Here is a 57,671-nt window from a genome sequence, read left to right as displayed (position 1 = left end):
AGCTTTTCTGTATCTTTTATTGGTACAGTTTCCTTGGGTAGTATTTCTAACAATACACTTGTATTCCTGATTTTCATATCATGAATATATCTAACAATATTATCTACTAGAACTATTATTAATGCCACTACTGCTATCACTGTAAAAAAAATAATTCCTTTTTTCATCAGCATTTCAGGATTATTTTTCATAGATGAATTAATTGAATTAATTAATTTTGATAACTCTTTTAACATGTAGCTTTCATCTCCTTTTAATTACGGTCTTACATACTTTTATAAGACCGTAATCTTTATACTCATTTAGGACTGTGTTACCGCAAATTGCACTGTTGTTGTATAGCTCCCTGGTACAGCACTATTCCAATCGGTATTAAGCTGAAGATCTATTGGATATGCTGAAGATGCTGTTGCTGGCTGACTGCTTGCCAAAACCACCGGATTTGCTGAGTCCTTACTCATAGTTTTGTATGTACTATCACTATGAAGCTTTACTCCAAGATGATCTATAGCTATTATTTTAGGCGTTGTATCTGCTGTCTTAAAGTCACTTCCTGCTACTGCTGTAAGCTTATATGTAGCATTAGATTGTACTGTCGCTGTTAAACTTTGAGTATAAGTGCTAGTTAATGGATTTACATTCCCAAAGCTTATTGAGTTAGTGCTTACTGCAAGTGTAGTTGTTGGATCAACAGTAAAACCTAAATTAACAGTCTGGCTCGCAGAGCTTGCTGCAAATGTTGTTACTCCTGTAGAAAGTGCCATTGCTAGTGTTAAAACACCTGCTATAATTCCTTTTTTTATCTTCATTTTTCTAATTGGCCTTATAAAAATCAAACAAAAAAAATAAGGCCTTCCTCCTTATCGCGTTTATTATTACTTAATTCAATTTTTTAATTTTCTAAATAAATATTATTTAAATTTGTTACTAAGACTGAGAAACTGAAAATTGTACGGTTGTAGTATAGCTCCCTGGTACAGCACTATTCCAATCGGTATTAAGCTGAAGATCTATTGGATATGCTGAAGATGACGTTGCTGGCTGACTGCTTGCTAAAACAACTGGATTTGCTGAGTCCTTACTCATAGTTTTGTATGTACTATCACTATGAAGCTTTACTCCAAGATGATCTATAGTTATTATTTTAGGCGTTGTATCTGCTGTCTTAAAGTCACTTCCTGCTACTGCTGTTAGCTTATATGTAGCATTAGATTGTACTGTTGCTGTTAAACTTTGAGTATAAGTGCTAGTTAATGAATTTACATTCCCAAAGCTTATTGAGTTAGTGCTGACTGCAAGTGTAGTTGTTGGATCAACAGTAAAACCTAAATTAACAGTCTGGCTTGCAGAGCTTGCTGCAAATGTTGTTACTCCTGTTGAAAGTGCCATTGCTAGTGTTAAAACACCCGCTATAATCCCTTTTTTTATCTTCATTTTTCTAATTGGCCTTATAAAAATCAAACAAAAAAATAAGGCCTTCCTCCTTATCGCCTTTATTATTACTTAATTCAATTTTTTAATTTTCTAACTAAATATTATTTTAATTTGTTACTAAGACTGAGAAACTGAAAATTGTACGGTTGTAGTATAGCTACCTGGTACGGCGGTGTTCCAATCTGTATTAAGCTGCATATCTATTGGATATGCTGAAGATGCTGTTGCTGGCTGACTGCTTGCCAAAACAACCGGATTTGCTGAGTCTTTACTCATAGTTTTGTATGTACTATCACTATGAAGCTTTACTCCAAGATGATCTATAGTTATTATTTTAGGCGTTGTATCTGCTGTCTTAAAGTCACTTCCTGCTACTGCTGTTAGCTTATATGTAGCATTAGATTGTACTGTTGCTGTTAAACTTTGAGTATAAGTGCTAGTTAATGAATTTACATTCCCAAAGCTTATTGAGTTAGTGCTGACTGCAAGTGTAGTTGTTGGATCAACAGTAAAACCTAAATTAACAGTCTGGCTTGCAGAGCTTGCTGCAAATGTTGTTACTCCTGTTGAAAGTGCCATTGCTAATGTTAATACTCCTGCTAATATTCCTTTTCTTTTTCTCATTTTTAATATCGACCTTATAAAATTGAACAAAAATAAGATCTTCCTCCTTATATTTTATTTATAATTTAGTTCAATTTTTATTTTTTAATATATATTTAATTCACTCAGCATTTGCCTCATGATTAAACATCAACTAGCAATTGAAATTTTGTGGTTTTTACTTCTTATTTTTCTTATAAAAAAAACAACTGTCAAAATTACAGCTGCTGCTACTAATAAAACTCCCAATATTATATATTTTCTTATGCCCATAAATGTTATTGAATTAGCCAAGATAATAGGATTGGCTCCTTCATATGGAACTATTATGCTTTGAATATTATAGTCCTTATTATCAATACTCATGTTACTATAGTCTAAACATGCTATTACATCTTTTGTTTCGCCTGGTGAAATAACTGTACTTGAATATAGAACTTGTCCTTCTATATTTCCATTGTCTACAATATTTAATTTACCATTTGGTATTATAGTTTTAGTCCCTGTATTTTTAATAGTATATTTAAAAAATAAATCATGTTCTTGGGAAGATTTATTTTTATTTACTTTTAACTCACCAAATAATAATCCAATACTAGGTTTTTCAGTACTTTCAGTTGATAATTTAGTAATCTGACTTTTTAAATTATCAGCAAAATCTGTACTTGGAGTTTCTATAGTGTATTTGTTACCATCACTTACAATAATTAAGTTTTTTTCACTAAAATCTATTCTATCAATCAAAGAGCTTTGAGATAAAGCAGCTGGTATTAAAATATATTTAGAATCTGATAATTTAGATTTATCATTGGTAATTACATTATTTAAACTGATTTTTTCATTTCTAAATACATCGTATATTGTTTTATCCCCTCTTTTTAATTTAATTGCATCATTACTAAAAGATTTGGTTATCAAAGATATAAAGCTTTGTGAATCTTTCAAATCATCTGTAACAATAAAATCCTTTATTTCATAGGATTCTTTCAATCCGTCTGTCTTCAGTATAGGGTCTTGGACATCAATAAAAACAGGAACCTGCAATAATGAACTTAGATTAATATTTACTTTAGCTGATGATTTCTCTATAGGAACTTCTGTGATATTGATAATCGGCTTATATTCACCTATATCAACATTTTCTGGAACATTAACTGTAAACTTAATTGACTTCTCTTCACCTGGAGCTAAAGATATATCATTTTCTTTAAAATTTATCCATTTTGAAGCCATAACATTATTTCTACTACTATCTTGTATATTATTAAATTTATTAGTATTTTCTATAGCTTCTAAATGAACCTTATAACTATATTTATCAATCCCATTTTGGCCTTCAGCTTTAGAAAACTCACTTTCATTTGCAATAGTAATTTCGCTATCTAGTGACTTTCCTTTTTCAATCTTTAAATTATTTATAATTGTTGGAGAAGCACCTAACTTCAAGGTATCAGCTTTTGCTACATAGCTAGGGATAATGACCATTAATGACATTATTCCTACTAATATTGTGTTTATTCTTTTCATAATTTCCTCCCCTCTATATATGAAACAAAATAAAAAGAACTGTCCATTATTAATAGATAGTTCCTTTACTATTGAGCAGTTATACTTACAGGCAAAGAATATGCATCTGGTTTGTATATCCATCCCCCTTGTAAGTAAAACTTTATATTATATGTTGCTGTAGTAGCAGATAAACTATTAGCTAGTGTTACTGATCCTCCACTACCTAATGATACAGGAGATGAGTTTACACCATCTATTTGAGCCATTAAATAGCTCTTGGATATATTTTGTTTACTTCCTATCAAATCTGAAGTAGTAGAAATAATTAATGAATAAGAATTATTTGCTGTAACTGTAACATTAACTGTAGCAAATAATATATTTTGTGATGATGCATTAACATGACCGCTATTACTGTACGTAGTGCTATTTACTGTTAATGATACAGTTTTAATATTATTAACAGTTATGGTCTGAGAAATAGTATTTCCTGCGTTATCAGTAGAAGTAAAAGTGTAACTACCATTTGCAGTTACTACGTACGTAGTGCTGCTAGAATTAACTACATTACCACTCGGAAGAGTTATACTTTTTATTCCACTCAAATTATCACTAGCATTGGCCGTCAATGTAATACTACTAACCGGCGAAGTTGTATCTGTGGTTAAATTAAGTACCGGAGCAGTTTTATCTATTCCAAAACTTGATGAGGCCACCGCGCTAATATTACCTGAATTATCTAATGTTCTAGCATATATTATATGAGATCCTTCTGTAGAAACAGTCACCTGGCTAGAATAATCTGTCCAAGAACCAGTTGAAGAATCTATCTGATACTGTGACTTACTTACACCAGATCCACTATCTGTACCATTGGTTATGCTAAAAGATACATTATTATTTCCCCAACCAGTTCTTGATAAATTAACAGTTGGAGCTGTTGGCGGAGTAGTATCTGCATTGGTTATTGTAAAAGTATTAGTGGTGTATTTTGTATTATTATAATAAGCAATAACAGTATGTGATCCATATCCTAAACTAGCTTGAAAGCTTACGCTGCCTTCCCACTTATGAAGATCTGACGATGAACCATATTCATCATCAATTAAATTATATATATAATCATTATACTTTGTAGTCCCATCAATGGTTATCATAGCCTGATAATGAGACTTATCCCAATATTGGTTTGATGGAACTGGATAGGGCGTTATATTAAAGGTAACTGATATAGTAACATTTGTATTGGTTAATAAAGCTCCATCCTCAGGAGTAATAACACAAGAATTAACAGTTTCTTTTAACCCAAGTGCATTTGTCGTTATTCCATTAGGGATATAACATACAAACAATAATAGCACCAAAAGTATGCTTAATTTTGTTTTCATTTTTGTTCACCTCCATATGGTATTACGGTATTATAGATTTTATTTTACATACATCCTGAATAGGGCAGGGGAAAGGCACAATATACCGATTTACAAATATTTAGCAAGGTAGTCCACGGATGGGGGAGAATGCACCCTAATCGCAAGTAGAGCTGCAACATGGACAATAAACAACATACTTGCAACAATGACCGATACTAAATAATACGTGTCGTCATCATCGTCATAATCATAATATAGATAATAATCAAATGATAAAGCTTTATATATTAAATACAGCATAAAATGTTCCCCCTCCACGGACAGTATATAAAATTCCCCGCTCTATAGAATAGACGTAATAAAATCTAAGTTACGTTAAAGGTTGTTTTAGTAATATAAAGTAAAGGTTGTTTTTAATATATAATAGAAAAACTTCCTTGCTTCTGAATTCTAATCAACTTAGCACTAAATAAGACGTAAGCCAAGCAAAAAGTAGTAATTCACTAGCAACTCTAAGAATTAATAGTATAGAATTACTAATATGAAATATTAGCATGAAATAAGGGATAGAGTTGTGGATAAAACAATATAAAATGCAAGAATAAGCGGGTACGTATGCAGGACCCACATATAAAGTATAATTATATTTATGTCACGCGCGGCCACACCGCCTAAAGCCCTGATTTCACTAAGTTTTTCTATTTATATTCTCATTTATTTTTGGAATATGTGTGTTTTTTCATCTTCAGCTGCTCCCTGATGAACCTCCAGCAGATCCTGGAGAGCCTCGTAATTTTTTCCGGCTGAAATATTTATCTCTAATACTATTGGAATTAAATATTATCTTGTTATTTTCAAAATTTATACTTAATTGCTCTCCAGCAACAGCCTTATAAACTTCATTTAATATTTCGGATGCTACTTGATCATCTTGTTCATGCGCTTTGGTTGCATCAAGTTCAATAATTTTATAGCTCTCATAGAATAGGCAATAATCACAGGTATTTTTTTCTTTTATAAGCCCTAATGTTTTCAATTTATTTATTAGCTTGTATACACTAGATATATCTGTATAATCTAATAATTTCATAATATTCTCCATAGAAAGCCTTATAAACATAAATTTTGCCACAGCTTTATAGCCTTTTACGAAGAGTTTTAAATAATGCTTTATATATTCTCCTAATTCAACACTTGAAGTCTTTATAAAGGCTCTAGGAAGAATATAACGCTTTTTAGAAGCAGTATATTTAATTTCAATTTTGTCCCCATGATTTTTTATTTTTAGTGAACATAATTTGCAAAGCTCCTTTAAAGTTCTTTCTTTAATCTCATAGTCTTCAGGTTTAAATATAATATTTAATAAGTCTTTATCTAATATCTGCAGATATAATAAATAATGCCTTGTACTCGCTTTATTAGACCATAATTCATTAATTATATTTGCATCAATTTGGACTGCATCTACCTTTACCATTTGCCTGTTTATTATATTTCTCGGACATGCTTGGCACATAGTTTCTATGCCCAAATCCTGATAAACAGCCTGCGCGTAGCTACAAGAAAAATTGTAATTTTTCCTGAATAGCGTATTTACTTTAGAACGTATATTTCTCTGACTTTCATCATGATTCCAAGAGCTTGCCAATTGTACTAAATTTTCATAAACTTCATCTTTTGTATATCCTATGCTTTTTAAATATATACCAACGCTAATTAAACCATAGTTTCTATGGCCTTTTTCAATCATATGTTGCATTAAATATTTAATACATGTACCGCATGGTTTAGCTTCTAATGGACCTTCTTCCACGTATCCTTTACTTTTTACTTTTTTTACTGCTGCAGAATACAACTTTATAAAATTTAGTGCTAACTGTGAAGGCACTTCTTTATCTAAAGGCCTCCTGGTATTCGTTAATTCATCTTTTGTAGTAGCTCCGATCATGAGGTTCATCAATTCAGTTATTTCAATTGGTACAAAATATCCTCCTTTATAATAACAATTTGGAGTTTTCATAAGTTTATATGTAGAAGTAACTATAGACTCATCAACATGAATTAAGCCAATAGCTGCCTTTATTTTTCTATATATTTCCGCATATATTAAGTTTAAATCCTTATCTGGCCTAGCATTAAATGCTTTAGGATTAACACTAACATAAATGGATCTTGAATTATTTATCATTATCAGTATATCATCTCTATGTATATTTAAATCCGTTATTAAAAACTGAACATACACAGTTGCCTCATAGATCGCATCAAAATATTCCTTGCCATCGCCTTCAAATTCTAAAACAAATGGATAATATTTTTTTTCCCAATCTTCTCTTCCTGGTCTTTCTTTAAGAAAGCTGCTGTATGTCTGAATACTCATATGGCTAAGAATCTTATTTTTCATTGTATATTCAAGAGCTCTTTCAATGTGTGTCTCATACTTTTTCGTAACTCTACTTTGGGAAAGATCTTCTCCTTCTATAACTTCTACTATTCCATAATGGTATTTCTCACCTTTTAACGTCCAAAATGCATCTATAAGTTTCATTAGTTTCCCCCTTTTTCCGATAGCTGATGTCGAATGTATTTATATTTTAGGAAAAAGTGTATTACATTTTTTTGTTTATACCCTTTATTTTTTTCGCAAAAATGGATATAATAAAAATGTGCTCACTTTTTTATTTGCATAGGTAAATAATTTTTGAGTTTCAACTTATTTTAGATAATAGAAAACCAAGCCTTTAACACCAAGTTTTTTTTGGATTAAACGCCAAGATTCTGTTATTTAATTTTGCTAATGCTAGTTTATTAGCATTTAGCTTACTCTAAAAAATTGCCAGTTTTTTAGAGTGTATCTAGTTAAGCTGCCAACTTAACCAGATGAATAATTTAATACGATTTTTTAATTCGTCTGCTGTAGTATGCCAATACTGCAGCTTTTTATTTTATTTAAGCTCATTGTGCATTTATATTTCATATAATGCATATTTATATTGTACAGAATTCTTTTAAAATGTGCAATATCAAGCTTTTGAGGCACTTGTCGAAGATTTCTTTATTTTTCCTTTTTTAAAAATTGTAATACATTTTTTTTAGTGCAATATCTGGGTTATAATCATATTTTAAGTGAAATTGTATTACACTTTGGACATTGATTTTAAAATTGTATTACAATTTAACTATTTTAAGTTGCTTATACCTTGATTTTTATGCTTTTGTTGTGTATTACACTTTTGTTAATTATATAACTATTCTGTAATACAGTTTTTGTTCCATATTAATAAAATGTATTACACTTTTATTGTTTTTTGCCCTAAGTTCTTTGATTTTTCTTGTTTAAAACTGTATTACACTTTTAATTGTCGTTTTGTGTCGAATTATTTTTTCTATCTTTTCCTTCTAAATGGCTTAAATGCACTTGATAAAGCGTTTTCGTTGCTATCTATTTTGCTTTCATTATCAAATATCTCAAATGCAGGATCAGAAACGAAGTCTTTATATATCTCTTCTTCACTATTATCAATTTCTTTCTTATTTTCTATTTTATCATTTGAAGTATGCTTATCTGAGATTTCAAATTCATCAATTTCATTAAGCTTTTCTTTTTTCTCTATCTTTTTTCCACCTATCAAAATATCTAAATCAAACTTTTTATACTTTATATATACTTCTATAGCATTTACAAGCTCAATATTTAGCTGGTCTTTTTCATTAGCATCATTTATAAAGTCTATTATTTCATCACTATAGGAGAGTTTTTTTGATAATCTGAAGGATACTACCTCGCCTCGCTGATATTTTTTTTTCTTTTGCTTCTCACCTTCATTCATTCATACCTACTCCTAACTTAATTTATCCCAGAACTTCGTCCGCAGCAGCTTCCTTATCATTTTGCTTTGATACTATGCTATATAATGCCCCTAGTGCATTAGCAAATCTAGCATTTTTCACTAGTTCTGTATTGCCAGCATTGAATTCTTTTTTAAAGCTATCAAAACATGTTATTGATCCTCCACCGCCCATATTAATCCTATTGGCAAGCTCTATGTTTATTCCACTTGGTGCCAGTCTATTATTAATTCTATTTACTAGAGTCTTTACAAACTCATTAAATCTTCTTTCTTTGCTGATTTTAAGTTTTTCCGTCATATCTTCAGTCTTACCATTTATATTAGCGATCAACTTTTTATTATTTCTAATAGTAAAATCTAATTGATGCCTAGACATTATATCTAAAAGTCCTAAATCATATAAAATTTTATCCAAAGGATCTGATGTTCCTAATGGAATTCCTTTGAATCCTTTGTCTAAAAATTCTCCATTTTGGAATACCGATATTTCAGTTGTTATACTACCTATAAATATGCCAATTATAGTCTCATCCTTAAACTTCTCCATTCCTTCATTAAATCCACCTTCAGCATTATAAACTACAGCTAAGTGACCTGCTGCACTTTCAGGTGTAATCTCGTCATCAACTATATTGATAGTAATTTTTGCACCATTAAAAGCAGGCGAATTAAATGTAACCTCATATGATTTTCCTTTAAAGTTCTTTTCAAATATTTCTACAAGATCTTCGTCTTCATAAAAATATTCTTCAGTTGGCAGTAATGTCCCTAGTGCCACATTTTCTGTTTTTTCTAGATTGTTAGGATCATATAAAGCATATGCGCACCCTGTCATTATTAAAATTATAGTATCTAAACTCTTAGCTTTCTTATCTTTTTTACTTTTTTCTATAAGGTCTTCTCTATTTTCTTTAAATGCCAACCCACCTACAAAGTATCTTCCAAGTTCCTTGCCTTCACTTTGTATTGTCACATCTAACAAGTTTGATAAATGCCCCTTTTCTGTTCCCAATGTTCTTCTTTTATATCCTGGGGCGATAACATTCATTACCTCAAGTTCTTTTTTACCTTCATAATTTTCTTCTTCTAAATAAAGTTTTAATGAATCATTTCCCGCATCAGCGCCTATTTTTTTAGTAACTTGCATTACAACTCATCCTCCTTATTTTCTTTTTTATTTTGCTTGTCCAACCATTCCTTTACATCTTTTTTATTGTATCTTAATACCTTTCCCTTACCAATAAACGGCATGCCTTCATTTCTCCATCTCAATGCTGTAGATGGAGTAATCTGCAACCATTCACATAGTTCTGTTGTCTTAATTAAATTTGAGTCTGTCATAATCCAACTCCTTTCCTCTTGCAAATATTGTTTTTGTCATTTTTTATTGCTTTTGCTCGTATTTATGCTTTTTATGCATTTTAATATTTTTTATATGTTTTTATGCTTATTTATATTTTATATTGCTTATATTCCATTGTCAACAATATTTAAGGAATTATTTATTCGTTATATTATGTCAAACTAGATTTTTTATTTTTTAATATATTTGAGAATATCTGTGCAATGTATGGATCAAACTGTGTTCCCGAATTTATTAATATCTCTTTTATGGCCATTTCTACGCTTATATTTGATTTATAGCACCTGTTGCTTACCATTGCATCAAAAGCATCCGCTACGGCGATTATACGCGCATTAAAAGGTATTTCATTTCCTTTCAGTCCATCTGGATAACCTAAGCCATCATATCTCTCGTGATGATGCTTTACTGCTTTTATCACACCATCTGAAAACTTTTTTTCAGATAGTACATTTGCTCCAATAATAGAATGTTGCTTCATTATGCTAAATTCTTGTTCATTGAGCTTATGATCTTTATAAAGAATATAATTAGGAATTATAAACTTTCCAACATCATGTAAGTATGCTGCTGTTTCTATTTCTTTGATAGCTTTTGCATCTAAATGAATAGATTTAGCTATAGACTTGCTTATACTTCTAACATTCCACATATGTTCCATCAAATCCATATTATCACCTTAACTTCCGTTATATCATTACAATTATTCCTGATTTAAATGATATGTATATAGCAGCAAAGACTGATAAAAATCCAATAATCGCAAATATAATAAAACTACTTTCTTTCAATCCCTATCCCCTCCTATTTATATCAGAGTAGAGCGTTATTTGATTTCTACCATTATCCTTAGAAAAATATAAGGCCTTATCGGCCTTTTCTATTGCTTTCCCTATTGAATTTTCTTTATCAAATTGATATATTCCAAAGCTCATTGTCACATTTATAAGTTCTGCTTCACATAATATTGAAGTCGTCTCAATTTCTTTTCTTATTAGCTCCATAACACTTAATGATTTCTTTTCTGTGTTATTATCAAAATATATTAGAAATTCCTCGCCGCCATATCGATAAATTCTGTCTTGCTCTCCTAGTTTATCCTGGATTAACTTGCTAATAGTCTTTAAAACTATATCTCCTGCAGTATGGCCATAAGTATCATTTATTTTTTTAAAATAATCTATATCCCCAAGTACTAAAGAAAATTTCCTATTTCCATTAATTTTTTCTGTAAGATGCTTTTGCATATAATTTCTATTGTATACCTTGGTCAAAGTGTCTTTCATGGCCAGTTCAGATATCTGGTTAGTATAGTTAAAGTTTTCTATAACTAAACTTATTATTTCTGCAACCACAAGAAAAATTTCCTTGTCATATTTAAATTTATTTATATTTTCTATGTATATTGCACCATTATTCTGGTTTAATGGAATCAGATAACTAAACTTTACTCCTCGCCTTTCAGCAGAAACATATGACAGAGTATTATTTGATTCCATAATTTCTGCTTCTTCAGCCATACCAGGTATTTTCTTATTAACATATTCCTGAATATCTTCCGTGAATAATCCGCTGACATTTGTGCTGACGATTTCATATTCATAGTTATCTGCAGCTTCTATCTTTTTATTAAATATCGTACAGAAGTCAATATTATAGTATTTCTTTAATATTTTTATAATTGAATAATAGCTATTTGTAATATCATATTCCTCATTTTTCTTAAGACTAATATTTATTATTTCCTTCAACATGCTATTAACATTTTTTTGATATTTATTTTTACGATCCACATAAATTATTACACTAACAAATAATATAATTATTAATAATATAATTACCATTTCAATCCCCCGCTAAACTTAATAAAGCCCCCACTTAATTTTTGTGGGAGCTTAAATTTATTGAATTACATTTGCCCTAAAGTTGCTAAGAACATTATATTTAGTTTTATATACCATAACATCTCCAGGTTCATACACTAAATTTTTAGGAGATCCTTCAGATTTCCATAATTGCTCTGTATAAGTTGAAATTTGATCTTGGCTTAATGTTTCAATACCATTTTTATAAGCTATAATATCAAAGTTTACTATCAGATGATCACCTTTTAGATAGTTTTCTGGTTTTAATTCAGCGCCATGCTTAACAAATATAGCGCTATCCGGAATGAAATATTCTCCGTACCACCATTGAGTTTTACCATTAGAATATTGAATATCGTTTTTCCAACTCGACCAATCTTGCCCCTGATCTATCCTAACACCTTTCGTAAGTGTAAGTTTATTAAAGTTGTTAGCTATCAATACATCTCCAAGCTTCGTTTTTAATGTAATATTAAAAGGATCATTCAGTCCATAAAATTTACCACTCTTAATATAATAAACATCTACCGGCATACGATTTTTACCATCCCAATAATAGAAATGAGGAGTTATCTCTATCCTATCATTGTCTCTATATAGATAATTCGTCGTTAAATCAAAGAAAAATGCATATCCCAATTTAGGTGCTGTATTTTTTATTGTTGGATGGCTATCTTCGTCAATAGGAAGTTTATTAGCTCCAAATTTTATTCCTGTAGGTTGAGTAAAATCATCACTCTTCCAAAAAACACTATGCCAAATAGGATCTCTTATGTCAGTAACTTCGAAATCATGCATTTTTACTGGATCTTCATACGGTCCAAAAACTTTTGTAGTTAGATTTCCTGCCATATCATACAGCTTTATATGAAGATAAAGGTTATCTCCAACTGGCTTTTCTATATCACTGTTTAATTTCTCACTGCTTCTATCTGTTTTAGTATAATCGCTATTATATAAGTCTTTATATTCACTTGATTCCGTAACACCATACGTCCATAAATACTGTAATTTGGCGCAACCTGATAAATTATCTGAATATGTCAGCTTACCATATAAGCCATTACCACTGCCTTGTTGACTAGTTTTTTCGACTGCTCCCGCTGCTGTAGAAAATATTCCAGGAGCTATATTGAAATCTACCTGCGGAGCTGTTGAATCTATTAAATAAGTTGCATTATCATTATTATTATTTCCTGCAATATCATCAGATTCTACGTTAACATTATACATACCGTCTATTAGCGTAAAATTCTTATTATAGCTTAATAGAGAATAAGGTAATACATCTACAACCTCTTGTCTATTAAAGTGGCTAGAATCCTTTATATCTACTTTAGAGTTTTCATTAAATCCACTCAAGTTATCTGTAGATTTTATGTTTAAAATATATGGCGTTGGATTATTAATCCACTTATCTGGCTTATTTATTTGAATATCTGTTTTTGTATAGTCTATGTTATATTGGCCAGAAGTACCTACAGGATTTTGAGGCACATCAAACTTGTCTATTTTACTTGATTTACTAACAGAAGCCGTCGTTTTGCTGCCATTATTATTGTCTCCACTAGATACATCAGATACAGCTGGTGTTGCCGGATTTTCCTGATTTTCAATATATCTAGAACTTGCGTTTAATACCTGAGCTTTTCCTTCTTTTACATATACAGTCCCTCCACTATCTATCGTTGATGGATAACTATTGCCTGTGACATTTATTGTCCCTAAAGTGTATTTGACTCCAAATGGGACCCAAACATCATCTGTTAATGTAAAAGTATGATGCACAGTATTATTATATGATCCGCTACTAGCATCGTAGGATGAATTCCAGGAATCTATCAATATTGTTTTTGTATAATGCTGAACCCAATTATTTATAAGTGATGGTTTGCTACAAGATACTTTTACTGGATAGCCATTAGGATTCCCTGCATTGGTCCAGTCTGTTGAATTTGGCACAAATGTTATTTCACCGCCATTCTCACCACTAGGCCCTGGAACTAGATTTATATCATCTCTGCCTCCTCTATCAGTTCTGTTAGATAAATTATCTTCAGGATAAACATGCGTATGGTATGTCCCCATAGAATTGCTGAAGTCTCTTTTATCAATATGAACCATCCATGTACCGTTTCCTTTATCTACGCCAGAATAAGTCTTTTTATCCGATTGATCACTTTTAGTCCATGTTTCAAAATTCACAGTTTTAACACCAGACCTACTATCACTTACTCCAAATATATAAGCGTCATATCCGCTATCTGTTATATTTGCTATTGTAAAGTTATATGCATTAGGCGCATCGTCATCTGTTTTAACCCATCTGAAGCTTCCTGCTTGTCCGTTCACAGCAAAATAATCCTGCCACGAACTCCAATGTCCATATTTTTCAATTCCAACTGATGATAATGTCATGTCTATATTGTTTCGTCCTGGCTTTATGTCTTCTTGAACGAGCATACTATTAACACTTAGCGTAGTACCATTAACCGAATAATTAACTGAATTTTTATCTACTATACCTATTCCAGTAACCATATCAGATCCTGTCGTGTTATTATAATTTGAAGCATTATTAGATGGTCCATCAAATAATTTTTGAAAATTTACAGCTCCATTAGTAGATGAAATATGAATAATAGATTGTTTTATATTTGGGTCCCATTGAGCTCCTTGCGAATTTGAAGCGTTTTGTACAGCAACATTTCTATTTTTATAATGAACTGTTGAATCTGACCTTATCCATACAGTATCTCCATTTATATAATTATTACCATTTATTTGATCTATATATGTATCCTTAACATTTGCATTCGGCAGCGGCCTTCTATATATCATTAATACTGCCCTTCTATATCTGTTCCAAGTAACGCCATCTTCAGTATAAATAGCTGAACCTCCATCTTGAACTCCTGGAACTACATTTGCTACATATGTAGGATCATAGCCATTTACATACTCGCTATACCCATTTTTAAAATATTGATCCCAATTATTCCAGTCCATCCAAATATCATTTACCCATACCCATCCCCTTCTATCATCATTATGCAATTGTGTAGAAGCATCTCTTAAATTATTATTATCTATTATTCCAGACGTAGTTGGATTATCCTGCAATCTAGAATCATTAGGATTATTTGATAAAATAAAGTTCAATCCTAGCATATATTCATAAGTACCATCAGAGTAATATGTTCTATAATCATCTGAAGCTTTAACTGTTTGGTGTGGGACTATAAGCATAATAAACACAATAAAAGCTCCTATAAATACTTGTTTATACTTCATAGCATAATCTGCCTCCTGTTAATTTTTTTGCAAAATAAAAATCTAGCTGCATACGCAACTAGATTCCTTTGAGGATCATAGAAATTATGTTGATTTTAATAAATTTACTGCAGATTTCTAACACGAATTTTAACCTTTTAATTTAAAATCATATTGTATTTGGATTTATTCCTTATCAGAATCTCAAAATTTTATAGAGAATAATACTGCTGTAGGCAAAAATACTATTTTTGTTATTATAACTGTAATTAAAATAATTATTTTGAACGGAGCTAATAACAATTTAAATAGGTTTGATTCTTCTTCATACCCATAATAGCCATTGCTGTCCACTTCGTCATAGCCTCTTGCTATTTTGCCTATCACCCAACTCCAAACATCTGAGCCATCATGAAATATCTTAAAAAAATTCCAGTAAGATTTTATTACACTAATATCAAATCTCATTTCTTATCTCCTTGACTATGTTTATAGTATATGCAAACTTTAATCAACTATATTGTAAATTTATGAATCTGTAAAATAGCCATTAATATATTCTTGAAAAACTTATTAGATACCAAATTAAAGTAGCTGGATTTTAATATAATACATCTTATAATTATTTATTGATGCATCCCAATACGCTACTACGTAATTAAATCCATTTTTCGCTCCTGGTTGTTCAGGAAAACGAGTATAATAATATTGACTTTCACCTGTTACTACGTTTACCGAATACTTAATGTATTTAAATTTAGTACTTGGATCGCTTGTATAAGGACACCATTCATTCTTCACATCATCAGGAATAACTAGATTGCCGGTTACAACGGATCTAGCTAATTTCACCAAAGACTGGGTCCTTGGATCTTGTTTATTTCTTTCATATACCGGAATAGTATACTGATTATTTATTTGGTTAGTAAGATCCTCATCAATTCCGCTCTGCCTGGTAGGCGCTGGAGCTGGTGTAGGGGCTGGCTTAGGGGCTGGAGCTGGTGCTGGTGTTGGACTAGTTTTGGGCGTTGCTGCTGGTGCAGAAGCCTGTGTTATTGAACTTGTAGCTGCTGAAGAAGTTTTTTTTGTTGAACTATTATTAGAATTTGTAGTATTTGAAGAAGTATCTGTTGAAGCCGCCTTCTGGCTATTAGCTTCATTTGGTGTATTTGAATTATTACTTTGAGATTGAGTCTGAGTTGTAGGTTGATTTTGCTGATTAGAATCTAAACTTTGAGCCTGTGATTGATCTTCATTGTTTTTTCCAATATCTGATGTGACATTAATATCCTTTGTATCGGCCTTCGCTGTAGCTTCTGCTTTTGGCGTATTTTGTGTGTTATTTTTAACAATTACAGCTGCAGTCGTAACTCCCCCTACACCTACTACTGCCACCGTAGCCATAGCAATTACTTTAACTTTTACTGAAGCATGTAAAACTTGTGGAAATTTTTTTAAAAGCTCAATTATCTTCATTATTGATTCCCTCCCTAACTATTTTATCTATATCGGTTAACCTGAAAAATTTGTTTCTTCCTTCGATTCTGTCTACACTTACTATCCCACGTTTTAATAAATCCTTCATGGCTCTATTGATCCTTTGCGGATCAACATATAAGATTTTTGAAATCTGAGACTGGCTGTATGATTTCCCCTTTAACAACATCCATATTTTATAATGATATGTTGTTAAATCCTTTAATGCAGCAATATATTCATAGTATTCGCTTCTTTCCATATTTCTCTCCACTAATATTGAAATATAATTCAATATATATTGTATTATATTTCAATATTAACACTTGCTCTACAATTTGTAAATAGCTTATGGTAAATTTTTCGTATTTTTATTTGTAATATTTAGGGTCTGGGAAATATCCGTTTTGAGCTGCCTCGTATTCATCAAAAAATGATGTTATATTATCCCCAGTCATATTATTTGAGTAATACTTTTTGCCATTCATTTCATATCCATAAATAGGTTTTCTCTGATATATTTTTGCAGTTCCAAATCCATATGTATTATAGTTAGATACTCCCCTACTGATTTCTCCTTGTAAAAATGCAATAAAACTAACTGAAGTTATTGATCTATTCCCCCAATACGGTATATTGAAAGCAAGTTGCCAACCATTTAATTTTGCTACTTTATTACTGTTATATGTATAATACTGTAGGTCTCTTTGAATAACCTGATTTATAACCTGCGATCTTATTTTTTCAAACTTTTCACCAAAATAATTAGGATATTTACTCTCAAATTTACTTTTATCTCCTTCATATTTTTGTCCAGAAGATAAATCCTGAATATAGACATAATTATCCATAGTAAACCTAATTTTTATATTTAATTTAGTATCAAGTATTTCATATAGCTTTTTATTTGTCCAATCATTTGTATACTTGACACTACCCTTAATCTTCTGTTCCATCCATGAATGAATGTAGTATCCATCATATCCTGCTGCTATAATTATAGGGATTTTATTCTGTAGTGCTTGTTGTGCGGCATAATTTTCTTCTATTCTTAAATTTAGATATAATGATCTTTGAAATCTTTTTAGTCCTTCGTCTAAATTTAAACTTGAGTATAAAGCAGCCCCACCGTTAGCTTGTAGTTCCATCAGTTCATCGTTATTATCCATAAGTAGAGCATTGGCAGCATCGCTTGTAGCATTATCTACTGCCTCTGAATAATCATACTTTAAATCTTCAGCATTTGTCATTGCAGTCATATCAATATTTAAAGGGAAAAATAATATCATAAATAATACAATTGCAATTAAGCTAATTTGCCTCATTTTCTACCATTCCTCCATTGCTGAAGCTCAAGTACTTATTAAAGCCACCTGAATTTTGATATAAACTATATTCTAGTAGCCTACTTGGTTCCACTTGGGTTTCAGTCACTGTTATCGAAAAATCATCGCCATATCTCATATAATATTTCTGTCCAGAATAAATTTGCTTAAGTATTTCTTTGTTGCCATGCTTTATATATAGAACCTTAGTGTCATTAGTGCCATTAGGGTATATTAATTTGCTGCTATGCAATAATTCAACTTTATATACTCTTTTAGTAGTGTCCATTTCGCTCATAAAGCTTTTAAAAGTATCTAAATCTACATATCCATTATTTCTTACTTGTTTTTGAAATTCATTTATACTTCTCTTTACTTGATTATTTATGGCTGTATCGGTTGTGTAAAATGTATTATGTATTGGTCCTGCTAATAGTCCAAACGTTAGTAAAATACTTATTGCTATTTCTGCCAGTGGATTAACCATTGTATTCCTCCTCACATCTAAATCTTTACCGATATATCTTAATTATTTTTTGAAGAACCAGTGATTGCCTATCCTTTCAATGAATTTACTTTCAACAGCAAAGCTAGGCCTTATATGCCTAGCTTCACATATCTGCAAATTAGCATAATAATATGCATCTGGAATAATATCTTTACCTCCCACAACTTCATTTGCAGCATTAATTGACTCACTGCTTGGTTCTATATTGAAATTAATACTGCTTATTCCTTCAAATTGCCCAGGAAAATATATTACATCCCTTATAGTTTTTTTATCCTCTTTACTCCTGTTTATAACTACGCTTCCAACAGCAAGTTTTCCTTCATAAGACTCTCCTCCAGCTTCACTTTCAATTAACCTAGCCAATAATTTAATATCTTCTACATTTGCTTGAGTTGCCGGAGACTTTGACTTATTATTTATAAAATCTATTATCTCAGGACCATTCCTGCTATTTTCATCTTCAAAATCATTTAAAATAATATATTCATTATCATTACTATTTTTAGGCTTTATTCTTAACAAACTATCCATTTCCTTACCCTGGGTACTCCTTTGTTTATTGCTAATATTTAATATTAAAAATATAGTTAATAAAATAGTAAAAAACACAAAAATCTTTCTCAAAATAATCACCTTTAATATTTTTCCATAAGTAGTAGTTAATGTTTAACTACTACTTATGGAATGTTAATTACTGCTGAGTAAATGTTATAGAAATTATGGTTCCATTTGTCGTTTTGCCTAATACTGAAGTAAAAGTAGCTTCTCCTTCGATATAATCTGGATCTGAACTATCTGATATATTGTAGCTTCCAGTATTATACTTCTTGCCAACTGTATCAGACTTAGTCTTTACTATTACACTTAAATCTGATGAAGCTTTTGTGTTTATAGCACTAATTACCTCACTACCATTAATTTCAGTATTATCATAATTACTAAATGTACTTGCAGTAAAACTCTGTACTGTTGATTTTAAATTTGAACTGGCCAAAGTTCTTAATGGTCCAGATAACCCAAAAATTGCTACAAAAAAAGTGATTACTCCTAATGTTAATATTATCCCTACTGACCCATGTGTTCCTTCTTCTACCGCTTTCATATTCTATACCTCCTAAAATTAAACAGTATGTATACTGTTAAAATGATTAATAATATTTATTGAATTATTTATACTAATCTCCTTCACATATAAACCACCTCCTTTCATATATCTAGTATATTTTTTTGTAGATACAAGCTGTTATAGACTCAATTTTATGAGAATACAAGTAGCTATAATCAAAATTGAAATAATTATTATCGATTCCTTTGTTGATATTTCTCTCTCTTGCATGCTCTCACCTCGTAAAATATAAATTATTTGGGGATTCCTGCTGATACCTGAGATATGATATCTGAAGCTTTATAAAGAGTTACTACCATCAAAGGTACTAGCATATATAAGATTACAACGCTCCAATACGCAATTCTGCATAATCTTTCAGCTACTGAAACCCTCCTACTAATTTCTCTTTCATCATCCTCCTCTCTGTTTTTAGCATAATCATTTCTGTGTGTACTTAAGTTTGAAAAGGCCTGTACAAAACTAATATCTTCTGTTTTTTGTAAGTTCTTAATTAAATTTTTAAATGGCTTAAAATCCACCTTTTCAATGAGATCATCTAATATTTCTTCTTCATTTATTGTATTTTTTAATAGACTATTATCAGTACTGTCTACTATTACATTATTAAGTGCTTCATCGGTACCTTTTTGTAGCCTATAAATAGCATTATCAATAGGAATTTTGAATTGCTTAGCAAACTTGCTCCAATAATTCAAAACTAACTCTATATTTGTATTTTCAAAATTCATCAATATTAAAACTACCGTTTCTAATAGCATTACCTCAGAATTCATTGATAACTTATTTGTTTTTATTTTGAATTTTAAATATAAATTAGGTGCTATCGTTGATATAAACGAAAAAAATAAACATATCAAGATTTCATACAATCTGACATGTTCATTGTTTATATTAATTAACTTATTATTTATTTTTTCGGCTAACTTTGTAGTTTCATCATTATCATCTAATCCTTGCGATAGCAACATATTTCTAATCTCAGTTGTTTTATTTATAACTTTATCTTTTTGCAGACCTATGCTATTTATAATTTTTCTCTCCAACTCATCTGTATTTTTTTGCTCGCCGCTTACTGTTATTATGGTTTGTCCCATGCTAAAGGTCGTATTATCTAACATATTTCCATAATTTATTTTATGTGCCGAAAAAGCAGCTGTTAGGGAAAATATAAATGCTGCTAAAAATATCACAGTTTTTTGTACAAATACCCATTCTATTTTAGTTTTTATCTGTGATCTAGCAATTAATTTCCGGTAATAGTAATACTTTTTTGAATCTCTTTTAGGTATAATAAAACTAATAAATTTGCTAAATATTTTTATATTCAATAGCTTTTCTTCCCATAAATATTTCTTTTCTAAGTCGCTTGCTTGATCTACATTAGATAAGTTTCTAACTATAAAAAACATAGCAGTGCAAAGTATAGTCAATAAAATTTTCAATATAAAATTCATGCTACTTTTATAAAAAATGTTTGCCTCTGGAAGACACTTATCAAACCACATCTCTAATGGTTTAAACGCCAGCAAAGGTGCTATACATGTAAACGCTCCATTTCCAATCCTATGCATAATAGCTCTTATTTTAAATATATCCATGTTTATTAATTTGTTAAAATGCTTTATATTGGCCATGAAAACTGATTCATTTTCATTACTAAACGTATCTCCAAATTCATTAGTTAAATGGCAATTTAAAGCATCAAGCTTTAAATAAATATTGTTAGGTGAATTAATATACTCCTCTAATACATCGCCGTCATCAATAGCCGATTTCATATTTATTATATGGTTTATCGTAATTAAACTGCTATTTTCATCTTGAGCTTGCTCAACAGCTTTATCAATATCTTGATGGTGCTGATAATCAGGAATTAGATCCTCATTAAATTCATGTAATCCTGTTAATAGCTCTATATCATTTCCTATAAAATGTTCTAGCAATATTATCTTGAGATAATAACAAAATGGGGATAATATAACTATTTCAAAACTATCATCTTTGAAATAAATGCAAACAAATGTAAAACTAACTAATGCGATAAACCATGCTGTTACATAATAAAGAGCTACTTTAAAATTCAATATATCGTCATCCCATAAATTGTTATTATATAATCTCTGTCTAACTCTCTTTATATCATTTTTTAATATAGGGATTTTAGTTAAATAACCATATATTATACTGAAAAAATCAGAAACCTTTCTGCTTATTTTGCTCTTTTTTCTATTTTTATTATTAACAAATAAAAATGCTTGATATAAAAAAAATGCTGCCCACAAGGCAATAATTATCTTAAATTCAACGTTCACGCTTTACGCCCCCTTTTCGATCATCTTCTCCATTCTATCCATAAGGTTTTGAAACTTTATTTGATCTTCCGGAAGTAGCTTTTTCATAATTTCTTTCTTTCTCTTCGCACTTATAGGATTAGTTATTATATATTTTTTTTCTATAGGATCATATTCAACAATATTTACATCCTTATATCCTTTATTCTTTTTTCTTTTACTTATATACATGCTTTTTATCATCTCAAACATTACATCAAGCTTACTATCTCTATCAGTAATTCTTGAATTTGCAAATTTATCTAATATATCCTCTGTTTGATTTTCATCATCGATAATAAATTCAGTTATTCTTTCTATATATCTTTCTCCATCTGGCGTTGCTTCAGGATGTACATCAAACCCCAATGTTTTCAAGACTGCTTTTAATGCAGATTCTTCATTAGTAAATGCCCCTGAATTCACGCCTGAATTAGTTAAAGCGTCAACTAATGCATCTGCATCATTAGCATGATGTGTGTATACCGTTGTTTCTGATGCAGCTTGTGATACCTTAATAATATATTTAATGTGTTCATCTTCTGCTGCCTCTGTAATTACAGTAATATCACCATTCGATTTTTTTATGGCAGCTATTGCTTTATCTCCATTAATGTTTTTAGTCTTTCTTATTGTCATAATATTTCTGCCGGCACCAGGAATTTTAAGTCTTAAAAATGCCTCAAAATAGTCTTCCCATACTCTTATGGCTGTATTGGCATACATATTTCTTATAATTGCTATCAACAACGTTGTTTTCCCTACCCCTTGAGGTCCAGTTACAACAAGCTTTGCCTTTCCCTTTCCGAAGAATTCTAGCAATTCCTTAACAATATCATAATTTTGTTGTTTATATAATATATCTAAATTAGGATCTACATCGAATTTCCTTATAAATGCACACCATGACTCCGCGAACGGAGGTCTAAATGTTACAGCTCTCGACAAATCAGCCATATATGTGAATATATATCCATCTGATCTTGTCAATTGAGCAGTATCATGAAATTTATAAATTAATTTACATACTCTCTCTAATTCGTGCTGTGATCCAAAGCTTAGAAAATCTAAATGAATTTCCTTTCCCCTGTAAAGCCATATGCTATCATAAGAGTATTTATAATTTTGTATTGCATCTATATTCTGTCTTATCTGCATATCTGATAGCTTACCTATAAAATCTATTGGTACTCCAGATACTCCTATGCTTATACCATCACAAAACATATCTCTAATCTCATCTATGACACCCAAACCTTTTGTATCCTGATAAATTCTTTGAACTATTATTTCTAATTTATCTTCAAATGATAAATTTATTTTTTCTTTTGCAACGGATATACTTTCTTTGCTAAATATATCATTTATATCATCTACTGTTATTACGCAGCACTTAACTCCATCTATATTCCTGAATTTATTTAATTGATACTTGTCCAGCAACTTGTCCAATGCCCAATATTCATGTGTTTTTTTATATGAATATAAAATTATTTCAAATTTATCCTGAGCTGTTTTAGGAGATTTAAAATTAAATATATAGTCAATATTATCTCTACTTACACCATACTCTTTTGTTATAATATCAGCTATATACTTCTTCATATATAATTTAGCTGCAATATCCCCCTTACCGCAATTTTGGGATATTTTTAATAAAGTCCTTCTTTTTTCCTCTTGTTTTCTATATTGAGCACTTGTCATGCCTGTATTCTCTGTTTCGTGCCTCCTTGAATACTCTAAAGATTTTTCAACATACAATTGAACGTTTTTTAAGGTGTACTTTTCTGTTTTTTCTTCATCTATATCTTTTGATAGCAGTGCGCCTTTTACTTTACTTAGAAAAGCAATCATATTTCAACCCCCTTCAAATTGCCATTAATATTTTTTTGAATTTAGTGTACATATTTTCCATTCCAAGCGGCTTCTTTAAAGTATTTTCCTCAGAAAACGAATTTATTCTATCACATATCCGGTTTACTTCCTGAAAAAAGAAATTATTATCTTCTTTCATTACAAATTTATTATTTACATAAAAATAATCGAGGATCCTATGATTATTTATAGAATCCAGCAAATCAATATTATATGGAACTGAAAATATTTCATCTTGATATCTATAATTTTTCTGTATATACTTCTGAGAACACTTACTCTCACAATCATACCTGCCAATAACTATAATTATTTTTTTATTTTTATCTTTTAATTTTTCATGGTCTTCAGTAAAAAATTCGCTAATCATTTGTTCATTCTGCTCTAAAGTCACAATTACTAGATCCGCATTATCCAGTACCTTTTCTGTTATACCATCTTTTAGCCCAGAATTTACATCTATAAATTCTAGGTTGTAATGCTCGTCTGCAGTATTCACTATGTTTTTAATAGTGTTATTTATTGAAGCAGAATACATCCCTGAACTTATTTTATCAGTTCCAAAAATTATACTGAGTCTTTTATCTATTATATTAGCCGAGCAATTATAGAAATCTTCCTTTTGTATATTTGCATTTCCAACTGCTAACCTATCTAAAAAATCAATTCCATAATCATAGCTCCTTAATTCCGCTAATTTTCTACCACTAAAAAAAGCACCTTCCATTATTGATTTAGTGTATTGTGTATTTATCAATACATTTTCACCTTCATAATTTAGCGAATAAGCCAATGTAATTGCTAAACCATTAGTCGTATTCCCTCGGCCATGCAGTGGACTCCACAATGCTATTTTCATAATTATCACCTTCTACTTTGCTATTTTTTTAAAATTCTTTATATCAACTTTTTCTATAATATTAATAAAATCGAATAACGCTCCTTTATATTCGTCTGTGAGTTTTTTTAAATCTATTTTCCCATTCATCTTTCCTTCCTGGATAATTCCTAAATTGCGTTCATCGAATAGAATTTCTATGTTTTCATTTACTTTTGAAAGATCCTTAATTTTTATATATTTAACCAGCTCTGATAGCAGATACATTGGCCCATATTCAATATTTAGCATACTGTTAAATACTATAATTATCTTGTTTTCTTCAATATTGATTTTTCCTAATATATCTTTATTTTCATAAAGAGCAGCCTTATCTCCATCTTGAAATAAAAATACCCTTTCTGCAGAATGAATTAAATCCATTGGCACATTTATATCGCCTTCATAAAAAACATAATCATATTTCTCTAAGTTATATTCTTTAAGTCTATTAATATCAAATGTCTTGTATTGCTGTCCAAAGACTATTTCAAAGTCATCTCTTATGATTGTTTTAGAATCTTCCAAAGGGTTCAAACTTTCAATATCGCTATTAAAACAAAAAAAGCTTTTTATACCCTGATCGAATGATGTATCAACCACTAATACCTTCTTTTTTAGCTTGGCCAATATTTTTGCTAATAGTATCATGTTTGTAGTTTTACCAGTACGTTTAGCTCCTAAAAATAGATATTTTTTCATTTTCAAATTTTCCTCCTTACTAGTTAGCAAAATTAGGCTTATCTGTAGTTACTGTAGATGCGTTTTTATCTTTAAGATCTTTTTCAGCGCTATTAACAACATTAGGATTGCTCGTTATCATTTTCTTTATAGTATCATTTAATTCGTAAGTTACCTTAGCAGCTTCCTGATTTTGAGGATCTATATAAATTGTAGTATATAAAATTCCTCCGGTTAGTGATGCCGCTACCGTAGCATTATTTTTATATTGCCTTTCTTGCTCGGATATATTTATAATTAATGTTTGTGCATTTATAGAAAGCACTTTTTTCTTTGCAACTACGACGTAATCACTACCATCTTTAGCCTTATATCTTATGTCTATATAATCTCCTACTTTTAAATTTTTACTAAGTGCAATATCTGAATAATCCTGATTTCTTATATCATTTGCCGCATAGTCTTCTTGCTTTACAATCATAGCTGAAGTGATTGAGGTCTTTTTATTAAGATTTATCTTATATACCATACCTTTTAAAGCTTCAGTCCTTACGTCCTTCAATGCGTTATCTGGTACCGCTTCTTTATTATTAGGTACCGGTGTAAAATCGCTACTCTCTACTGGATTCCCTGCAATTACAGGTTTATTTAATATATAAACAACCTGTTTTTGTTCTTTATTCTCATTTAAAATTTGATCTTCAGTATTTTTTTTCGCTATCGGAATGAAAAACACTTGGTAAAAAACCACGATAACAACTATTGCTGGTATAGATGTGACAGCAGCTCCTTTCCAAAAACTATTTTTAATTTGTTTTTCTCTTCCGTTATATTTATTTGACCTTCCTAGCATATTTATTTTACCTCCATGATTCATATATTTAGATTGTACACTGCTTTTCCATGAGATTTTCAATCTGCATTATTTCGTTCTTAATTATAATTTTCTCAATTATGTCTATAGGTTTGCCATCCAACATTCCACAACTTTCTATGAAGTCATATAACTCATGATATGCTCCTTGAGCGTTTTTTCCGTTGATATTATATGTAAATGAAAATATACACTGCTTCTGCCTCTCTGTTAAAAAACCAGCTAGTTTATTTTCATTGTTACGGGTATGTTCAAGAAGATCTAACTCTAAAGTATTATTTAAAATATTTATGCTTTCTTTTATACTTGAATATCTAGATTTATTATCCGCCGACGACCATTCGATATCATCTATAAGTGATAATATATGTTTTCTTCCTTCCGTATTATTTTTTGCTTTATATTCATTTATATCATGCGTTTCTTCTGGCATAGCCTTACGGATGCTGACATGTAATGTGGAAGCTTTAATCATTAACAGCATTAATAATGTAGTCGCTGCTAAGATAATTATTATATTAATAATAAAAGTGGGGACAATACTATCGAGATTGCTTCCTATAACAATTTTTTTAAAAATAAGTAATATTCCCGCAGTGCAAAAGAAAGTATTTCGCATATTCTGATGTTTTAGTAGCTCACGCGCCAAAAATACAATTCCAAGTACCATAAAAGCAATTCTTAAATAAGCCAATATTCCATCTCCTCACTCATTAGGTAAATCTTCTTGTTAAAAATTTAAATATACCTTTCTTAGTTCTTTTGCATTTAAACTTTTCATTAGTGTTTGCAAATCTCTTATGAATTCCTTGTCCTTGGAAACAGCTACAGGATTTTTTGTACTAAACATACATTCATAAATGTATTCGCCAGAAGCTTTATAATAGATAATAAGCTATATTCAGACCGTAGCATTCCTTCTAAAATAAAACCGTAGACAAAATGACATGAGAAAAAAGTGCAATCACTAAAAAATTGGAAATTGCATAATCATATATTTTATATCTTCTTTGGCTCTCTACTTTATAAAAATAATTGCGATTTCCAGATTTCCAAAAAAATATTTTTATAAGGAAGAAAATCAAATATGCTATAATAAATACAATTGCTATAGCCAACATAGTTACATGAAAGACATAATTTATTGCATTTTCATTATTTAAGGTGCTATTTATGCTTATATTTAGGGCATATCTACTATATAATATATATATTATTAATATAGTAGGTATGGCAAATAACGACCTAGCAAAGCTAGTTAGGTCAATTAGCTTTGGAGCTGGATACGTAAAAATATACTTAATAAAATTGAGTATATTTATCCTATTTGTAACAGTTTCGAAGGAAAATTCAACTATATTGACTTTATTTAATAAAATCGTCTTACCACTTATAATGCCCTCTTTTGAACTGCAAGTAACTTCTGATGAGTAGCTTTCCTCAGAATCATTTTCAAACCAGTTTTTTATTTTTTCAAATCCCTCCACTGTAGTAGAAATATCTATTTCTTTACCGTTAACCATTTTAAAAATTATGTTATATCCTTTAATTGAGTTGTCCTGAATATATTTTTTAAATTTATCTTTATTGCATTGTTTTAAAAGTATAAGTATTAGCATTAATATCAATGAAACTGCAGATAATACTAATCCTAAATAAAACGATAGAAAAGATAATGCTGCTCCTAGCAAAAATATTAAAATAAACCTTTTCTTGTTCATCGGAAACAATTCTTTGAAAATATTAAAATATAAATACATTATAAAAATATAACCTAACCAACTAATTAGAATATCAATATACATAAAATCCTCCTAAACTACTTAATATGCCCTTAGTACGTATTCCTCGCCATTGATTTTTCTGTTTTGATTTGTTGCATATTTAGGTATAAGCTTTTTCCTAAATTCACTTTTTTTTAATAGAAGCTATTTTAAACCCTATACCTAACTGTCCTAATAATTACTATCTACAGCATCAAATTGCGGATCTAAAACTATTACTTTCCCTTTCGTATCTTTAAGAATAATCGATTCTATTATTTTGTTTGTGAATGACATACCTCCTTCTGTATCTCCATTTACTATAAAATTATTATTATCCATTAAGTGAACCTCCTTGTTAAAAATTTAAATATACCTTTTTTAGATTCTTTTGCATTTAGACTTTTCATTAGTGTTTGCAAATCTCTTATGAATTCTTTGTCTTTGGAAACAGCTACAGGATTTTTTGTACTAAACATGCATTCATAAATACATTCACCAGAAGCTTTAATCGATAATATATCTCTAAATTTTATTTTCATAGACTTTATGAACTTTATGGTATTTTCATATTCATTTATGTTGCGGTAACTATTATTAATAATAACTATAATTTTCTGAGGATTAATTTTTCCCTTAAGTTTTTCAATCATGCTTATATTAAGTCTTGTATGTACATTATTCATATCAAAAACAAATAATATAACATCGCTATTAATCATTGCTGCCATCATATTTTCACTATATCCAGTTTTGCAATCTATAATTGTAACATCAAACTTTAATCTAATATCATCTAAACTGCTTTGAAATTTATCCTTGCTTATCTCTTCTCCCATAAATTCACCTGTAAATAAGGTAAAGTTATTTTTGATTGATATTCCTTCAGTTTTTTCTTCTTCAAATGGAACCTGATCTTCTATAGTCCCTAAAAGAATATTTGCACTATGATATTGATCTATATTTACTAAAGCTGTGTTATACTCTCTTTCCGCAAACAAATGGCTTATAATCCATGCCAAAGTGCTTTTCCCTGTAGGAGCATTAGATATTACTACAGCTGTAATTCCATTAACAACCTCAACAGTTTTTTGTTTTTCAGCTATATGCTTTACTGTTCGAACAACAGTTTCTTTTTTTACATCTGTGCTTGTCTTAATATTTGATGATAGCAGTGTAAAGTCAAATTCTCTTGGATAATGATTTACATTTTCTCTTATAATTTCTTTAGTTACTTTTGATATTTCTACGAAACTGTGAACCCCTAATCCCACAAGAAAAGATATGAATGTTTTATTTTCAAAATTATCAACAAGAACTATGGATTTTATGCCTAGCTTTTCCGCTTTTTTTATTATTCTAGCAATATTCTCTTCTTCGTCATCCAATAAAGTATTTATAAATAAAAATTCTATTTGAACATATTCTATAAGATCTAACACCGTAACTAAGTTACTTTCACTTTCCATTATCTCCACATCTTCAGAGCTTCTAAAAATATCTTCAAGCTCTTCACTTCCTAGTGATAGAAATATTTTTTTAGCCAAAGGCCAATCACCTCCAAATTTCTATTAGACATAGAAAATCTCTTAAATCAAATAGAAAATCATTCTTTTGATCATATCTTATATCCTCATCGATCATTTCTGTTACAGATTTTATCATTCCATTATAAATCCATTTAATTATTTCCTTTTGAGTCATATCTTTTTGCAGTTTTAACTTGCTTAATTTTCCGATTTTCATATAGGATATATATTCGTTATCAAATGTGATTTCATCAAAAGCTGCTAAAGTTTTAGCGATATCCCTAAGGTCTTCATATTCAACTACTCCGGATAAACATCTTGTAATTGACATTTCTTTTAAATTATCTAAAAACTTATTAAAGCTGTCACGGTCTTTTATTCCAAGTCTCTCTGCATACTCTCCATAATTATTATTACTTATGTTCAATACATTCTTAGACATCTTAGCCACTCCTTACGTCTTCCTATTTAGGAATACTATGACATGTACACCATAAGCACATTGTTAGTATTATTGATGCCGCAATTAAATTTAAAACCATTTTAAAACTAATGTTTGCTCCTATACAAATCATAATAAGTATAGCTACTACAAATAATATTACATTCGTAATAGTCCATATTTTTATTTGTGCTCTCTTGTTATTAGCAATTGCCTTTTGTTTTCTTGCTTCTAATGAAGTTACTTGATCCTCTATCCATTTTAATAACTCTTGTTCATTAAGAGTCTCATCAAACTCTTTATCCAATAACTCTTCTACCCTTCCACCTACGAATATAAATCCATAGATTATTCCAGATACATCCAGTATGCATTCACCTTCATCATTAATGTAAATTATATTTTCCATATAGTCCTGATAATCTACTGCAAATGTCTGCTCCCTAGATGATGAAATTCCTTTTAAAAAAGCATCTTTTTGTCCTTTTTGACTCAATTTATATATTACTTTTACTTTTTTACTTTCCATTTATTCCTCCTAAACATAAAGCACTTCATGTTTTCATGAAGTGCTTTATTATTAATTTGATTTATCATATTTATCCAAATTATACCTTTGAATACATCCTATAAGTAAATTTGCATAATTATGATCTGTAGCATATCCAGCTTCCTGAAGTGCATTAGCAGCTTCAGTATAGTTAGATGCAGCAATAACCTTCGAATATAAGTTTCCGGTTAATAACTTTCCATGGTCGTCTATAGAGTCATTCCAACTATTATACGCTCTAAACTTTGCGCTAATATAGTATGAAGATCCATCTGAATTTTCCTCTCTAGTTAGCATCTCAACATAAGGGCCTGTCCAATCGCTAAAAGCTTTCATTCCAAATAAATTATTAGCTTTTTTAGTTAAATCAGAACTTCCCCATCCTGATTCTAGCATTGCCTGAGCCAATGTAATACTTGGTAATACTTTGTATTTTTTATATGCATCCTCTGCTCCTGGAGCAACCTTGTTTATGAAATCTGCTTCACTTCCTGTAAAAGCTTCTCCACTTCCTCCAAATGTACCAGAGCCGGTATAAAATATACTTGGGTCTGATATGTCTTGTCCCAAAAAATTAGATGCCGTACTTACAATGGCATCAGCTGCACTGTCTAAATCTTCTTCTGGATATTGACCTCTTATTATATTCTTTAAATTTTGATACTGCGCATCTGTCTGTTTTATCCCATCAATTACAGGTTTGGTTGTAGTGATTTTTTCGTCAGGTTTAGTAACAACATCAGTCTGAGACTTATATGTTACGCTGAAGGTACCTTTAACATTTTTTGCTTCAGTTAAAAAATATTCTTCATCTTCTTTTTTATCTGTTTTCCATACTACTTTTTCCTGAGCTTTGTATGTGGTATCTTCAGATATTACATATATAATATCTCCTGTCTTGTATTGATCTCTGCTAAAGTTACTAGGTCTTGCATCCAAAAGAATTACATTCCCAATCTCAACTGGTTTTCCTGATAATGTGCTAAATCCTAATCCACTTGTTTTACTTACTTTATATGTATTATTCTCATTTATAACATATATAATATCGTTATTATTATACTGATCTGCACTTTTCATATCGCTTTTTTGAGGACATATTATAACATTCTTTAGTTCATCTGGTCTTCCATCTGAAGTTTTTTGAAGGTAATAATAAGTATAATCTCCGTCATAATCATCTCTGACATGTTTATCCCTGACTTGATATGTCGCATTATCATTTAATACATATATAATTTGTCCATTTAACTGATCTAAATTATCAGGCTGTGTAACAAATATTTTATATGAGGTCCCAGGAGGCACTCCACTACTAACAGAAAAGTTGCTAGTAACTCCATTCGATACTAAGTATGTTGTATTTTCATTTTTAACATAAATCTTTGTTCCTGAACTATAATTAGTAGGTTGAAAATTTGATGGTTTCGAACTTACTATAACTATACTCCCATCCGGTGATCCATGTGCTTGATCAAAATACTTTTCAATATCCTTATATTCTCTTACTGTAACTATCTTGTCTTTCTTATATGTAAACTTAGGCTTTATTATATCTATTACTTTATCTATATAATTAAGGACATCATTATAGCTCTTATATGTGTCTTTATCTTGATTTATTTGCCAATATTTTACATAAGCAAGAGTGTATTCCCATCCTTGCTTAAATTGAATATCTGTCTTGTAATAGTCTACAAATTTACCAATCTTATTTCCATTATCCTTAAATGTATTATCACTATTCATTTTTTCAGTTTTATCTTTTATCACCTGTAGCATTTTCTGATTGTCAGCGTCAGATAAACTTGCATCTACTGTATCACTACCAAAGAAATTTACTTCCATGCTTGCTGCCATAAATATTATCATAATAAGCATAATAGCTGGCAAAATTACTATACCAGCTATTATCCCTTTTTTCTTTTTAGATTTCTTGTTTCTATTTCTATTTCTGATTATCCCCATATCACCCACTAATCCTCGTTTCTCTCAATTTTATTATTTCTTAGGCTAGTAGTAATGTATCCTGCTGGGTTTTTAATACTATCTTTTTTATTAATTCTTTTCATTTCGTTTAATACTTGTCTAACATTTTCTTTGCCATATTTTTTTATCAAATTTTCCATAAATTTAACATCGTATTTCTTATTAAATTCATTATTAAAATCATTAATTAATGTTTCTGGGCCAGTATTATTAAGATTAGTTTCTATTTCTTTAGGTTCTACATGACCTTCATTATTATTTTCTTCAGCCACAACTGCTTTAGGCCTTTCTACATCATTATTTTGTTCATCACTCATGATATACAGTTGATTGACATCTCCGCCGCTTTTATACACCTTATCGATTTGAGCGGCAACAGCAATTTTTTGGCGTTCTTCAAATCTAGGTAAATTCATTTCTTCTCTACTCATAGCCTTTTGTACAAAATAACTATATTTAGGTTCTGTATTTTCTTTTGCAGCTTTCTTCTCAGACATATATTTTGAGGCTTCGTACCTATTATTCAATATATCCTCTGCAAGTCTGAGTCTGTCATTTAGATTGGCGTTATTATAATGTCGTTGAGATGCATATGGATTTTCTTCATAAGCAAAGTCGTTATTTGGAGTATGCGCATTTTCTTTTATATTGCTTGTGTCTTTCCGTATATTATTAAGATTATCGTTAATCTTATCATCTTTTCTGTCTTTATTTCCTTCATTTATAGCTGTATTGATGTTTTGTAAATGCTTTTCGATATTATTTCTTTGAGCCTGATTGCTTTTATAATTTGAAGGGTTGCTTTGTTGTTGGCTTTTCCCTTGATTCTGATTATTAATATTGCTACCAGTAGAACTTGTGCCAGTATTATTTCCACTGGAGCTTGAAGCAGTTTTGTTTGATGCAGTAGTATTATTTGCTCCCTTGCTTGTATTATTTCTATTTTGATAACTTGATGCCCCACCTTGTGGAGAAGCATTAGTACTACTTCTTATGTTGCTTCCTATATTACTATTGCGGTCCTTATTATTTCTCCTAATTTGTGATGACAATAAATTATCATTTCTTACATGCCTATGAATATTGCTAGGCTCCCTAAATGCTTCTTTTGAATTCTTTGAGAAATTTAGCACCATATTAAATATATCTTCTCGTTTCCAATAAGCAGCTACAATTATTACGATTTGCAAAAGCATAATAACAAATATAGAATACTTATCAGACATTTCATAGGTGGCTAATATGAAAGAAAATACTACAGCTAATAAAAATGATATACTTATACGCATACTCATATATCCTATGATTTTACCTGCCCATGAATTAATTATTTTAAAGCCAAACCATGGTATAAGAGCTAACAGGAATATAATTGCCGCAAACAAGCTAATTAATACGCTAAATATTTGAAAAGCTAGCATAAAAAAGCAAAGTAGCACTATAACTATCGCCATTATAATAAATATTAAAAGATACACTATTGATACTACGAATCTTCCTTTCCCAACACTTGATTGAAAGTGCTGGCCATCCTTAGCAATATCATTAACATAATTTTGCCTATCATCCGAACTTGGATCCATTGTTAGTATCTTGTCTTCATACTGACTTGCAATTTTAGTATTACCAAACTCCATTACTTCCCATGGCTTATGTACAAAGATAACCCATAAGTTATTGCAGACAGCCATTGTAGAAGAAGATGACGATGCCCCATTGTTAGTTGCAAAGTAAGTTCCCTCTAAGATATTTTGACTTATTTCCCTATTAAATTTATCTACAGTGTTTAATACTTGAGTTGGATTAGTTAGAAAGCCATATCCCAAAGTTGCAACTAATATTACTTCAATTAATCCTGTCCATATTTGAGTCCTCTGATCCTTTAATAATTTAATTACAAAAAATATTCCAGCTAAACTTATAGCAGCCATTGATAGTTGATCAAAAACTGTAGTCTTAAGTGCATTAGAAATAGCATTCAAATAACTTGAGAAAAAATCATATATATTTAAATTAAACGCATAGTATACAACTACAATAACTGCATATGCTAGAACACTTTCTAATGAAAAAATAGCATTGGCTAAAGTATTTAATATTGAAAAGTCAAAAGCTTTAAATATTCCTCCGGATTTTTTTAAATCTAAATAATAATTCGGTCTATATTCATTTAAATATTTATCTTTATCTTGGCCATTAAATAATTCTTGAGCACTTGGAAACATCGCATTTTCCGGATTATCTGCAGCCTTTGCAGATATTCCTCCAGAAATTAATGACATAAAAATAGTTAATATTATAGTAACTAAAATAACCCTATTTTTTTTCTTCATATGCTCACTCCCCTGACATGGAGTTGATAACTTTTTCAGGATTAGTATTAAATGCATTTAATATTAAATGCTCAAATACAGCATCAAATTGAAGTACTCCCGTTCTACCATCAAGATCCTGAAATAAGCACTGTCCATTTTCAAGATTTCTAATAACATCCATGTTTTCTTCAGTACAGTCTAGATCCATAGTATCTAAAATTGCAGTTATCTCTTTATTGTCAGTAGCCTTAAAACAGAATTTATACGATATGTGTGGTTTTATTTCTTCATCATCTATGTCTCTTATTGATTGAGTTATAAAGAAACATCCAGCATTTAGTGCACGTCCTTCCCTAACAAGCTTGCTCATCATCTGCCGACCTGAAGATGTTGATTTAAGTGCCCAGGCTTCATCAAAAAGTGTACATTTAAAATAGCTTCTATCCATGTGATTGAATCTATCTGCAAAGGATGCTACCGGAATCATTAACACTGTTGATAATACTTCTTCAGGTGTGTATGTTTCCTTAGGTTTTTTAGGATCTGGTAGCACCAAGTTTTGTATTTGAATTATATTTATTTTTTTATCAAAACTAAGTGCTCGTTCTTCCTGAGTGCCATCTCCAAGCAATAACGCTGCCATAGCCATATCTTTTAAGTTATTAACTTTCCTTCCAAGTAAATGAGCTTTTCTAGTTAGAATCTCATCATCATCATCAAATTCTAATAGTTTCTGTGCAACTTTTAGCATACAAGGATTTTCCTGCTTCTTTACCCATTTAGTAACTTCCTGCAAAATTAAATACTCATCATCTTTAGAAGATATCCCATACATTTCTGATATTATTGATATAGCTAACCAACTTGCTTGTTCTAAATCATTTTTGTATAGATAATAAGGGTCTAATGTTCCTTTATACTCCTCACTGCTCGACAAGGTAATTATATTTATTTGATCCTTTAATTCAGGAAGATCCTTTTTCCAATCCCCACGATCTCCTTTTGGATCTAATATTAAACCTTTCCCACCGTACATAACTGCTAGATATAGCAACAAATTTGCATTGAAAGACTTCCCACCACCAAGAGTACCTACAAATACTCCTGATGCACTTCTATTTACTCTACATGCTCTAGAGACGTCTAAGAATACCTTTTTTTTCATATCTCCTGTGGTGCCTATATATGGTCCTAAATTATCTCCAAGGACTCTTGTTGCTCCGATCATTCCTCCACACAAAGTTCTAGGTGGCAACTTTTGTATATAATCTGTCAAATATCTTTGAGTCCCTGGCAGGAATTCCATAAAAAGTGCCATTTGATCTGATAATGGTCTTTCTACCATAAAATTATCATCAACTAAAATACCTTTTATGAACGAAACATTTTTCTCTAGAGATTCCTTGTTGTCATCATATATGCATATATATATTGATGCGTGGATCATTGGGGATTTTGATGGTTTTAATTCTGCTTCTAGCTCATCTGTATAGTCCATGCTATCTGCTAAATCTTCTGGAACACTTTCATCATTCTCTGCTATATGCTCTATTTGGTCTTTTATTTCCTTTCGCTTCTTGGTTATATTTTTTATACTAGCATTATGTTCTATAGTGTTAATTTTGATGCATACTTCCGTATTTATGGGGTAATCCTGTAGCAGCAGAAACCATTCTCCTCCAGGAAATCTTAGTGGGGGTATATCTGTAACAGCTAAAAATGCTTGATAAGATGTCCTGCCATCAGTATGCTCCACCTTAAATGTTCTGCTTTCATCTAAACACATTTCTCCATCCATTAAAGTTAAAACTTGTCGGGAATCTGGTCTAATCATTTGCTGACCGTTCTTCACAGTATTTTCAACAAATGGTGTCCATAAATTTTCTTCATCACCTCTAAGTTGAAATTCACCTAATCCTCTAAACATTGGCCTTCGTATAAGAAACTGTATCTCATATTCACTTACTTTATCCAAAGCTAATCTTACATCTTGCTTGTTTAAATAATCAGTAGCTAACCTTTGAAAACTTGCTATTTTACTCTCCATAATTTCAATGGCATCAAGTGCAAAAAACTCTTGCACAGATTGTACAGGTTCATGTACAAAATACTTGAAAAATTCTTTTATATCTTTAATTATGTCTTGCTTCAGTTTAATCTTAGTTATTACATAAAAGCTATAATCTGAGGGCTCTTCTTTCTTTATTTCTCGTCCTGTACTTTTATCAATTATTTTAGGATTTAGATATGCCGCAGTGTGTGTAGCATGTCCAAGTGCTACATTATATAGAGGATCACTTTTCTTTAAACATTTTTTTAGTCTATTGTAATGTGAATCTATATCTTGGCTTATTGGTATCATTAAAATTTGAGCTTCTTCACCTATGTTGCTCATAAACCTCGTCAATTTATTTAGTATTCTTATTTTTGAGTCATTCGATCTAAAATCGTATCCAAATCCAACAAGTTTATAAACCGCACAACATTCATCTTTTTGGGTGTTAAAAATAAGATTATCTTCAAAATATTTTATTGGGAACTGTATGTTAATCGTGCTCATATCACTCCCCCTTTTCTTTTTTTAGAAAGTATCTGTTGAGTTTTATCGACACAGTTCCATTGCCTATATACAATTTTGCTGTCAAATCTGCTTCTGCTAGTGCTTTTTATTGGCTTGAATCTTAGATATCTTTTGGGAGATATTTTAAAAATTAAGTAATCAAAGAAAAACTTATGTGGTAGTTTACCGTCTAATTTTTGATTTGTAAGAAATTTAGTTATTCCATATGGAATTAAAGCAAACCGAAGCATAGGATTTAAGTCGCTATAAAATGGAATTATCTTATTTAAAAGCATACTCAAGGCCACGCTTATAACAAAATACATAGCTTCATTTGGCTTTACTGGAAATGGTAATTTTCCTCCTTCAATTGCATATATCTTTCTGTCAATTTTCCACACTGAATTATAGGTTTTTAGTATTAAATAATCTTCTTTATCTTCATTCATAATAATAAACAGCACTTATACGTGCTGTTTATTCCTCCCTTCATTAGCCTCCAGTAACAATTGACCATAGAGATTGTCCTAACTGTAACACCTTATCTGGAGATGCTATAATTGCTAGGAAAAAGGCCGCCATTATTAAAAAAGATACTCCTTTAATAAATGCTCTTTGCGTCAACATTTTAACCCCATAAACTGCTGTAATTGCTAACCCTATTGTTTTAGCACCGGAAATTAAAAAATTTGATATGTTATCTGCATAAGTATTAGAAGCAGCAAAAACATTTGTGCCTAACCCTATGATCATAATAGCTGACATTGCAACCGATGATATTGTTCTACTCTTCAAGGAATCCAGTTTATGGCTTTCGCTATCTTTTAATTTTTCTTTTATCCTCATTAACACTATTTGTTCGCCTCCTTCAAATTATCTACTCTAGTATCAAAATTTTTTATATAGTACCTATCCTTCTTAACTAAAGTGAAATTTACTCTTTGTTTAATATCCTGATTAGAGTCGCTATCAGTTAGAGAAAATGTGACTAATGCAAGGAATTCGTTGTTCGCTTGATTAAATACTCTTAAATCAGTTATATTATCAAATTTAAACCCTTTAATTCCATTAACATTAAACTGTGGATTTAGCATATAATATGATAATTCACTTGAGCTTCCAGAAGTATATGTTTTTAAAAAGCTAGTAAGTGTATCCTTTATAGCATTTATATAAGAATCATCTGCAGCTTTTCCGTTATATTGATTATCAGATATATCTGCTGTACCAGGGTCTGAAATAACTGTAGGTAAATCTTCAACTGCATATCTATTATCTTTAAATGCCACCGGAACCCTAAGATATACATCCTTTATTGAAACTTTAGTCTCTATTTGTCCTGTAATATCATTTTGAACATTTGGTGTACTATATTTTACTCTAGCCTTTATATCTATATTTAATTGTGTATTAGTATAAAAATTGCTACTTATAGCTATAACGTCGTCTGCTTCAGCTTGAGACTTAGAGTTTATGCTATTCATACTTCCTTTTAAGTAATCTGGAACATATTTTTTTATTCTATTGATGTAATCATCAGAATTATTGCTATCGTATGTTAGAAACTCCTTAGCAAAACTTTCTGCGAATGCTGCTGCTTGATTTTTAATTTCTTCTTTTGATTGATACACTGTAAGATTTTTATCTACGTTTGTTTGAATTGCCTTCGTAGGATCTTTCCTTACCACACTAGCGGCTCCTCTTACAAGTAAAAAAATAACCAGTATCCACAAAATTGCTTTCCCGACCCTTTGAGGAGTAGTTGGTCTAATTTTTACTTCCTTTATTTTCTTTAAGGTATTTATTTAAATTCCCTCCTTTCTAAGGATTTCAAATTTATATTTCATCACCTCCTTCAATATTTTTGAATTTATTATTTTTTTAATGGATTCTTTTCTCTATGATCGATTATTAATTGAGTTATTTGATTTTTAAACTCATTACAAGCATTATTGAAAGGGCAGCTTTTTTCTGCCAGTCTTGCATTTTCATATCTAGCTTTAAAAAGTTCATCCTTAAGCTCTAGCTTTTCTCTCTCCAATTTTATTAATTTGCTTTTTAAAGCTCTATTTCTATCTAGTAATGCCTTTATGTGGGAAAAACCATTAAGTTTCAATTCAGCCTTTGAATTAAGCAAATTATGATTTTTGTTTCTTAGTGCTTCGGTCATAAATATTGCTCCTCTCTCTAATTTTAAGTTAAAAAAAAAGAACATCCTCATTTCCTGGATTGTTCGAAATTATTTTGATATATTTTCGTTTAAAGCAGCTGCATAATTTTCTATATCAGTTCTTTTACATTTTATGAAAGATAGCTCTTCTTTACCTTTGTTAGTTTGAACTTTCTTCACGACAATCTCATCTGCCTTAACATGGAAGTAATCTTTTATTCGTGTGTTTTCACCTATCATATAAGAATAAATAGGTACGCTTTCTATCTCGTCACCTTTTTTGATGTCTTCACATAAATCTCTTTTAGCTATTAACTTTTCACCCATAACCTTTCTCCTATCTATAAATATTAACCTTTAGAGGAAATTTTCGTGGCACGTTTTTAGTAATCTTGCCGCATTTTTCATTGTACACTAAGTTATCTCCAACAACATCATATGCGTTTAAAGAGTGAAATACAAAAGATTCAGTTGTAATTCTACTTCCTTCAGATAGTTCTCTACATGCACATTCATGTTCTCTTCTAAGATCATTATCTGTCACATCGTAAAAACTATTGCTTTTACTAGCTTGTCTCTTTTCTTTAATTTTTTTTGCTTTTTTTTCATTTCGCAGAGCATTGCGTACTTCACTTCTCCTGACCTTTTCTGTTTGATATTCATTTTCATAAAATTTCTTTAAAATATCAGATACTCTTTGTTTACTTATACTTAGCGTATCTGCTATTTCAACTATGTTTAAGCCGCCATTAAAAAATAATTCATAAATTTGCTCTTTGCTCACTATGCCTCCTCCTTAAAATGTTATAAAAAAAAATCCTTTTTTTAAAGGATTTTATAATTTTAATTTTTAAAAACTTGACTTTTTGGGTAACATGCCTTGGACGTAAGAAGGGTAAGGACACCTTCTTTCCAAGGCATTGTTATGAAAACAACATGTATATATTATATAAAAAAATACACCTAAAAAATTTCATATTTGTGCCATTTTTGGCCCAAATATTCTTACAAGAAGGAATTCATTCTTGTTTTACATACTATATATCTAATTGTTTTCCATTTACATACTAATTATAATGAAAAAAATTGTTTCAGTCAAATAAATTTTAGTTTATTATGCTATATTTATTATATTTAGCTTACATATTGAAATTATTTTTTTCTTTTTTTATTAATTTTTGAATATATAATTATATATATACTCATGTAGAAATTATTTTTTACAATTGTTCTATGCTTAATAAAATAATGTTAAAATTAATACATCGGTATTTTTTTCCATATATTTTTATCGTGACTATATTTTGTTAGTTGTTAAAGGGGGATAATATGGCAAGCTTTTCAGATCGATTAAAATTTCTTCGGAAAGAAAAAAAACTTAGTCAAGCAGAATTGGCTACGGCAATTTCTATTGAAAGAGGCGCTTTAGCAGCTTACGAACAAGGAAGATCACAAGCTCCTGATGAAATAAAGAAATCTCTAGCACAATTTTTTGGTGTTACAATTGACTATCTATGTGGTTTCTCTGATTTAAAAGTGCCTAAAGATTTTACCGATTATGATCATATTCTTTATTCAAATATTCCTTTTATAGATAAAGTATATAAGGATTCAAAATCGGTTAGAACCTATTTGCTGATTCCAAATCTTTTAATTAAAGAAAATGCTGGCGAATATTTTTTGCTTAACTCTCCGGATTCATTTGTACTTAATAATATAAAAATAATGCAAAATGACACGTTGTTAATCCAAGAAATTAGAACACCAGAAAAAGGCAATCTGCTATTGATTAAGATTAATGACACTTTATATCTAAAAAAAGTTTTTGTTCACAAAGATACATTTTTTTTATTTAATTCGAATGATACTAATTTAATTTCATTAAATGACAATAACATTTATATATTAGGTAAGGTTATACATTCATTTATTTCTATGGAATAATAGATTAATCTTATTTAATCTATTATTCCATATTTTTATTTAAATTATATTTACTAGTTTCCGTATTGCATAATTTATTTTTCTTGATGCCGTTGATGCACTGACATGAATATCATCTGCTATTGTTCTTACAGTTTTATTTTCAAAATATTTCATTCTTAAGATTAATTTTTCTTCAGCTTCTAATTTTTCAGAAAGCATATAGTCAATGCCTGCATTGTCTTCTTGGAGCTGTATGAGTTCCATATAAAGTTTCAAAATTCTATCAGCGGTCTCTTTAATTTTTCTCTTTACTTTATCACCACTGTCAAATATCTTAATTTCCTTCAAAGTATCGTAAATTTCAGTTAGCCTTTTTATTTCATACTTAATTTTTCCCTTTCTTTGCTGGTAATCATAGTACTTCTTAAGTACCTCCTGTAATTTTTTTTTTCATTAGTCAAAATAAATTCCTCCTTATTCTACATTTTCCCTAATATAGAATAAAAGAAAATACTGCATTTTAGTGCAGTATAATTAAAATTTATACAGTAATTTAATTTTCTTTATAATTTTATACTATTTTTAAAATTATTACTTATAATATTTAACAATTTTGATTTTCTTCTTATTAAACTAGATTTGCTCATATGTAATTCATCATTCAATTTTTGAAATGAATATCTTTTATCATATCTAAGCCTCAGTAATTTCTGATCTTCTTCTTCAAGTTGATTTATTTTATACTCTATTTCAGCATATTCCTCAATAAATTTATTTATTTTTAGCTGCTTCTGAACAATAATTTCTATATTGTTTTTTAATTTATCTTTGGCAGATTGAGCGTTACCACTTAGTAATTCTAAATTTTTTAAGTTACTAAATAATCTATTACTATTGTTCTCAAGTAGCTTTATTTCATACTCTAGTTTATTTTTTTCTTTTAGTTCACTATAGTATTCTATAAGCTTATTCTCAATTATTTTACATGCTGCCAAAGTTAGCACCTCCTAGTAATTTGTTATTATTAATTCATTATAATTTTTTCTAGCCTCTGATTTTTTAGCTACCGAGTACATTACCTGAACTTCCTGCATATTATAATCTTTATACCATTCTCTTACTTTTGGATGATCATTTAATGTTAATAGAAATTTACCTTTAATGCTTTTTAAAGTATCTAATAGTATTAAGTGTTCTTTTTCCTTAAATTCATTGCCATATCCATCAGTCTCGTAGTATGGAGGATCACAGAAAAAAACAGTATGCTCTCTATCATATTTTTCAATTATTTTTTCAAAACTTAAATTTTCTATATATGTATTTCTAAGCCTTTCCTTCAGATCTGTTAAATTGCCAGTATTAAAGATTTGAGGACTAGGCTTTGTAGTTGTGCCATATCCATACGATATCCCTTTGCTTGCGAAACTTTGAGATACTGTATATATAAATCTAATTGCTCTCTGAAGCTCTGTTAGTTTTTCTATGTTCTGAGATTTATAATCACTAAATAAATCTCTTGCGGAAATTTCATATTCCATTAGTCTTTGGATTTCCGGAGCATGATACTTTATCATTTTAAATAAATTAATTAGTTCTCCATTTACGTCATTTATTACTTCTACTTGAGATGGTATTTTGCCAAAATACACCCAACCTACTCCGAAAAATGGTTCCACATAACATAAATGCTCCGGAAGTTTTTCTATTATCTTTTTTCTAAGTTTACTTTTACCACCCATTCTTGCTATTGGAGGCTTTAACATACGACATCACCCTTTCATCTTTAAATAAGATGAAAGTTGAATATACGCTTAATTTCTAATAGCTAGTTTAATCGCTTGCCGATATCATACGTTACATTTACAGTAACTGAATTCCCAGCACATTTATACAATCGTGTATCACTTAATCCTGCAGATTTTGCTCTATAAAAATATTCATCTGGAAATCCTTGAAGTCTAAAACATTCAAGCGGGGTCAACCTTCGTATTCTACCCTTTGTTAGTGTTCCTTGATTGCACGCTGTGTCTAATGTATTAGCTATATTCTTCCCTACTCTTCCCCTCCTGGTACTACTCCCTGGTACCGAAAAGTTAATACTATCACCTGCCAAAGCTTCAGTATATCCTTTCTTTGTGGCCTCAGAAATGAGTACTCCATGTACATCATTAGCGGTAAGAGTAAACATTGGTTCATTGCCATTTTTAATTCGTCTGCCATTTTGTCGTTTTTCTATCCTTTGCGGAGTTAAAACAGCATTTACCGTTATTTTAGGTGGTGATTTATAGTCAGATGCTGTTAGTGTTGGAGCAATTCCATTACTTCCGTATACATTCCCACTCATACCTTTCCCGCTGGGATTTATATTTCCTAAGAAATACAACCCTGTTTTTCCACCATGGCCTCCGCCATTTCCAAGTAACGTACATCCAATGCCATCTGGATTATACACACTCTCTCCTTGTTTCCCATGAGCTACTGTTTTAAGATTTTCTGAACAACTTCTTGAGATAGGAAATACTTTTCGTCTACTTCGTCCTCTAATATGTCCGACAATGAAAATGCGCTCTCTGTTCTGTGGGACGTACCAGGAAGAATTGATAAGTTGCCATTCTGCATCATACCCTGCTTCATCCAGCTTATAGAGAACTCTGGCAAAATCCCATCCTCCATTAACTGAAAACAAGTTTTTAACGTTCTCAATGAGCAACACTGAGGGTTTATCTTCTTCTTTTTTGCCTTTGACAAGCTCAATAACTTTATAAAATAGTCCACTTCTGGATCCTTCAAGTCCAGACTGTCTTCCTCCGACACTAATGTCTTGGCATGGGAATCCGAAGCACCACATGTCTGATCTTGGAATGTCTCCTGATTTAAGTAATTCAATATTTTCTGCAAACCACTCATTCTCCTTTACTAAATGCATTTTTTCATATGCTTTATTGGAGAATTTATCCATTTCACAATGTCCTATACATTGATGGCCTGCCATTTCTAAACCTAATCTGAAGCCTCCAATTCCTGAAAATATATCTATAAAATTCATTTGCATCACATCCCCTAAGCATATTTAATACTTAGTTGACAGCTGCATCTGAAAGCTGAAAGTTTAATCTAAATAACTTAATTTTTTTGCATACATAAAAGAGTTTTTACTCTTCTTTCTGCAGCAAGAACATCTGAGATGTTTACTTGTTCCGACTTATTCGCAAATTGCAACATTGCCTGGTTTAGCTTATCGGTATCTTCAAAATAAACTAAACTTCTGTTCTTATCTTTCTCTTTTTTGATGTCCTTAATTTCTAAACCTTTTGCTACTAAAAACACCAAGAGATCCTTATCACTTATTGGCCTTAATTCCATTAGTAACCCCTTCTTTCCTTGTTATTTCTTAGGTGTAAGATTATACTATTATAATAATTACAATCATTACTTCTGTAAATTAAAGCATTTTATCTCTACAGATTGCCATAATAAAATAGCTTTATTTTTCGGCAAAATTCTTATATTTCCTCACTGGAAATATATGTTAGTTTTAATTGGAAAAAATGCTTTTTTCCCTTATATTTACATAATCAATTTTGATATTTAAATAAAAAAGGCGTTACTGCTTGTACTGGAATTATATAAATATTCTTTAAAAATCATGTAAATTGTGTAGCATGCTACTACTTTTTTTTTATAAACTATAGTTTCTTTTAATTTTAGCACCAAAAAAACGTAAACACTAGTGTTTACGTTCTTTTGGTGTTAAGTATTTTTTTGTCGATTTTACTTACCCTACCATCCTGGGGGATCTTGTTCATATTGCGGAAACATTACAGTAGACGAATAAGTTTTTTGTGAAATATTGTTATTACTAATTTTACTTGAATTATGCTGTATACCTGCAACAGTTAATGAAGTTAATATAAGTACTGATATTATAGCTTTACGTAACATTGCTCCACCTCCTACATACACATTTTACTACGATTTTCATTTAAAGTGGAAGATTTTATAATATATTCTTTTATTAATCCTTTCGTCCTAACATATTTTGTAAATTTTTTATCCGACATATCTTTAAAATACCATGCTGCATGAAAAAATAATTCATGTAAATCTTGATTTTTCATTTTTCCAGTGTATATATTAAATTCAATTTTTTTTAATACATCTTCTAAATCATCATTACAAGAATTACTTATTAAATAGTTAATTACTTTTTCAGACAATTCATATTCTGCGATTTGATTTGGGAAACCATTTTCTAATATAAACTTAAAACTTTTTAGTAGATTCTCAGTACTTTTCAACCTAATATACATAAGTGTATTGTGATATTTTGCCAATACTACGTCTACTATATCATCTGCTTCATTTATATCTGCTTTTTTCAAATATTCGATAGCAGCTCCTATCCTACCTTGGAAATATTCTATTTCACTTAAGTTTCTATATATTATAGTTTGAGTTACACTTCCTTTTTTAAATTCACCTATTTTTAATGCCTCATGATTATATTTTTCTGCCTCCTGGTAATCTTTCATCCTAAAATAGCAATTTGCCATTAACATATAAATGTCGGTTAGTTCATCCTTTTTAAGTTCACATTTATCAATTAAATACTGTATTGTTTCCAAACTTTCTTTAAATTTATTTAAATTTTTATATGCAGAAGCAATACTAAATTTGATTCTTTTAATATCATTATTATTTATTAAAGACATATTTTTCATAGCATACTTAATAAATATATCAATATTGACCAACTCTTTATATTCTTCTGCCAAAAGTAAATATTTGCATATATCAGCTAGTAAAGATATAAGCTTTTCAATATAATTATTTTCTATTGCTATAAGTGTACATTTTAACATAAATTCTATTCCTAAATCTGCATGCCTTGATTTAAAGAAATATAATACTGCAAATTGATAATAATTATACTTAAGTTCATTTTCTATATCCTCGGAATATTCATCGATAAAATTATTACTTTTTATAAGATCTTCAACAATAATTTCATCGGCGGGGCATTTAGATAAATTCTCTAAGGTATTTTTTATGTAAGTATTCCTTTGTGCTCGTGTATCTTCCAACAGAAATTCTACACTTATTTCTTTATTGATTTTACGATTCTTATATATTCTGTTTATATTATTTACTATTATGATGGCCGTATATTGAGTCAATTTTTCTTTATTATTTTCTACTTCGCTTATATAGTTTCTTGTTATCACTTCAATTTTTCTACATACATTATTTTCATCTTTTTTTAATATGTACGTAAGCTCTCGCTGAGATATTTTTAATTCATCTCTTATTTTTTTAATTTTTTCTCCTGGTGTTAGTATATTCATTTTTGTTCCTTTCAAATTGAAAATAATCAATATTGTTACTTCTGAAATTTTCAATTAATATCAAAATAATTTTTATTAAACGCATTATAAAGCCAATTAACCTTAAAGATGCAAAAATAAATATATTTATTATTTTTTGTATAAACAAAAAATCCTCGTATTGAGCTGTTAAGCAAAACCAGGACTAACTAAACAATTAATCTTTACTTACCAAAAGAATTTCACCTTCTATTGACAATTAGAAATATATTTAGTAGTATATGATTAATTTATCAAGATACCTTGATTTAATCCTGCTCTTATATATGAATCTTTGTTTGCCGACAGTTTCATATATAAGAGTTTTGCTTTATATAACCTAATGCTGGTAATATGTAAATATTTTTGTTTAATATTTTATCCTAAAAATACATTAAATTCAATAAATTTTCACATTATAAAAAAAATATATAAATTTATTAATTACTCCCCTGAATTATATATATTTTTTTTAAAACAACATATAGTTGTATGTTCAATTCTATTAAGGCTCTCCCTTCTGATCCTAAGCTTCCAAGTTGATGAATAAATAAATTAGCTTTTAGTTTTTATTCCATTTTTTACATGTAATATGTTATAATATGTTTAGGTAAAGGTTATTTAATATATCGCTCCTTCCATTACCTATATGAGTAGGCTGAAGATAAAATCAAGCTGCTTCCTTGGAAGGAGGCCCTTTATGGATTCTACATTCTATATAGTTACTATATTTTGTATTACAGTTATATGTGTTGTAGCCATTGTCTCTATGTTTTTCTACAAACAAGAGAACTATAGGCTAAACTTTAAACATAAATTAAAAAAAGATAACATAATGCATGAAGTCTCAGTAGATTTAGATAAAAATAAAAAAGGAAATGAATAATAGCTGCAATCTATCTCATTTCCTTTTTTTAACCGATATATTAAATTAATTAAGTAGCTTTTTTCAGCCTACTCACCCTTTACCTTTATTATACCATATAAATACATTTTATATTCAAGTAAAAATATAATATTTTTACTTTATTTAAAAACTTTCTTTGGATATGTCACGGTTTCTACATATATGATCATCATATATTTTTCTTATAATAGTTCAGCTTTATTTTTCATATCTTCCATAGAAGGAAGTGTATAAATCGGTGAGCTTAATACACTTGAATCACCAATTTGTGCAGCTACTTCATTAGTCGACCATCCTTTTTCTAATGCGTTTTTAATAAAAAATCCTCGCAATAGGTTAGGTGTGATGTCTTTTGAGTATTTATTAAATAATTTATTAATAATAGTTCTATTTACTCTTGATGATTTATTGCTTATAAATAAGAAATCACTATCTTTAAATTTTTCTGAAGATCTTATTTCCATATATTTATTAAGAGCATCTATGATTATATTGTTTACTACAATTACTCTCGTGCTATTTTCATAAATAATAATAATTTCTTTTTCTGCTAAATGAACATTACTAATTCTTATATCTAATGCTTCAGATATCTTTATTCCTGAATAAGCAATCAATGTCACAATGGCAAAGTTTCTTTCACCAGAATTATTTAAAACCATCTGCCTGAAATTATCTACATCTTCCTTGTGTACACTAGAATTTATTTTATCTTTTTCTACTTTGATTAAATCAGTCCTGAATATTACTCTATCCCTTTGCTTGTCTTCCTCAATCAAATATTTATTATATGTGTCTAATGCTGAAATCTTAGCATTTATACTCCTGGGTTTCAAATTTTTTATATCTTTTAAATATTTTATATATTCTTGAATATCATTTCTATATAAAACCGACAGTTCTTTTCCATAATTTTCGGAGAACCATTTTTTATATCCTCTTATATGTAAATCGTAAGATTTTATCGTATTTTTGCTGTTTCCATTTTTAGCTAGCCAATCTACAAACTCCATAAGTTATTCTCCTTCTAGTTATCGGCGGGTTTTTCTTTATTGTAATCTAATATTATTTTTACACAAGCGCTATTGTTTTGCAATATAAACATAAAACTTCATCTATTTCTCTTCTTTATTATTATTTTTTTCTATAATATTTTTAAATTTATTATACATTGCATCTACTTCTTCATTTTTTTCTCTTTCAAATTCATTAAAAGCATCTTCGCCATTTTCTTTAATATATTCATTTTTGAAATTTCTATATTCTAAAAAATCCCTTTTTCTTTTTTCATTTTGCCAATACAGATATATTGTTGAAGCACTGCAAATTATAATATTATTTAAGTTGCTAAAAGTTAATACTCCAATATTCTGTAATAATCCTAAAGTAAAAAATAATGTTGAAATTATATAACTTACGTTTATATTTAGAAGATGCGGATTTTGATTGTGCAGTATTTGGCTTACATCGTATTTAATCTTTAGATCATTTGCAACAACTATCACCTGCCCTGCTATATTATACATAGATCCACTGCTTAAAATATTTAATACATTGATATTATATATTGATAAACTAATAGCCCCTGAGATAATAACCAGCATAAAAAATAAGATTAAATATATCTTAAATATATAGTATCTCACCATCTTATTTAACCTTCCCCTCCCATAATCTCTTAAGCTTATAAAAAGTTGTACTTTTTAATCCTAATAAATCCATAGTTGCTTTTCTTGTTCTCATTCCAGCCTTCATTTCACTATAGTATTGCTCCCACGCTTCCGGATATTTAGCTCTCGGTCTTCCTAAATGCTTATTTTGAGCTTTAGCTACCTTGATTCCCTGTGATTGTCTTTCTTTTATCCGCTTTAACTCTTCTTCTGCATTCATAAGCTCCCAGTCCACTAAAAAATTTATCATAAACTTACTCATATTATCATTTAACTTATACATATCCTCTAGCATTGGTCTATTCAGAACATATACCTTAACACCCCCATTAATAAGTTCAGCAAACTCTTTTCTTCCTTGTATATAATTTCTTCCAAACCTATCAATGGCCGACACTATTATATTATCTCCTGACGAAACCACTTTCTTTAACAACTGATACTGAGGTCTTTCAAAATGTTTACCTGTTTCTTTTTCTTCCATTACAATTATGTCTTTTTCATTTACTCCATTTCTCTCACAAAATGTTCGTAAATCACCACTATATATTTGACGATCTGTTTTCTGCTTCCATTTTGATGACACCCTAACGTAATAAAACCATCTATCCATAATCTCTACCACTCCAGCACAAATTAATTTTGTAATTCACTCTATATTTGAATATCCTTGAAATAGTCTATATTTATATCAAACACTTTATTTTCTACTTCTATACTAAGATTTTCATAGTATTCATTCAAGCAATTATTATTAGTTTTTTTTCTATTATACGAAACTATTTTACAGTTAAATTCAACCGTTTTATTATTGATTTTTTTCTTAAACTTAAGCTTTTTTAGATCTTTAGCTGTTTTTGTTTTAGTGAATATCCCCAGCTCCTTTAATTTGGCTACAATCTCGCCATCATTATTAAATATAAATCTTTCCATACTGATCATATTTTTAAAGTTCCTCCTTCCATTAATATATAAGTGCTTAGCTTTGAAATGCGTATTAGCTAAAATAGTCTGTTTCGATGTACAAACATTTTATTTCATTTTTATCTATATAGTTTTCAACATAATCGAAAAATTCCTGTATATGTTCTGTTCTATATATTACATCTTCTTCTACATATTCTTGTATGATATTTTTATTATCATTGAAACTTATTTTAGCTTTTAAAAAATGCTCTAAAGTAATTAATTTTCCACCTTCAATATTTAAATCTTTATACCATATATCAAGTAGCCGTAAAATTATAAAAACATCATCATTTTGCAAATAATATATTTCTTCAAGCTTATCATTGTATGAATCAACATCATTATCTAATTCAACCCTAGAAGCATTAACATACATACTATACATAATTAATTTCCTCTTTTCTTATAAATATTAAGACGTAATATCCTTACATGTCGAATTCCTTTTCTTAATTTTCATAACACCTGGTACTTAGTTTAAATGTAGCCACATCATTCTCACCAGCAGCTGGTGCATTATCAATCGGCGGTATATCAATAAAGATCCTGAGTTACACTCTAAAATTAACGATCCATGATCCATCCGCAGGATAAGCACATTTTCCCATTAGGCAGCTCGTTCCACAGTATATTCCCACAATGAGGACAAAACATATTAGCATTTCCTTTTACGTATAAATAACCTTTTACCATATCTATTTTCACTCCTTCGTAAAGTTTCAAGGGTTCTACTAAGTTTTGAAAAGCAAATTATAATAATGGAATATTTTTTTCCTCTATTTCATTCTTAGGTATTGAAAAAATACCCTCTATTTTTTTATAAGACTCTACAACAATGATAATATCAAAATAATTTTTCAGGTACATATCTATAAATTGCAAATCACCCTTATTACGAAGGAAGCAAGTGCTTATCGTTCCTTTGGAATATGATTCCTTTAACTGTTTCACTATCTTTATTAAATCATCTTGATAAACATCATCAATAACATAGAAGTCAGGCTTTTCCCAAAATTTTTGTGAATTTTGAGATATTTCTTTTTTTATTCTGTGATACTCTTCATTTACCATGTTTATGTGATATTCAATCCTATTTTGATGTTCTACATGCATTGCGTAATCATTGTATTTATCACCGCTGGAATTATAAAGATAACGGAATCTTTCATTTTTATCTGTTATATTTAATAGCAAGTTTAACAACTTAGTTTTACCAGAAGCTACAGCTCCGACAATAAGAATGTTCTTCTTATCTCTCACTCTCTCAATTATAGATTGTGCCATTCCAATATCTATTCCCCAACTCATTAATTCACTTATGTTATTTATATATTCTTCACTATAATTACCTTTTTGTTTCCATTCTTCAAATTTCAACTCCATAGAAATAACTCCCTTCACTCTTTATTAAGTTAATTCGTCATAAGTATTTGAATTATGACCTATCACTAATAATTTTTTATAATCTCGCAACTACTTTTTTTAACTGAAGAATATACACCATCAGAGCCATATGTTGAGCCTCCAATTCTTACTCTGTAATATTCTGTTCCTATTTCATATAATACTGAAGCGATTACTCCCTTTTTTATTGATTCATTATCAGTTATAATTTTTACTTTCAAAATAACATCTCCATTCCTCTGATATTCGCATTTTTCAGATTATGAACCACTTTTCTTGTTCGCTACACCCTTGAAAGATAAATCTATTTGTTTTTTATAACACCTTTACTCGTATAATTAACTATGCCAATTAATAGCACAAGTAAGACCGAAAAAGTAATATATAAAGGCTTCGATATACTCACGAACCCATCTATAACCACTTCGCCTATTAATAGATAAAGTAACATATGTAAAAATGCTCTTAATACCTTATTTGTTAAAAGCAAATATATTATATGTATCAATAGTAATCCGTAACCAACTAATAATACTATCCTCATTCTCACAACCTCCTAATTCGCATTTTTTCATAGTACCTAGTTTTGTAATACGTCACAACCACTCTCTCTCGATTTTCTCTTTTGCTTCTACAATAACTTCTATTTTCTTAAATAAAATATCGTTAGCACGCTTACATTCTGCATTTTCCCTTTTTAATTCTAAATCTGTAATTAGACCATCTAATATTCTTAAAAAGTGTTCAACCTCATAACGTTTCATAGTTAAAACTCCCTTCACACTATTTTCATAGATTGCTTTGAATTTTTGTATTGCATAACAATGCAAGATTAAAATAGGCTTAATTGGCTAAACGGCTGCTCACGTCGATTCCATATATCCGCTTGTATTTTTTCATTCTCTTTAAGGCTGTTTTCTAGCTTATTTTTCAGATAACCATCAGTGCAGCAGTGGCATATAGTACATTTTACATGTACAAAATTATTCGGATTAGCGAATTGTACAAATTCAGCTTTACCCCCACAAAAAGGACAATTTTTTAGCATTTGATCACTCCTTAGCAATATTTTTATTGTTGCTACTGATTGGCAGCTCTTTGAAAGACGATCTAACTGATTCCCCAAATATTTTTTTGCTCTAGTGGGTACTTCTCTGTTATAACTCTTGGTCTACTTGGAACATTCCACCCTTTAGGCTTATATTCAGTTTGCCCTATAATTTTATATCCTGCAGCTTTTAAACTGCTTCCTGGTTCGCTCTTAAGAGTATATGTTATTAATTTTTTATATCCAAGATTTCTGGTCACTCTCCACGCAACTGCATATAGCATACTGCAAGCATCCTTATATCCTTCCAAGACACAGCATCTAAGGACTTCTAACGTATAGCCATCCTGCCTATGCCTTGCAATTGGTCTGCCTACAATTACAACCCCTATTACCTTTTCACCATCATTTAAACCTATGGAAAACTTATGGCCAACAGGAGCTACGTTATGCCTATGGTATTTAGTTACAAAGATCTTTGCTTCGTTTAAACTTATTGGTTGTAATTCATATTTCATCTATCACACCTCCTGGCACTTCGACTTGATTTCATAGTTTTGTTATCTATACATTTAATAAACGGATGCAGTAATTTCAGTACATAATCCATGTTGATATATAAACGACGCTATAGTCCATTTATCCCTGCAATATTGTACCTTGATATGCTGTTTAACTGTCAAGGGTGAACGAAGCGTGTAACCCACGCCCTTGACAGTTAAAAGCAATCAAAAGAACAGTTATTAGGGGTAAATGGCTATCACCTACAAATACTTTGTAGACTATAAATAATGAGTATAGTTATCTTATCTACAACACATTATTTAAGCCTATTCCAGTGTCTTTGGATACTATGAATACTACTGTTTTTATAGGTATAGTTAAGTTTTGAACTGCGAACTAATTAAAATATTTTAAGGCCTGTTGACCTACCCACCTTGCCATAGGTACTGCTACCGCATTCCCTATTTGTTTATATTTTTTATTATCACTCCCTGAAAATTTGAAAGCATCTTCAAATCCCTGCAGTCTTGCAAATTCTCTAACAGTATATGATCTAAGGTTGTTTCCATCCTTAATTAATCTTGTGCTACGGTCTGTACCATAATGCGCTACTGCACATGGAGCAATATCATCTATATCTGGATTACTTATTATTGGCTTGTCTCTATAGTTTCCTATTCCGTTTATCCTATTTAAAGCATATTGCGGTAGTGGCAAATCAACGCCATGTTCTATGATATCTTTTAACTTTATAGGCTTACTTTCTGGATAATCTAAATTACTAAATGGCTTTTTAGTGCCTATAAGTATTAGCCTTTTACGTTCTTGAGGAAGCCACATGTTAGCATTTACAGGACACTCAACCCTTACATAATAATCAGGTAGCTTTGTAAGAGCTTCCATAACTACTCTGAATTTTTTCATTCCTGGTACATTCTCGACAATATACATTTCTGGCTGTGCAAGCGCTATATGTCTGAAAAAGTGTAGGAATAAATCATCACCCGTTCTGCTCTTATGAATATCTGCAGCTGTTGAATATCTGGTGCATGGAAATGTTCCAACGTAAATATTCGCATCTTGCTGATCCAAAACAGTTATCTGACTTATATCTTCCTGATGAATCTCATGATTGAAATTCATCCTTAAAGTTTCGCAGCAAGTGGCATCTATTTCGTAAGAATGAGTTACTTTTATACCCGCTTGAGATAACCCTAAATCCATCCCGCCAGCTCCACTAAAATAACTTTTTGCTGTAATCATATTTTCACCAACTTTCCTTCACCTTATTTTTCATGGTACCTAGTACATTAAAATAATGTTTCTATCATATAGAACACTGGCACAGCATTTAATAATTTCTTCCTCATATGCTGAAGCATTTTCTTCAATATTTCTTAGTAAAGCTAATAATTTTTCTGTACTTAAATTTTTTACACGTTCTGCTTTATATTCTAGCTGAAGGCCCTCATAACTTTTTAAAAATACATCTAATTCCGTTGAATACATCATAAGTTTTAATTCACTCCTTTCTAATACTTTGCAACTCTTCTGGAGCAGCTGCATCTAGGTTTTGAAATGCGAATTACTCATTTAATAGAAAATCTCTAATTTTAATAAGATTTTCTATTTTATTTACAATAATAGAAAATGCTTTTTCTTGTGCTTTTTCAAAGTTTTCTGTTTGTAATATTTCTTTCTCTATATTTAAATCTCTGCATGTTAATAGCCAAGTATTACCATAGTCTATATGTTTATGCACGGTTATTGAAACATTCTCGATTTTAGTTTTTAACACCCTTGGCTGGATAACACCACGTTCTCCTTTTCCATAGCTTGTGCCATCAATCCAAGCTACTTTTTTCATAAAATCCCTTCCTTTCAGGTTTGCAATATTTTCATAGTATCTAGTTTTGTATGACGTGCTATTCACACCATCCAAGTACCTTAGTTTTCCTATACTTGCCCTTTTTAGCAACCTTCCTCACATTGGTCAAAGTCCAATCTCCATCATAGCTAGAGTCTTTTTGACATTTCTTTATGCTACTAATAAAATCATTAACTTTATAAGGGTAATAGAAAGGTGCTATTTTTTTAATTGCTTGTTTTATGCTTTTTGCTACAATTATTCCGTCAAGTCCATCATTAATTACAAATACTTTTATTTTTTTCATAACAATCTCTCCTCCATCGTTTTTATTTTTAAAGTTTTTATATGACTAAAAGTTTTACAATCAATACAAATTTCTTCCCTGCTATTTTTAAAAGGTTTGTACATATCTTTAATCTCTTCTTTTTTAGAACATTTATTGTTTTCTGCAATTTTAATGTCTCTATTCTCTTTTGATATAGCATAATAACTACCACAGATTTCACATTGTGTTGGCATTGGCTCATTCCCCTTTCAAATTCGCAATTTTCAGAGTGTCTTTTTATTTGAAATCTGAATAGGTCTATAAACAAGATCACTTATATAATCATTTACAGCACCATGGAAATTAGCAGACTGATATATTCCCATCTTATAAAATCCATTTCTATAATGAAGTCTCAACGATTGAATGTTTTTAGTACTTACGTGAGAGTAAAATGAACAGTTAGTAAAATAATTAAATAATTCTTTGTATAATGTTGAACCAAACCCTCGACCTTGATATCCTCTTAATACTGCACATTGCTTGATATAAATATAATCTTCTTCATTAAATTTTTTATCAAAAAGCATAATGCTTTCGCGCATATCATAATGAATAATATTCTTATTCTCTAGACTTACATAAGCTACTAATTCACCTAAAAATTCTAATACATATACAGTATCTATATTTGATTCATTTGGAGCCGCATCTTCACAAATTAAAGTTCCACCATTTTTTATAGAATTCGTGGCGAATATTGGTATTAGGTTTTTAATATCTTCCTTATAGGCTGGTCTAAAATGAAATTGTTCCTCATCATCATATACATGCTTAATGTGAGGTAATGATTTTAATTTAGATATAATTAATTTTTTATTTTCTATTGTTAATTTACTCGTATGAATTAGATCTATTGTATTAACATAAAATGCAGCATCCAATTGTGAATATGAATTACTAAATTCTGATATAGAAAATGGATTATTGTCAAAATCAATAAGGCAATTTGAAGCTCCTCTTATATTTATAAGTCTTATTCTCTCACTAAACATGTCCATCATTTTTAATAAACCTCCTAATAATATCTTGGATTACAATTCTTCCAAAATAGTTTTAAAATTCCAACTACTTTTTTTTGAATTCTTCTTTCACTAAATCAAATACCTGGGCACTAACTGGATTTCCCTTTGTATCAAGAACTACAGGTAGTCCTATAGGTAACGATTCTTTTCCATACTTTTTATCACAGTACCCAACAATATCGTCATAATCTTCTGCTGCAACACATTCAATAAACTTCTTTTCAATACTATTGTTCACTATTGCAAATAAAACCATCTTTAACCCCCCCTCTTTTTTAGCTCGTAAATTTTTCAATGGTTGTCCCAAATCTTTGAAAGACGAATTAATCTTTGATTATATCTTTTATATCTTCCTCTTGAATATTATATTTTTTTCCGTCTTTACAGAATGGGCAGTCAGTATAATACCCTGTTTCTTTATCCCCAAAGAGTATGCTAAACCCCCAAATTCCATTTTCGTACTTGCTGATTAAATCAGACTTGCATTTATCACAAGTTGCTAGATTTTTTATTAGTTTGCCTTTGCTTGGACCAGGGTTTTCCTCTAAATAATCCCATATTCCATCTATATCGTCTTCGTCTAAAAGTTCTATTAAATCTTCTTCTTCAAAATCGCGATCCTGCTCTAATTGTTCAGTTATACAAACTCCAGTAGTTTTACTACCATCTTCGGTTCTTACCCATGTTTCTTCATGCTTTTTATTTCCATCTATAAATGTCTTTTTAATCCCTTCTTCGCTTACTTCAATAATATATTTTCTCATTATTACTCCTTCTTTCATCTTTTTTTCAGGATCTTCACTTCTTGTACTTATTGCTCCCTAACCCTTATCTCAAACGTTGAATTAAGCCATGACTTGCTTAATATAGCTTCTTTGGCTATAAGCTATATAAATATCTCTTATTAACATCATTAAAGTTACATTATCTTTCATCAAAGCTTTCAACTCTATTTTCATTTCTTTACGTGCTTTTATATATTTCCTTCTGAAATGA

General features: G+C 30.0%; 69 protein-coding genes (1 of these 69 running past the window's edge). 2 read left to right on the top strand and 67 right to left on the bottom strand.

Features of this window, described 5'->3' with window-relative positions:
* The 40 genes from IAI10_RS16460 to IAI10_RS16265 form a co-directional block, all read right to left on the bottom strand.
* Nucleotides 1–236: the 5' end (the start) of a type IV secretion system DNA-binding domain-containing protein gene (locus IAI10_RS16460; RefSeq protein WP_315674391.1), read on the bottom strand. It extends 2,566 nt beyond the left edge of the window; only the first 236 of its 2,802 coding nucleotides appear in the window; its start codon is at nucleotides 234–236; its stop codon lies beyond the left edge, outside the window.
* 66 nt (nucleotides 237–302) lie between these two features.
* Entirely contained in the window at nucleotides 303–809 is a 507-nt protein-coding gene (locus IAI10_RS16455) for a hypothetical protein (RefSeq protein WP_315674390.1), read from the bottom strand.
* Nucleotides 810–927: 118 nt separating this feature from the next.
* A complete protein-coding gene (locus tag IAI10_RS16450; RefSeq protein ID WP_315674389.1) occupies nucleotides 928–1,434 on the bottom strand; it encodes a hypothetical protein in 507 nt (168 codons plus the stop codon).
* 117 nt (nucleotides 1,435–1,551) lie between these two features.
* Nucleotides 1,552–2,058, bottom strand: coding sequence for a hypothetical protein (locus tag IAI10_RS16445; protein WP_315674388.1), 507 nt, complete (start codon nucleotides 2,056–2,058; stop codon nucleotides 1,552–1,554).
* A 129-nt stretch (nucleotides 2,059–2,187) separates the two neighbouring features.
* Nucleotides 2,188–3,564, bottom strand: a complete 1,377-nt coding sequence (locus IAI10_RS16440) for a hypothetical protein (RefSeq protein ID WP_315674387.1) — start codon at nucleotides 3,562–3,564, stop codon at nucleotides 2,188–2,190.
* A gap of 68 nt (nucleotides 3,565–3,632) precedes the next feature.
* A complete protein-coding gene (locus tag IAI10_RS16435) occupies nucleotides 3,633–4,934 on the bottom strand; it encodes an OmpL47-type beta-barrel domain-containing protein (RefSeq protein WP_315674386.1) in 1,302 nt (433 codons plus the stop codon).
* A 727-nt stretch (nucleotides 4,935–5,661) separates the two neighbouring features.
* Nucleotides 5,662–7,464 carry a hypothetical protein gene (locus IAI10_RS16430; RefSeq protein WP_315674385.1) on the bottom strand — a complete coding sequence of 601 codons (1,803 nt, stop codon included), beginning with the start codon at nucleotides 7,462–7,464 and terminating at the stop codon, nucleotides 5,662–5,664.
* An 838-nt stretch (nucleotides 7,465–8,302) separates the two neighbouring features.
* Complete coding sequence (locus tag IAI10_RS16425) at nucleotides 8,303–8,746, bottom strand: hypothetical protein (protein WP_315674384.1); 444 nt, start codon at nucleotides 8,744–8,746, stop codon at nucleotides 8,303–8,305.
* 22 nt (nucleotides 8,747–8,768) lie between these two features.
* Complete coding sequence (locus tag IAI10_RS16420; RefSeq protein WP_315674383.1) at nucleotides 8,769–9,914, bottom strand: ParM/StbA family protein; 1,146 nt, start codon at nucleotides 9,912–9,914, stop codon at nucleotides 8,769–8,771.
* Nucleotides 9,914–10,108 carry a helix-turn-helix domain-containing protein gene (locus IAI10_RS16415; RefSeq protein WP_315674382.1) on the bottom strand — a complete coding sequence of 65 codons (195 nt, stop codon included), beginning with the start codon at nucleotides 10,106–10,108 and terminating at the stop codon, nucleotides 9,914–9,916. Before IAI10_RS16415 ends, IAI10_RS16420 begins: the two co-directional genes overlap by 1 nt.
* Before the next feature lie 173 nt (nucleotides 10,109–10,281).
* Nucleotides 10,282–10,800 carry an HD domain-containing phosphohydrolase gene (locus tag IAI10_RS16410; protein WP_315674381.1) on the bottom strand — a complete coding sequence of 173 codons (519 nt, stop codon included), beginning with the start codon at nucleotides 10,798–10,800 and terminating at the stop codon, nucleotides 10,282–10,284.
* A gap of 124 nt (nucleotides 10,801–10,924) precedes the next feature.
* Nucleotides 10,925–11,974, bottom strand: a complete 1,050-nt coding sequence (locus IAI10_RS16405) for a GGDEF domain-containing protein (RefSeq protein WP_315674380.1) — start codon at nucleotides 11,972–11,974, stop codon at nucleotides 10,925–10,927.
* A 57-nt stretch (nucleotides 11,975–12,031) separates the two neighbouring features.
* Complete coding sequence (locus IAI10_RS16400) at nucleotides 12,032–15,289, bottom strand: GBS Bsp-like repeat-containing protein (protein ID WP_315674379.1); 3,258 nt, start codon at nucleotides 15,287–15,289, stop codon at nucleotides 12,032–12,034.
* A 183-nt stretch (nucleotides 15,290–15,472) separates the two neighbouring features.
* A complete protein-coding gene (locus IAI10_RS16395; protein WP_315674378.1) occupies nucleotides 15,473–15,736 on the bottom strand; it encodes a hypothetical protein in 264 nt (87 codons plus the stop codon).
* 117 nt (nucleotides 15,737–15,853) lie between these two features.
* Nucleotides 15,854–16,744, bottom strand: coding sequence for a hypothetical protein (locus tag IAI10_RS16390; protein ID WP_315674377.1), 891 nt, complete (start codon nucleotides 16,742–16,744; stop codon nucleotides 15,854–15,856).
* Nucleotides 16,731–17,006 carry a helix-turn-helix domain-containing protein gene (locus IAI10_RS16385; RefSeq protein WP_315674376.1) on the bottom strand — a complete coding sequence of 92 codons (276 nt, stop codon included), beginning with the start codon at nucleotides 17,004–17,006 and terminating at the stop codon, nucleotides 16,731–16,733. The genes IAI10_RS16390 and IAI10_RS16385 overlap by 14 nt, the downstream gene beginning before the upstream one ends.
* A gap of 109 nt (nucleotides 17,007–17,115) precedes the next feature.
* Nucleotides 17,116–18,069 carry a hypothetical protein gene (locus IAI10_RS16380; protein ID WP_315674375.1) on the bottom strand — a complete coding sequence of 318 codons (954 nt, stop codon included), beginning with the start codon at nucleotides 18,067–18,069 and terminating at the stop codon, nucleotides 17,116–17,118.
* Nucleotides 18,056–18,556, bottom strand: coding sequence for a hypothetical protein (locus IAI10_RS16375; RefSeq protein ID WP_315674374.1), 501 nt, complete (start codon nucleotides 18,554–18,556; stop codon nucleotides 18,056–18,058). Before IAI10_RS16375 ends, IAI10_RS16380 begins: the two co-directional genes overlap by 14 nt.
* A 42-nt stretch (nucleotides 18,557–18,598) precedes the next feature.
* Nucleotides 18,599–19,111: a cell wall hydrolase gene (locus tag IAI10_RS16370; RefSeq protein ID WP_315674373.1), complete on the bottom strand. Its 513-nt coding sequence runs from the start codon at nucleotides 19,109–19,111 to the stop codon at nucleotides 18,599–18,601.
* 160 nt (nucleotides 19,112–19,271) lie between these two features.
* Nucleotides 19,272–19,682 carry a hypothetical protein gene (locus IAI10_RS16365; protein WP_315674372.1) on the bottom strand — a complete coding sequence of 137 codons (411 nt, stop codon included), beginning with the start codon at nucleotides 19,680–19,682 and terminating at the stop codon, nucleotides 19,272–19,274.
* 257 nt (nucleotides 19,683–19,939) lie between these two features.
* Nucleotides 19,940–22,021 carry a hypothetical protein gene (locus IAI10_RS16360; protein ID WP_315674371.1) on the bottom strand — a complete coding sequence of 694 codons (2,082 nt, stop codon included), beginning with the start codon at nucleotides 22,019–22,021 and terminating at the stop codon, nucleotides 19,940–19,942.
* A gap of 3 nt (nucleotides 22,022–22,024) precedes the next feature.
* A complete protein-coding gene (locus tag IAI10_RS16355; RefSeq protein ID WP_315674370.1) occupies nucleotides 22,025–23,893 on the bottom strand; it encodes an ATPase, T2SS/T4P/T4SS family in 1,869 nt (622 codons plus the stop codon).
* A gap of 13 nt (nucleotides 23,894–23,906) precedes the next feature.
* Entirely contained in the window at nucleotides 23,907–24,773 is an 867-nt protein-coding gene (locus tag IAI10_RS16350) for a hypothetical protein (RefSeq protein WP_315674369.1), read from the bottom strand.
* A 12-nt stretch (nucleotides 24,774–24,785) separates the two neighbouring features.
* A complete protein-coding gene (locus tag IAI10_RS16345; protein WP_315674368.1) occupies nucleotides 24,786–25,493 on the bottom strand; it encodes a hypothetical protein in 708 nt (235 codons plus the stop codon).
* A gap of 19 nt (nucleotides 25,494–25,512) precedes the next feature.
* Nucleotides 25,513–26,325, bottom strand: coding sequence for a hypothetical protein (locus tag IAI10_RS16340; protein ID WP_315674367.1), 813 nt, complete (start codon nucleotides 26,323–26,325; stop codon nucleotides 25,513–25,515).
* A gap of 28 nt (nucleotides 26,326–26,353) precedes the next feature.
* Complete coding sequence (locus tag IAI10_RS16335; RefSeq protein WP_315674366.1) at nucleotides 26,354–27,040, bottom strand: hypothetical protein; 687 nt, start codon at nucleotides 27,038–27,040, stop codon at nucleotides 26,354–26,356.
* Nucleotides 27,041–27,266: 226 nt separating this feature from the next.
* Entirely contained in the window at nucleotides 27,267–28,151 is an 885-nt protein-coding gene (locus tag IAI10_RS16330) for a hypothetical protein (RefSeq protein WP_315674365.1), read from the bottom strand.
* 150 nt (nucleotides 28,152–28,301) lie between these two features.
* Nucleotides 28,302–28,451, bottom strand: a complete 150-nt coding sequence (locus IAI10_RS16325) for a hypothetical protein (protein ID WP_315674364.1) — start codon at nucleotides 28,449–28,451, stop codon at nucleotides 28,302–28,304.
* Entirely contained in the window at nucleotides 28,451–29,656 is a 1,206-nt protein-coding gene (locus IAI10_RS16320; RefSeq protein ID WP_315674363.1) for a hypothetical protein, read from the bottom strand. The genes IAI10_RS16325 and IAI10_RS16320 overlap by 1 nt, the downstream gene beginning before the upstream one ends.
* Nucleotides 29,657–29,663: 7 nt before the next feature.
* Nucleotides 29,664–30,080 (bottom strand): hypothetical protein, encoded by a 417-nt coding sequence (locus tag IAI10_RS16315; RefSeq protein WP_315674362.1) that lies wholly within the window; start codon nucleotides 30,078–30,080, stop codon nucleotides 29,664–29,666.
* 22 nt (nucleotides 30,081–30,102) lie between these two features.
* On the bottom strand, nucleotides 30,103–30,609 hold the full coding sequence (locus IAI10_RS16310) for a hypothetical protein (RefSeq protein ID WP_315674361.1): 507 nt from the start codon (nucleotides 30,607–30,609) through the stop codon (nucleotides 30,103–30,105).
* 51 nt (nucleotides 30,610–30,660) lie between these two features.
* A complete protein-coding gene (locus IAI10_RS16305) occupies nucleotides 30,661–32,598 on the bottom strand; it encodes a glycoside hydrolase family 73 protein (protein ID WP_315674360.1) in 1,938 nt (645 codons plus the stop codon).
* An 8-nt stretch (nucleotides 32,599–32,606) separates the two neighbouring features.
* A complete protein-coding gene (locus tag IAI10_RS16300; RefSeq protein WP_315674359.1) occupies nucleotides 32,607–34,952 on the bottom strand; it encodes a CD3337/EF1877 family mobilome membrane protein in 2,346 nt (781 codons plus the stop codon).
* 4 nt (nucleotides 34,953–34,956) lie between these two features.
* Complete coding sequence (locus IAI10_RS16295; RefSeq protein ID WP_315674358.1) at nucleotides 34,957–37,494, bottom strand: ATP-binding protein; 2,538 nt, start codon at nucleotides 37,492–37,494, stop codon at nucleotides 34,957–34,959.
* Nucleotides 37,491–37,943, bottom strand: coding sequence for a TcpE family conjugal transfer membrane protein (locus IAI10_RS16290; protein ID WP_315674357.1), 453 nt, complete (start codon nucleotides 37,941–37,943; stop codon nucleotides 37,491–37,493). The genes IAI10_RS16295 and IAI10_RS16290 overlap by 4 nt, the downstream gene beginning before the upstream one ends.
* A gap of 43 nt (nucleotides 37,944–37,986) precedes the next feature.
* A complete protein-coding gene (locus IAI10_RS16285; RefSeq protein WP_315674356.1) occupies nucleotides 37,987–38,346 on the bottom strand; it encodes a hypothetical protein in 360 nt (119 codons plus the stop codon).
* Nucleotides 38,346–39,182, bottom strand: a complete 837-nt coding sequence (locus IAI10_RS16280; protein WP_315674355.1) for a conjugal transfer protein — start codon at nucleotides 39,180–39,182, stop codon at nucleotides 38,346–38,348. Before IAI10_RS16280 ends, IAI10_RS16285 begins: the two co-directional genes overlap by 1 nt.
* A gap of 185 nt (nucleotides 39,183–39,367) precedes the next feature.
* Nucleotides 39,368–39,664 carry a hypothetical protein gene (locus IAI10_RS16275; RefSeq protein ID WP_315674354.1) on the bottom strand — a complete coding sequence of 99 codons (297 nt, stop codon included), beginning with the start codon at nucleotides 39,662–39,664 and terminating at the stop codon, nucleotides 39,368–39,370.
* 69 nt (nucleotides 39,665–39,733) lie between these two features.
* Nucleotides 39,734–39,991 (bottom strand): hypothetical protein, encoded by a 258-nt coding sequence (locus IAI10_RS16270; protein ID WP_315674353.1) that lies wholly within the window; start codon nucleotides 39,989–39,991, stop codon nucleotides 39,734–39,736.
* A 10-nt stretch (nucleotides 39,992–40,001) separates the two neighbouring features.
* Entirely contained in the window at nucleotides 40,002–40,448 is a 447-nt protein-coding gene (locus IAI10_RS16265) for a helix-turn-helix domain-containing protein (RefSeq protein WP_315674352.1), read from the bottom strand.
* A 545-nt stretch (nucleotides 40,449–40,993) separates the two neighbouring features.
* Between IAI10_RS16265 and IAI10_RS16260 the strand changes: the two genes are divergently transcribed.
* Nucleotides 40,994–41,608, top strand: a complete 615-nt coding sequence (locus IAI10_RS16260; RefSeq protein WP_315674351.1) for a helix-turn-helix domain-containing protein — start codon at nucleotides 40,994–40,996, stop codon at nucleotides 41,606–41,608.
* Nucleotides 41,609–41,647: 39 nt separating this feature from the next.
* Here IAI10_RS16260 and IAI10_RS16255 read toward each other — a convergent pair whose 3' ends face one another.
* From IAI10_RS16255 to IAI10_RS16225, 7 genes are all read right to left on the bottom strand, one after another.
* Nucleotides 41,648–41,938, bottom strand: coding sequence for a sigma factor-like helix-turn-helix DNA-binding protein (locus IAI10_RS16255; protein ID WP_315674350.1), 291 nt, complete (start codon nucleotides 41,936–41,938; stop codon nucleotides 41,648–41,650).
* Between the two features lie 215 nt (nucleotides 41,939–42,153).
* A complete protein-coding gene (locus tag IAI10_RS16250; protein ID WP_315674349.1) occupies nucleotides 42,154–42,585 on the bottom strand; it encodes a hypothetical protein in 432 nt (143 codons plus the stop codon).
* Nucleotides 42,586–42,597: 12 nt separating this feature from the next.
* Nucleotides 42,598–43,353, bottom strand: coding sequence for a DNA adenine methylase (locus IAI10_RS16245; protein WP_315674348.1), 756 nt, complete (start codon nucleotides 43,351–43,353; stop codon nucleotides 42,598–42,600).
* A gap of 62 nt (nucleotides 43,354–43,415) precedes the next feature.
* A complete protein-coding gene (locus IAI10_RS16240; protein WP_396334404.1) occupies nucleotides 43,416–44,636 on the bottom strand; it encodes a DNA cytosine methyltransferase in 1,221 nt (406 codons plus the stop codon).
* A gap of 77 nt (nucleotides 44,637–44,713) precedes the next feature.
* Nucleotides 44,714–44,953 carry a DUF5659 domain-containing protein gene (locus tag IAI10_RS16235; RefSeq protein WP_315674347.1) on the bottom strand — a complete coding sequence of 80 codons (240 nt, stop codon included), beginning with the start codon at nucleotides 44,951–44,953 and terminating at the stop codon, nucleotides 44,714–44,716.
* A 417-nt stretch (nucleotides 44,954–45,370) separates the two neighbouring features.
* Nucleotides 45,371–45,532: a hypothetical protein gene (locus IAI10_RS16230; RefSeq protein WP_315674346.1), complete on the bottom strand. Its 162-nt coding sequence runs from the start codon at nucleotides 45,530–45,532 to the stop codon at nucleotides 45,371–45,373.
* Nucleotides 45,533–45,543: 11 nt separating this feature from the next.
* Entirely contained in the window at nucleotides 45,544–46,935 is a 1,392-nt protein-coding gene (locus IAI10_RS16225; RefSeq protein ID WP_315674345.1) for a tetratricopeptide repeat protein, read from the bottom strand.
* 718 nt (nucleotides 46,936–47,653) lie between these two features.
* Here IAI10_RS16225 and IAI10_RS16220 point away from each other — a divergent pair.
* Entirely contained in the window at nucleotides 47,654–47,839 is a 186-nt protein-coding gene (locus IAI10_RS16220; protein WP_315674344.1) for a hypothetical protein, read from the top strand.
* A gap of 203 nt (nucleotides 47,840–48,042) precedes the next feature.
* Here IAI10_RS16220 and IAI10_RS16215 read toward each other — a convergent pair whose 3' ends face one another.
* From IAI10_RS16215 to IAI10_RS16120, 20 genes are all read right to left on the bottom strand, one after another.
* Nucleotides 48,043–48,873, bottom strand: coding sequence for a tyrosine-type recombinase/integrase (locus IAI10_RS16215; RefSeq protein ID WP_315674343.1), 831 nt, complete (start codon nucleotides 48,871–48,873; stop codon nucleotides 48,043–48,045).
* 102 nt (nucleotides 48,874–48,975) lie between these two features.
* Nucleotides 48,976–49,509 carry a hypothetical protein gene (locus IAI10_RS16210; RefSeq protein ID WP_315674342.1) on the bottom strand — a complete coding sequence of 178 codons (534 nt, stop codon included), beginning with the start codon at nucleotides 49,507–49,509 and terminating at the stop codon, nucleotides 48,976–48,978.
* A gap of 1 nt (nucleotide 49,510) precedes the next feature.
* Nucleotides 49,511–50,143, bottom strand: a complete 633-nt coding sequence (locus tag IAI10_RS16205; RefSeq protein ID WP_315674341.1) for a recombinase family protein — start codon at nucleotides 50,141–50,143, stop codon at nucleotides 49,511–49,513.
* Between the two features lie 41 nt (nucleotides 50,144–50,184).
* On the bottom strand, nucleotides 50,185–50,472 hold the full coding sequence (locus IAI10_RS16200) for a hypothetical protein (protein ID WP_315674340.1): 288 nt from the start codon (nucleotides 50,470–50,472) through the stop codon (nucleotides 50,185–50,187).
* Between the two features lie 55 nt (nucleotides 50,473–50,527).
* Nucleotides 50,528–50,884: a hypothetical protein gene (locus IAI10_RS16195; RefSeq protein WP_315674339.1), complete on the bottom strand. Its 357-nt coding sequence runs from the start codon at nucleotides 50,882–50,884 to the stop codon at nucleotides 50,528–50,530.
* 179 nt (nucleotides 50,885–51,063) lie between these two features.
* On the bottom strand, nucleotides 51,064–51,192 hold the full coding sequence (locus tag IAI10_RS16190) for a hypothetical protein (protein WP_315674338.1): 129 nt from the start codon (nucleotides 51,190–51,192) through the stop codon (nucleotides 51,064–51,066).
* A gap of 57 nt (nucleotides 51,193–51,249) precedes the next feature.
* The gene (locus tag IAI10_RS16185) at nucleotides 51,250–51,882 is read right to left on the bottom strand and encodes a hypothetical protein (RefSeq protein WP_315674337.1); all 633 of its coding nucleotides are present in this window, start codon (nucleotides 51,880–51,882) and stop codon (nucleotides 51,250–51,252) included.
* A gap of 65 nt (nucleotides 51,883–51,947) precedes the next feature.
* Complete coding sequence (locus IAI10_RS16180) at nucleotides 51,948–52,124, bottom strand: hypothetical protein (RefSeq protein WP_315674336.1); 177 nt, start codon at nucleotides 52,122–52,124, stop codon at nucleotides 51,948–51,950.
* Nucleotides 52,125–52,207: 83 nt separating this feature from the next.
* Complete coding sequence (locus tag IAI10_RS16175; protein ID WP_315674335.1) at nucleotides 52,208–52,447, bottom strand: hypothetical protein; 240 nt, start codon at nucleotides 52,445–52,447, stop codon at nucleotides 52,208–52,210.
* 52 nt (nucleotides 52,448–52,499) lie between these two features.
* Nucleotides 52,500–52,667 carry a hypothetical protein gene (locus tag IAI10_RS16170; protein WP_315674334.1) on the bottom strand — a complete coding sequence of 56 codons (168 nt, stop codon included), beginning with the start codon at nucleotides 52,665–52,667 and terminating at the stop codon, nucleotides 52,500–52,502.
* Between the two features lie 68 nt (nucleotides 52,668–52,735).
* A complete protein-coding gene (locus IAI10_RS16165) occupies nucleotides 52,736–52,951 on the bottom strand; it encodes a Lar family restriction alleviation protein (protein ID WP_315674333.1) in 216 nt (71 codons plus the stop codon).
* 62 nt (nucleotides 52,952–53,013) lie between these two features.
* Nucleotides 53,014–53,469 carry an XF1762 family protein gene (locus tag IAI10_RS16160; RefSeq protein ID WP_315674332.1) on the bottom strand — a complete coding sequence of 152 codons (456 nt, stop codon included), beginning with the start codon at nucleotides 53,467–53,469 and terminating at the stop codon, nucleotides 53,014–53,016.
* A 382-nt stretch (nucleotides 53,470–53,851) separates the two neighbouring features.
* Nucleotides 53,852–54,718, bottom strand: coding sequence for a DNA (cytosine-5-)-methyltransferase (locus tag IAI10_RS16155; protein ID WP_315674331.1), 867 nt, complete (start codon nucleotides 54,716–54,718; stop codon nucleotides 53,852–53,854).
* 39 nt (nucleotides 54,719–54,757) lie between these two features.
* Complete coding sequence (locus IAI10_RS16150; protein WP_315674330.1) at nucleotides 54,758–54,967, bottom strand: hypothetical protein; 210 nt, start codon at nucleotides 54,965–54,967, stop codon at nucleotides 54,758–54,760.
* 73 nt (nucleotides 54,968–55,040) lie between these two features.
* Nucleotides 55,041–55,322: a hypothetical protein gene (locus IAI10_RS16145; RefSeq protein WP_315674329.1), complete on the bottom strand. Its 282-nt coding sequence runs from the start codon at nucleotides 55,320–55,322 to the stop codon at nucleotides 55,041–55,043.
* Nucleotides 55,323–55,380: 58 nt separating this feature from the next.
* The gene (locus IAI10_RS16140) at nucleotides 55,381–55,629 is read right to left on the bottom strand and encodes a hypothetical protein (protein WP_315674328.1); all 249 of its coding nucleotides are present in this window, start codon (nucleotides 55,627–55,629) and stop codon (nucleotides 55,381–55,383) included.
* The gene (locus IAI10_RS16135) at nucleotides 55,626–55,844 is read right to left on the bottom strand and encodes a hypothetical protein (RefSeq protein ID WP_315674327.1); all 219 of its coding nucleotides are present in this window, start codon (nucleotides 55,842–55,844) and stop codon (nucleotides 55,626–55,628) included. Before IAI10_RS16135 ends, IAI10_RS16140 begins: the two co-directional genes overlap by 4 nt.
* 30 nt (nucleotides 55,845–55,874) lie before the next feature.
* The gene (locus IAI10_RS16130; protein ID WP_315674326.1) at nucleotides 55,875–56,654 is read right to left on the bottom strand and encodes a GNAT family N-acetyltransferase; all 780 of its coding nucleotides are present in this window, start codon (nucleotides 56,652–56,654) and stop codon (nucleotides 55,875–55,877) included.
* 64 nt (nucleotides 56,655–56,718) lie between these two features.
* On the bottom strand, nucleotides 56,719–56,931 hold the full coding sequence (locus IAI10_RS16125) for a hypothetical protein (RefSeq protein WP_315674325.1): 213 nt from the start codon (nucleotides 56,929–56,931) through the stop codon (nucleotides 56,719–56,721).
* Between the two features lie 67 nt (nucleotides 56,932–56,998).
* Nucleotides 56,999–57,439: a hypothetical protein gene (locus tag IAI10_RS16120; RefSeq protein WP_315674324.1), complete on the bottom strand. Its 441-nt coding sequence runs from the start codon at nucleotides 57,437–57,439 to the stop codon at nucleotides 56,999–57,001.
* Nucleotides 57,440–57,671: the final 232 nt, after the last annotated feature.

The sequence above is a fragment of the Clostridium sp. 19966 genome (assembly GCF_032335695.1).
GTDB lineage: Bacteria > Bacillota > Clostridia > Clostridiales > Clostridiaceae > JACTOJ01.
This window is presented reverse-complemented; position numbering and strand designations above follow the sequence as displayed.

Coding starts and splice junctions, on each gene's coding strand:
- IAI10_RS16130 (WP_315674326.1), bottom strand. CDS start 56,654: ATGATGGACATGTTTAGTGAGAGAATAAGACTTATAAATATAAGAGGA.
- IAI10_RS16235 (WP_315674347.1), bottom strand. CDS start 44,953: ATGGAATTAAGGCCAATAAGTGATAAGGATCTCTTGGTGTTTTTAGTA.
- IAI10_RS16270 (WP_315674353.1), bottom strand. CDS start 39,991: ATGGGTGAAAAGTTAATAGCTAAAAGAGATTTATGTGAAGACATCAAA.
- IAI10_RS16410 (WP_315674381.1), bottom strand. CDS start 10,800: ATGGATTTGATGGAACATATGTGGAATGTTAGAAGTATAAGCAAGTCT.
- IAI10_RS16340 (WP_315674367.1), bottom strand. CDS start 26,325: ATGCTAGGAAGGTCAAATAAATATAACGGAAGAGAAAAACAAATTAAA.
- IAI10_RS16425 (WP_315674384.1), bottom strand. CDS start 8,746: ATGAATGAAGGTGAGAAGCAAAAGAAAAAAAAATATCAGCGAGGCGAG.
- IAI10_RS16315 (WP_315674362.1), bottom strand. CDS start 30,080: ATGTCTAAGAATGTATTGAACATAAGTAATAATAATTATGGAGAGTAT.
- IAI10_RS16145 (WP_315674329.1), bottom strand. CDS start 55,322: ATGAAAAAAGTAGCTTGGATTGATGGCACAAGCTATGGAAAAGGAGAA.
- IAI10_RS16390 (WP_315674377.1), bottom strand. CDS start 16,744: ATGAAGATAATTGAGCTTTTAAAAAAATTTCCACAAGTTTTACATGCT.
- IAI10_RS16230 (WP_315674346.1), bottom strand. CDS start 45,532: ATGTTACGTAAAGCTATAATATCAGTACTTATATTAACTTCATTAACT.
- IAI10_RS16365 (WP_315674372.1), bottom strand. CDS start 19,682: ATGAAAGCGGTAGAAGAAGGAACACATGGGTCAGTAGGGATAATATTA.
- IAI10_RS16405 (WP_315674380.1), bottom strand. CDS start 11,974: ATGGTAATTATATTATTAATAATTATATTATTTGTTAGTGTAATAATT.
- IAI10_RS16165 (WP_315674333.1), bottom strand. CDS start 52,951: ATGCTAAAAAATTGTCCTTTTTGTGGGGGTAAAGCTGAATTTGTACAA.
- IAI10_RS16240 (WP_396334404.1), bottom strand. CDS start 44,636: ATGAATTTTATAGATATATTTTCAGGAATTGGAGGCTTCAGATTAGGT.
- IAI10_RS16190 (WP_315674338.1), bottom strand. CDS start 51,192: ATGGTAAAAGGTTATTTATACGTAAAAGGAAATGCTAATATGTTTTGT.
- IAI10_RS16135 (WP_315674327.1), bottom strand. CDS start 55,844: ATGCCAACACAATGTGAAATCTGTGGTAGTTATTATGCTATATCAAAA.
- IAI10_RS16215 (WP_315674343.1), bottom strand. CDS start 48,873: ATGGAGTTTGTAGATTGGCTAGCTAAAAATGGAAACAGCAAAAATACG.
- IAI10_RS16275 (WP_315674354.1), bottom strand. CDS start 39,664: ATGACCGAAGCACTAAGAAACAAAAATCATAATTTGCTTAATTCAAAG.
- IAI10_RS16140 (WP_315674328.1), bottom strand. CDS start 55,629: ATGAAAAAAATAAAAGTATTTGTAATTAATGATGGACTTGACGGAATA.
- IAI10_RS16205 (WP_315674341.1), bottom strand. CDS start 50,143: ATGGATAGATGGTTTTATTACGTTAGGGTGTCATCAAAATGGAAGCAG.
- IAI10_RS16415 (WP_315674382.1), bottom strand. CDS start 10,108: ATGACAGACTCAAATTTAATTAAGACAACAGAACTATGTGAATGGTTG.
- IAI10_RS16450 (WP_315674389.1), bottom strand. CDS start 1,434: ATGAAGATAAAAAAAGGGATTATAGCGGGTGTTTTAACACTAGCAATG.
- IAI10_RS16455 (WP_315674390.1), bottom strand. CDS start 809: ATGAAGATAAAAAAAGGAATTATAGCAGGTGTTTTAACACTAGCAATG.
- IAI10_RS16310 (WP_315674361.1), bottom strand. CDS start 30,609: ATGGAAAGTAAAAAAGTAAAAGTAATATATAAATTGAGTCAAAAAGGA.
- IAI10_RS16350 (WP_315674369.1), bottom strand. CDS start 24,773: ATGAAAATAGCATTGTGGAGTCCACTGCATGGCCGAGGGAATACGACT.
- IAI10_RS16345 (WP_315674368.1), bottom strand. CDS start 25,493: ATGAAAAAATATCTATTTTTAGGAGCTAAACGTACTGGTAAAACTACA.
- IAI10_RS16150 (WP_315674330.1), bottom strand. CDS start 54,967: ATGATGTATTCAACGGAATTAGATGTATTTTTAAAAAGTTATGAGGGC.
- IAI10_RS16435 (WP_315674386.1), bottom strand. CDS start 4,934: ATGAAAACAAAATTAAGCATACTTTTGGTGCTATTATTGTTTGTATGT.
- IAI10_RS16290 (WP_315674357.1), bottom strand. CDS start 37,943: ATGAATGAAGATAAAGAAGATTATTTAATACTAAAAACCTATAATTCA.
- IAI10_RS16245 (WP_315674348.1), bottom strand. CDS start 43,353: ATGTTAAAGCCTCCAATAGCAAGAATGGGTGGTAAAAGTAAACTTAGA.
- IAI10_RS16400 (WP_315674379.1), bottom strand. CDS start 15,289: ATGAAGTATAAACAAGTATTTATAGGAGCTTTTATTGTGTTTATTATG.
- IAI10_RS16185 (WP_315674337.1), bottom strand. CDS start 51,882: ATGGAGTTGAAATTTGAAGAATGGAAACAAAAAGGTAATTATAGTGAA.
- IAI10_RS16155 (WP_315674331.1), bottom strand. CDS start 54,718: ATGATTACAGCAAAAAGTTATTTTAGTGGAGCTGGCGGGATGGATTTA.
- IAI10_RS16380 (WP_315674375.1), bottom strand. CDS start 18,069: ATGAGGCAAATTAGCTTAATTGCAATTGTATTATTTATGATATTATTT.
- IAI10_RS16355 (WP_315674370.1), bottom strand. CDS start 23,893: ATGATTGCTTTTCTAAGTAAAGTAAAAGGCGCACTGCTATCAAAAGAT.
- IAI10_RS16375 (WP_315674374.1), bottom strand. CDS start 18,556: ATGGTTAATCCACTGGCAGAAATAGCAATAAGTATTTTACTAACGTTT.
- IAI10_RS16325 (WP_315674364.1), bottom strand. CDS start 28,451: ATGGATAATAATAATTTTATAGTAAATGGAGATACAGAAGGAGGTATG.
- IAI10_RS16175 (WP_315674335.1), bottom strand. CDS start 52,447: ATGAGGATAGTATTATTAGTTGGTTACGGATTACTATTGATACATATA.
- IAI10_RS16210 (WP_315674342.1), bottom strand. CDS start 49,509: ATGGTGAGATACTATATATTTAAGATATATTTAATCTTATTTTTTATG.
- IAI10_RS16445 (WP_315674388.1), bottom strand. CDS start 2,058: ATGAGAAAAAGAAAAGGAATATTAGCAGGAGTATTAACATTAGCAATG.
- IAI10_RS16385 (WP_315674376.1), bottom strand. CDS start 17,006: ATGGAAAGAAGCGAATACTATGAATATATTGCTGCATTAAAGGATTTA.
- IAI10_RS16330 (WP_315674365.1), bottom strand. CDS start 28,151: ATGTATATTGATATTCTAATTAGTTGGTTAGGTTATATTTTTATAATG.
- IAI10_RS16200 (WP_315674340.1), bottom strand. CDS start 50,472: ATGATCAGTATGGAAAGATTTATATTTAATAATGATGGCGAGATTGTA.
- IAI10_RS16440 (WP_315674387.1), bottom strand. CDS start 3,564: ATGAAAAGAATAAACACAATATTAGTAGGAATAATGTCATTAATGGTC.
- IAI10_RS16300 (WP_315674359.1), bottom strand. CDS start 34,952: ATGAAGAAAAAAAATAGGGTTATTTTAGTTACTATAATATTAACTATT.
- IAI10_RS16370 (WP_315674373.1), bottom strand. CDS start 19,111: ATGGATAGTTTGTTAAGAATAAAGCCTAAAAATAGTAATGATAATGAA.
- IAI10_RS16260 (WP_315674351.1), top strand. CDS start 40,994: ATGGCAAGCTTTTCAGATCGATTAAAATTTCTTCGGAAAGAAAAAAAA.
- IAI10_RS16420 (WP_315674383.1), bottom strand. CDS start 9,914: ATGCAAGTTACTAAAAAAATAGGCGCTGATGCGGGAAATGATTCATTA.
- IAI10_RS16195 (WP_315674339.1), bottom strand. CDS start 50,884: ATGTATAGTATGTATGTTAATGCTTCTAGGGTTGAATTAGATAATGAT.
- IAI10_RS16120 (WP_315674324.1), bottom strand. CDS start 57,439: ATGAGAAAATATATTATTGAAGTAAGCGAAGAAGGGATTAAAAAGACA.
- IAI10_RS16295 (WP_315674358.1), bottom strand. CDS start 37,494: ATGAGCACGATTAACATACAGTTCCCAATAAAATATTTTGAAGATAAT.
- IAI10_RS16170 (WP_315674334.1), bottom strand. CDS start 52,667: ATGAAACGTTATGAGGTTGAACACTTTTTAAGAATATTAGATGGTCTA.
- IAI10_RS16430 (WP_315674385.1), bottom strand. CDS start 7,464: ATGAAACTTATAGATGCATTTTGGACGTTAAAAGGTGAGAAATACCAT.
- IAI10_RS16395 (WP_315674378.1), bottom strand. CDS start 15,736: ATGAGATTTGATATTAGTGTAATAAAATCTTACTGGAATTTTTTTAAG.
- IAI10_RS16220 (WP_315674344.1), top strand. CDS start 47,654: ATGGATTCTACATTCTATATAGTTACTATATTTTGTATTACAGTTATA.
- IAI10_RS16160 (WP_315674332.1), bottom strand. CDS start 53,469: ATGAAATATGAATTACAACCAATAAGTTTAAACGAAGCAAAGATCTTT.
- IAI10_RS16305 (WP_315674360.1), bottom strand. CDS start 32,598: ATGGGGATAATCAGAAATAGAAATAGAAACAAGAAATCTAAAAAGAAA.
- IAI10_RS16125 (WP_315674325.1), bottom strand. CDS start 56,931: ATGGTTTTATTTGCAATAGTGAACAATAGTATTGAAAAGAAGTTTATT.
- IAI10_RS16225 (WP_315674345.1), bottom strand. CDS start 46,935: ATGAATATACTAACACCAGGAGAAAAAATTAAAAAAATAAGAGATGAA.